Origin of the sequence: Zobellella denitrificans (assembly GCF_002237365.1) — a bacterium.
GTDB lineage: Bacteria > Pseudomonadota > Gammaproteobacteria > Enterobacterales > Aeromonadaceae > Oceanimonas > Oceanimonas denitrificans.
The window spans coordinates 1-56328 of the sequence record NZ_NMUO01000010.1 but is presented as its reverse complement, the minus strand read 5'-3'; the positions used below and the strand labels follow the sequence as shown (position 1 = coordinate 56328).

General features: G+C 63.8%; 52 protein-coding genes and 1 pseudogene (1 of these 53 only partly in view). 32 read left to right on the top strand and 21 right to left on the bottom strand.

The features are described 5' to 3' along the window. Positions 1 to 1355 carry the 3' portion of a BCCT family transporter gene (locus CGX12_RS04050; RefSeq protein ID WP_094038620.1) on the top strand. 715 nt of this gene lie to the left of the window's left edge, so the window shows 1355 of its 2070 coding nt (coding positions 716-2070); its start codon lies beyond the left edge, outside the window; the stop codon is at positions 1353 to 1355. Positions 1356 to 1463: 108 nt separating this feature from the next. Here the strand turns inward: CGX12_RS04050 and CGX12_RS20430 are convergent, their stop codons facing one another. Beyond that, positions 1464 to 2189 carry an Ivy family c-type lysozyme inhibitor gene (locus CGX12_RS20430; RefSeq protein ID WP_094038619.1) on the bottom strand — a complete coding sequence of 242 codons (726 nt, stop codon included), beginning with the start codon at positions 2187 to 2189 and terminating at the stop codon, positions 1464 to 1466. Between the two features lie 346 nt (positions 2190 to 2535). On the opposite strand from CGX12_RS20430, the gene CGX12_RS04040 reads away from it, so the two are divergent. From CGX12_RS04040 to CGX12_RS04020, 4 genes are all read left to right on the top strand, one after another. Further along, on the top strand, positions 2536 to 3066 hold the full coding sequence (locus tag CGX12_RS04040; RefSeq protein ID WP_142995569.1) for a glycine betaine ABC transporter substrate-binding protein: 531 nt from the start codon (positions 2536 to 2538) through the stop codon (positions 3064 to 3066). A 151-nt stretch (positions 3067 to 3217) separates the two neighbouring features. Beyond that, positions 3218 to 4696: a S8 family peptidase gene (locus tag CGX12_RS04035; RefSeq protein WP_094038617.1), complete on the top strand. Its 1479-nt coding sequence runs from the start codon at positions 3218 to 3220 to the stop codon at positions 4694 to 4696. 560 nt (positions 4697 to 5256) lie between these two features. Next, positions 5257 to 5697, top strand: a complete 441-nt coding sequence (locus CGX12_RS04025) for a Spy/CpxP family protein refolding chaperone (protein ID WP_094038616.1) — start codon at positions 5257 to 5259, stop codon at positions 5695 to 5697. A 119-nt stretch (positions 5698 to 5816) separates the two neighbouring features. After that, positions 5817 to 6743 (top strand): sensor domain-containing diguanylate cyclase, encoded by a 927-nt coding sequence (locus CGX12_RS04020; protein ID WP_094038615.1) that lies wholly within the window; start codon positions 5817 to 5819, stop codon positions 6741 to 6743. 96 nt (positions 6744 to 6839) lie between these two features. Here CGX12_RS04020 and fis read toward each other — a convergent pair whose 3' ends face one another. The 13 genes from fis to CGX12_RS03955 all read right to left on the bottom strand — a co-directional run bounded on the left by fis (position 6840) and on the right by CGX12_RS03955 (position 19878). Then, positions 6840 to 7139 (bottom strand): DNA-binding transcriptional regulator Fis, encoded by a 300-nt coding sequence (fis, locus tag CGX12_RS04015; protein ID WP_094038614.1) that lies wholly within the window; start codon positions 7137 to 7139, stop codon positions 6840 to 6842. Positions 7140 to 7165: 26 nt separating this feature from the next. Next, entirely contained in the window at positions 7166 to 8131 is a 966-nt protein-coding gene (gene dusB, locus CGX12_RS04010) for a tRNA dihydrouridine synthase DusB (RefSeq protein ID WP_094038613.1), read from the bottom strand. Between the two features lie 189 nt (positions 8132 to 8320). Then, positions 8321 to 9196 (bottom strand): 50S ribosomal protein L11 methyltransferase, encoded by an 876-nt coding sequence (gene prmA, locus CGX12_RS04005; protein WP_094038612.1) that lies wholly within the window; start codon positions 9194 to 9196, stop codon positions 8321 to 8323. Between the two features lie 153 nt (positions 9197 to 9349). Then, complete coding sequence (panF, locus tag CGX12_RS04000) at positions 9350 to 10804, bottom strand: sodium/pantothenate symporter (RefSeq protein ID WP_094038611.1); 1455 nt, start codon at positions 10802 to 10804, stop codon at positions 9350 to 9352. After that, positions 10794 to 11036 carry a DUF997 family protein gene (locus tag CGX12_RS03995; RefSeq protein WP_094038610.1) on the bottom strand — a complete coding sequence of 81 codons (243 nt, stop codon included), beginning with the start codon at positions 11034 to 11036 and terminating at the stop codon, positions 10794 to 10796. The genes panF and CGX12_RS03995 overlap by 11 nt, the downstream gene beginning before the upstream one ends. A gap of 9 nt (positions 11037 to 11045) precedes the next feature. Next, the gene (locus tag CGX12_RS03990; protein ID WP_094038609.1) at positions 11046 to 11411 is read right to left on the bottom strand and encodes a RidA family protein; all 366 of its coding nucleotides are present in this window, start codon (positions 11409 to 11411) and stop codon (positions 11046 to 11048) included. A gap of 216 nt (positions 11412 to 11627) precedes the next feature. Continuing rightward, positions 11628 to 12968, bottom strand: coding sequence for an acetyl-CoA carboxylase biotin carboxylase subunit (accC, locus tag CGX12_RS03985; protein ID WP_094038608.1), 1341 nt, complete (start codon positions 12966 to 12968; stop codon positions 11628 to 11630). A 9-nt stretch (positions 12969 to 12977) separates the two neighbouring features. Then, positions 12978 to 13442 carry an acetyl-CoA carboxylase biotin carboxyl carrier protein gene (accB, locus tag CGX12_RS03980; protein ID WP_094038607.1) on the bottom strand — a complete coding sequence of 155 codons (465 nt, stop codon included), beginning with the start codon at positions 13440 to 13442 and terminating at the stop codon, positions 12978 to 12980. Between the two features lie 35 nt (positions 13443 to 13477). Beyond that, complete coding sequence (aroQ, locus tag CGX12_RS03975; RefSeq protein ID WP_094038606.1) at positions 13478 to 13927, bottom strand: type II 3-dehydroquinate dehydratase; 450 nt, start codon at positions 13925 to 13927, stop codon at positions 13478 to 13480. 276 nt (positions 13928 to 14203) lie between these two features. After that, positions 14204 to 16153: an acetate--CoA ligase gene (gene acs, locus CGX12_RS03970; protein ID WP_094038605.1), complete on the bottom strand. Its 1950-nt coding sequence runs from the start codon at positions 16151 to 16153 to the stop codon at positions 14204 to 14206. A 182-nt stretch (positions 16154 to 16335) separates the two neighbouring features. Continuing rightward, positions 16336 to 16944 carry a 3'-5' exonuclease gene (locus CGX12_RS03965; RefSeq protein WP_094038604.1) on the bottom strand — a complete coding sequence of 203 codons (609 nt, stop codon included), beginning with the start codon at positions 16942 to 16944 and terminating at the stop codon, positions 16336 to 16338. After that, entirely contained in the window at positions 16944 to 18734 is a 1791-nt protein-coding gene (locus CGX12_RS03960) for a DUF294 nucleotidyltransferase-like domain-containing protein (protein ID WP_094038603.1), read from the bottom strand. The genes CGX12_RS03965 and CGX12_RS03960 overlap by 1 nt, the downstream gene beginning before the upstream one ends. A 211-nt stretch (positions 18735 to 18945) precedes the next feature. Continuing rightward, entirely contained in the window at positions 18946 to 19878 is a 933-nt protein-coding gene (locus tag CGX12_RS03955) for a LysR family transcriptional regulator (RefSeq protein WP_094038627.1), read from the bottom strand. Between the two features lie 145 nt (positions 19879 to 20023). On the opposite strand from CGX12_RS03955, the gene speB reads away from it, so the two are divergent. The 5 genes from speB to betA all read left to right on the top strand — a co-directional run bounded on the left by speB (position 20024) and on the right by betA (position 26012). Next, on the top strand, positions 20024 to 20995 hold the full coding sequence (gene speB, locus CGX12_RS03950; RefSeq protein WP_094038602.1) for an agmatinase: 972 nt from the start codon (positions 20024 to 20026) through the stop codon (positions 20993 to 20995). A 69-nt stretch (positions 20996 to 21064) separates the two neighbouring features. Then, complete coding sequence (locus CGX12_RS03945; RefSeq protein WP_094038601.1) at positions 21065 to 22573, top strand: aldehyde dehydrogenase family protein; 1509 nt, start codon at positions 21065 to 21067, stop codon at positions 22571 to 22573. Positions 22574 to 22675: 102 nt separating this feature from the next. Continuing rightward, positions 22676 to 22849: a hypothetical protein gene (locus tag CGX12_RS19825; RefSeq protein ID WP_176441993.1), complete on the top strand. Its 174-nt coding sequence runs from the start codon at positions 22676 to 22678 to the stop codon at positions 22847 to 22849. A gap of 3 nt (positions 22850 to 22852) precedes the next feature. Next, positions 22853 to 24334 carry a cytosine permease gene (locus tag CGX12_RS03940; RefSeq protein ID WP_094038600.1) on the top strand — a complete coding sequence of 494 codons (1482 nt, stop codon included), beginning with the start codon at positions 22853 to 22855 and terminating at the stop codon, positions 24332 to 24334. Then, positions 24327 to 26012: a choline dehydrogenase gene (gene betA / locus CGX12_RS03935; protein WP_094038599.1), complete on the top strand. Its 1686-nt coding sequence runs from the start codon at positions 24327 to 24329 to the stop codon at positions 26010 to 26012. Before CGX12_RS03940 ends, betA begins: the two co-directional genes overlap by 8 nt. A gap of 58 nt (positions 26013 to 26070) precedes the next feature. Here the strand turns inward: betA and CGX12_RS03930 are convergent, their stop codons facing one another. Genes CGX12_RS03930 through CGX12_RS03920 form a run of 3 tightly spaced genes read right to left on the bottom strand, consistent with a single transcriptional unit; the run spans position 26071 to position 27466 of the window. Next, the gene (locus CGX12_RS03930) at positions 26071 to 26499 is read right to left on the bottom strand and encodes a YqaA family protein (protein ID WP_198401801.1); all 429 of its coding nucleotides are present in this window, start codon (positions 26497 to 26499) and stop codon (positions 26071 to 26073) included. Continuing rightward, positions 26499 to 26849 (bottom strand): DUF2956 family protein, encoded by a 351-nt coding sequence (locus tag CGX12_RS03925; RefSeq protein WP_094038597.1) that lies wholly within the window; start codon positions 26847 to 26849, stop codon positions 26499 to 26501. The genes CGX12_RS03930 and CGX12_RS03925 overlap by 1 nt, the downstream gene beginning before the upstream one ends. Continuing rightward, positions 26849 to 27466 (bottom strand): molecular chaperone TorD family protein, encoded by a 618-nt coding sequence (locus CGX12_RS03920; protein ID WP_254918201.1) that lies wholly within the window; start codon positions 27464 to 27466, stop codon positions 26849 to 26851. Before CGX12_RS03920 ends, CGX12_RS03925 begins: the two co-directional genes overlap by 1 nt. A 288-nt stretch (positions 27467 to 27754) precedes the next feature. Here CGX12_RS03920 and glyA point away from each other — a divergent pair, with 288 nt between their 5' ends. The 12 genes from glyA (at position 27755) to CGX12_RS03860 (ending at position 38007) form a co-directional block, all read left to right on the top strand. Beyond that, complete coding sequence (gene glyA, locus CGX12_RS03915; protein ID WP_094038595.1) at positions 27755 to 29008, top strand: serine hydroxymethyltransferase; 1254 nt, start codon at positions 27755 to 27757, stop codon at positions 29006 to 29008. 178 nt (positions 29009 to 29186) lie between these two features. Further along, complete coding sequence (gene nrdR, locus CGX12_RS03910) at positions 29187 to 29636, top strand: transcriptional regulator NrdR (RefSeq protein ID WP_094038594.1); 450 nt, start codon at positions 29187 to 29189, stop codon at positions 29634 to 29636. After that, a complete protein-coding gene (ribD, locus tag CGX12_RS03905) occupies positions 29637 to 30752 on the top strand; it encodes a bifunctional diaminohydroxyphosphoribosylaminopyrimidine deaminase/5-amino-6-(5-phosphoribosylamino)uracil reductase RibD (RefSeq protein WP_094038593.1) in 1116 nt (371 codons plus the stop codon). Beyond that, a complete protein-coding gene (locus CGX12_RS03900) occupies positions 30752 to 31405 on the top strand; it encodes a riboflavin synthase (protein ID WP_094038592.1) in 654 nt (217 codons plus the stop codon). Before ribD ends, CGX12_RS03900 begins: the two co-directional genes overlap by 1 nt. A 13-nt stretch (positions 31406 to 31418) precedes the next feature. Further along, positions 31419 to 32528 (top strand): bifunctional 3,4-dihydroxy-2-butanone-4-phosphate synthase/GTP cyclohydrolase II, encoded by a 1110-nt coding sequence (ribBA, locus tag CGX12_RS03895; protein WP_094038591.1) that lies wholly within the window; start codon positions 31419 to 31421, stop codon positions 32526 to 32528. 131 nt (positions 32529 to 32659) lie between these two features. Then, the gene (siaA, locus tag CGX12_RS03890) at positions 32660 to 34663 is read left to right on the top strand and encodes a biofilm regulation protein phosphatase SiaA (RefSeq protein WP_094038590.1); all 2004 of its coding nucleotides are present in this window, start codon (positions 32660 to 32662) and stop codon (positions 34661 to 34663) included. 13 nt (positions 34664 to 34676) lie between these two features. Beyond that, entirely contained in the window at positions 34677 to 35219 is a 543-nt protein-coding gene (siaB, locus tag CGX12_RS03885; RefSeq protein WP_094038589.1) for a biofilm regulation protein kinase SiaB, read from the top strand. 20 nt (positions 35220 to 35239) lie between these two features. Further along, the gene (gene siaC, locus CGX12_RS03880; protein WP_094038588.1) at positions 35240 to 35617 is read left to right on the top strand and encodes a biofilm regulation phosphoprotein SiaC; all 378 of its coding nucleotides are present in this window, start codon (positions 35240 to 35242) and stop codon (positions 35615 to 35617) included. Then, entirely contained in the window at positions 35610 to 36398 is a 789-nt protein-coding gene (gene siaD, locus CGX12_RS03875) for a biofilm regulation diguanylate cyclase SiaD (protein WP_094038587.1), read from the top strand. Before siaC ends, siaD begins: the two co-directional genes overlap by 8 nt. 35 nt (positions 36399 to 36433) lie before the next feature. Continuing rightward, positions 36434 to 36973 (top strand): HutD/Ves family protein, encoded by a 540-nt coding sequence (locus CGX12_RS03870; RefSeq protein ID WP_094038586.1) that lies wholly within the window; start codon positions 36434 to 36436, stop codon positions 36971 to 36973. Positions 36974 to 36976: 3 nt separating this feature from the next. Continuing rightward, positions 36977 to 37636: an alpha/beta hydrolase gene (locus CGX12_RS03865; protein WP_094038585.1), complete on the top strand. Its 660-nt coding sequence runs from the start codon at positions 36977 to 36979 to the stop codon at positions 37634 to 37636. Between the two features lie 23 nt (positions 37637 to 37659). Beyond that, positions 37660 to 38007: a HopJ type III effector protein gene (locus CGX12_RS03860; RefSeq protein WP_094038584.1), complete on the top strand. Its 348-nt coding sequence runs from the start codon at positions 37660 to 37662 to the stop codon at positions 38005 to 38007. A gap of 174 nt (positions 38008 to 38181) precedes the next feature. Here the strand turns inward: CGX12_RS03860 and CGX12_RS03855 are convergent, their stop codons facing one another. The 4 genes from CGX12_RS03855 to pflB all read right to left on the bottom strand — a co-directional run bounded on the left by CGX12_RS03855 (position 38182) and on the right by pflB (position 44488). Beyond that, complete coding sequence (locus CGX12_RS03855; protein WP_254918199.1) at positions 38182 to 39066, bottom strand: DMT family transporter; 885 nt, start codon at positions 39064 to 39066, stop codon at positions 38182 to 38184. Positions 39067 to 39191: 125 nt separating this feature from the next. Continuing rightward, complete coding sequence (locus CGX12_RS03850) at positions 39192 to 41078, bottom strand: methyl-accepting chemotaxis protein (RefSeq protein WP_217898115.1); 1887 nt, start codon at positions 41076 to 41078, stop codon at positions 39192 to 39194. Between the two features lie 96 nt (positions 41079 to 41174). Then, positions 41175 to 41918 carry a pyruvate formate lyase 1-activating protein gene (gene pflA, locus CGX12_RS03845; RefSeq protein ID WP_094038582.1) on the bottom strand — a complete coding sequence of 248 codons (744 nt, stop codon included), beginning with the start codon at positions 41916 to 41918 and terminating at the stop codon, positions 41175 to 41177. Positions 41919 to 42205: 287 nt separating this feature from the next. Then, positions 42206 to 44488 carry a formate C-acetyltransferase gene (pflB, locus tag CGX12_RS03840; protein ID WP_094038581.1) on the bottom strand — a complete coding sequence of 761 codons (2283 nt, stop codon included), beginning with the start codon at positions 44486 to 44488 and terminating at the stop codon, positions 42206 to 42208. A 393-nt stretch (positions 44489 to 44881) separates the two neighbouring features. On the opposite strand from pflB, the gene ribH reads away from it, so the two are divergent. The 10 genes and pseudogenes from ribH to CGX12_RS20050 form a co-directional block, all read left to right on the top strand. Beyond that, a complete protein-coding gene (gene ribH, locus CGX12_RS03835; RefSeq protein ID WP_094038580.1) occupies positions 44882 to 45349 on the top strand; it encodes a 6,7-dimethyl-8-ribityllumazine synthase in 468 nt (155 codons plus the stop codon). 13 nt (positions 45350 to 45362) lie between these two features. Next, positions 45363 to 45773 carry a transcription antitermination factor NusB gene (gene nusB, locus CGX12_RS03830; protein ID WP_094038579.1) on the top strand — a complete coding sequence of 137 codons (411 nt, stop codon included), beginning with the start codon at positions 45363 to 45365 and terminating at the stop codon, positions 45771 to 45773. 47 nt (positions 45774 to 45820) lie between these two features. Continuing rightward, entirely contained in the window at positions 45821 to 46786 is a 966-nt protein-coding gene (gene thiL, locus CGX12_RS03825) for a thiamine-phosphate kinase (RefSeq protein ID WP_094038578.1), read from the top strand. Continuing rightward, positions 46787 to 47266, top strand: a complete 480-nt coding sequence (locus CGX12_RS03820) for a phosphatidylglycerophosphatase A family protein (protein WP_094038577.1) — start codon at positions 46787 to 46789, stop codon at positions 47264 to 47266. It abuts the gene before it with no gap. A gap of 680 nt (positions 47267 to 47946) precedes the next feature. Continuing rightward, entirely contained in the window at positions 47947 to 49686 is a 1740-nt protein-coding gene (locus CGX12_RS03815; RefSeq protein ID WP_094038625.1) for a dipeptide ABC transporter ATP-binding protein, read from the top strand. A 20-nt stretch (positions 49687 to 49706) separates the two neighbouring features. Further along, the gene (locus CGX12_RS03810) at positions 49707 to 51263 is read left to right on the top strand and encodes an ABC transporter substrate-binding protein (RefSeq protein WP_094038576.1); all 1557 of its coding nucleotides are present in this window, start codon (positions 49707 to 49709) and stop codon (positions 51261 to 51263) included. A 343-nt stretch (positions 51264 to 51606) separates the two neighbouring features. Next, on the top strand, positions 51607 to 52581 hold the full coding sequence (locus CGX12_RS03805) for an ABC transporter permease (RefSeq protein ID WP_094038575.1): 975 nt from the start codon (positions 51607 to 51609) through the stop codon (positions 52579 to 52581). Positions 52582 to 52586: 5 nt separating this feature from the next. After that, entirely contained in the window at positions 52587 to 53522 is a 936-nt protein-coding gene (locus CGX12_RS03800) for an ABC transporter permease (RefSeq protein ID WP_198401802.1), read from the top strand. Between the two features lie 332 nt (positions 53523 to 53854). Next, the gene (gene fusA, locus CGX12_RS03795; RefSeq protein ID WP_094038573.1) at positions 53855 to 55948 is read left to right on the top strand and encodes an elongation factor G; all 2094 of its coding nucleotides are present in this window, start codon (positions 53855 to 53857) and stop codon (positions 55946 to 55948) included. A 199-nt stretch (positions 55949 to 56147) separates the two neighbouring features. Continuing rightward, positions 56148 to 56328, top strand: a pseudogene (locus CGX12_RS20050) (hypothetical protein); the annotation flags it as partial.

Genomic DNA, 56328 nt, shown 5'->3' with positions numbered 1-56328 from the left:
TGGTGATCACCGCCCTTGCCATTTTCTCGGTGGTGGCGGGCATGGACAAGGGGGTGAAGCGGCTGTCGATCCTCAACATGGTGCTGGCCATTTCGCTGATGCTGTTCGTGTTTGCGGTGGGGCCGACCGTCTTCATCCTCAACACCTTCATGCAGAACACCGGCAGCTACCTGAGCAACATAGTGGAGCGCACCTTCAACCTGCAGGCCTATACCGCCAGCGACTGGATCGGCAACTGGACCCTGTTCATCTTCGGCTGGACCATCGCCTGGGCGCCCTTCGTCGGTCTCTTTATCGCCAAGATCAGCCGGGGCCGTACCATCCGCCAGTTCGTGGTGGGGGTGATGGTGGTGCCCACCTTCTTCACCTTCCTGTGGTTTTCGGTGTTCGGCGACACCGCCCTGCACATGATCATGGTGGAAGGCTACACCCGGCTGATCGACGAGGTGCAGGCGGACCACGCCATCGCCCTGTTCAAGCTGTTCGAGCGGTTGCCGCTGACCGGCATGGTGTCTTTTGTGGCCGTTTTCCTGATCATCACCTTCTTCGTCACCTCCTCCGACTCCGGCTCCCTGGTGATCGATTCCCTCGCCTCGGGCGGTGCCCAGCATACCCCTGCCTGGCAGCGGGTGTTCTGGGCCAGCACCGAAGGGCTGGTGGCGGCGGCGCTGCTGCTGGCCGGGGGGCTGAGCGCATTGCAGACCGCTTCCATCGTCAGCGCCCTGCCGTTTGCCATCATCATGCTGATCGCCGCCATCGGCATGTGGCGGGCCCTGATCATCGAAGGCCATCACGAGGTCAGCCTGCAGCACCACATGCATTCCCGTCAGGGAGCGGGCAGGCAGGGGCCCGGTTTCTGGAAGAAACGGCTGGCCAGCCTGGTGGATTTTCCACCCCGGGACAAGGTCGAGGGTTTTATTCTCGGTACCGCACTGGAAAGCATGAAAAAAGTGGAGCAGGAGCTGGAACAGCAGGGTTGGGAAGCCGAGGTCAACCTGGACGAGGAGCTGTGCCGGGCCCGCTTCGAGGTGTTCAAGGAAGGGCAGGTGGAGTTTATCTACGAGATCCGCCTGCGCGCCTATGCCATGCCCGATTTCGCCTTCCCCGAGACGGAGCGGGATCTGGACGGCGACGACCATTACTACCGGGCCGAAGTGTTCCTGCGCCGGGGTGGCCAGGCCTATGACGTTTATGGCTACGATCAACCGGACATCATCAGCGACATCCTGGATCAGTTCGAGAAGTACCTGCACTTCCTGCATATCTCGCCGGGGATTTTGCCCTGGAAGATGGAAGAGCACGACGATGACACCCCGCCCGCCCGGGAAGGGGAGGAAAGCCCGGCCAAAACGTGACCGGGATCTTTAGGTTGTTAACACCAAGGGGCAGGCTGTGCGGGCTTGCCCTTTTTGCAGAGGAGCAGCCCGGGTGGTACACGAGTTGATTCGAGCCGGGAGGGGAACTCAGTTGCCGTTGAACATGGCTTCCATGGCGGCTTCCTTGTCGTCTCCGGCGGCCGGTTGGGCTTGGGGCTGCGCTTGTGCCTGGGGCTGAGGGGCGGTTTCCAGCTGCTTCAATTGCTGCTCCGCCGCCTGCAACTGGGCGCGGGTTGCGGCCAGCTCGGCCTGCAACTGGCTGAGGGCGGGCTCGGCCTGCGGCGCTGGCGGCTGCAGGGTTTGCGGTGCCAGCGCCGGTGCCTCGGCATTGGTTTCGGGGCCGGCCAGGGGCAGCATGGCCGGGGCCGTGTTGTGGTTCAGCCAGTCCTGCAGGGCGGCGGGCCAGACTGCCGCCCGGCCGGTATGGGATTCGGTGAACACCTTGGTCTGCTCGCCGGTGTTGAGCAGGGCCGCCATCTGGTTGGTTTCCGAGTTCCACACCAGGCCGGCCCGTTCCGGACCTTCCAGCGGGTTATAGCGGGAAGCGAGGTAAAACAGCGGACCTTCCTGCTGCAGCTCGGTGGCGGTGCGCAGCAGGTTGACGGTGGTGTCGTAATGGGGGCCGAGCAGGCCGGTCATCCGGGTTTTGATCACCGGCTGTTCGAACAGGTTGGTGGTGTTGGGATCCAGCCCCACCATGGGTTTGAGCAGGGCCCACATCAACTGGCCCTGGCCCATGGCCAGCATGGGGGCCACACAGGCACTCAGCAGCAGGCTGAGCACGGCCGCTTTCAGCAGGGTTAACAGACGCATCTGAGAATCCATTTAATTTATTAAAAACAAGGGTTTACCTATACGAGTCCGGCGCAGGGCCGCACTCCATGGAACAGGCGCGCGCACGTTACCATAAATTGACCAAAAAGAGGCCAGGGGGGTAAAAAAATAGTCCCCTGCCTGGCGGCACGGCCGCGGAAAAGCCCTGTCGGTTCAATGGCCAAGGCGGTTTTCCCGGCGGCAGGGGCGAGCGGCGGTGGTGCGACAGTCCCTGCGTGCAGCGGTGCTTGTCGCCTCCTGTGACAGGCGCGACCGGTGGGCAGCAACGGAAGGCATGATCCGGGGACGGCTTTTTGGCATTCTTGTCCCTTTTCAGGAGACGGCGATGACGCGGATGGCAAGATTGGGGGCCGTGCTGGCCCTGTTACTGAGCGCCTGTGGCGGCGAGCCGCAGCAGGAGATCCGCCTGCTCAGCGGCGAGAGCCGGCAGGAGCTGGCCAGCAGCCATATGGCCGCGGCCGTGCTGGAGCGGGCCGGTTTCGAGGTGACGGTGGCGTCCGCCAACCTGGGCCAGCGCTGGCAGCGGCTGTGGGCCGGCGAGGCGGACGCCAGCCTGAGTATCTGGATGCCCGAAGCCTCGGCCCCCTTTGTGGAGCGCTTTTTCGAGCGGCTGCACGATCTGGGCCCCAACTACCTGGGACCACGGCTGGAGGAAGGGGAGTGGCCCGAAGGCGACAGGCCCCATACCCTGGCCCGCCGGGCCCTGGAACAGGGCGCGCCCGGGGCGCTCGAGCTGCTGGCCGGAATGCGCTGGCAACGGGAAGAGTTGGAGTGGGTGCTGGCCGAGTGGCAGGCAACCGGCGACCCCGCCCGGGCGGCCAGGGCCTGGCTGGCACGCAAAGAGGGTGCCGACTGAAACTGTTTGCTGCCCGGGCCGAGGATAATGTTGCCCGCCGGCTGTCCGGACCGGCACGGGGCGGCTAAGTTTTACTGGAGAGAGGGACAAGCGGGATAACAGGACCGGCTGCCAGGCTGGCGGTATTTCAATGTTAAAGGAGTAACATGGCATGTCTTATATCCGGAACATCCTGCTCGGGATGGCGGGACTGTTGCTGGCCGGTGCCGTTTCGGCACAGCCGGCGCAAGGTTTGATGCGGGCGGGCTTCGAGCCCTGCCCCGATCCCGGCCAGGCTATCGAATCCCTGGCCACCCCCTGCATGGCCCTGGTGCAGTTCGGCGAGGCCCAGGCGCCGGGCAGGGGGGCGCAGCTGCTGAGGGGGGCCGGCGCCGTGGTGCGCTTCGATTTTCCCGTCCTCAACGGCGCCGCCGTGCTGGTGCCGAACGAGCGGGTCTACTGGGCCCTGGTCAATGATCAGCGCATCGCCCGGCTGCTCCCCGACCGGCGGCTGGGCATAGCCGCCCCGCCCAGCAGGTGTAGTCCCTGGCCCTCCTGCAAGAATGATGATGGTGGAGCCCAGCCTCCCGAGCCGGGCACTTCCAACCCCATCCCCGCCGGGGTCCAGCGTATCGGTGCCGATCAGGTGTGGAACCGGACCACCGGGCCCAGCGCCACCGGACTGGGCGTGATCGTCTGGGTGGTGGATACCGGGGTGGATGGCAGCCATGCGGATCTGCAGCCAGACAGCGGCACCGGTATTGGCGGCTATATCGGCGGCGTCAGCTGCCTGGGCACCGCCTCGACGGCCAGTTGCGTAACGGATGGCGGCATCGACGACAATGGCCACGGCACCCATGTGGCGGGTATCGTCGGCGCCCGCCATAACGATATCGACGTGGTGGGCGTGGCGCCGGATTCGGCCATCGCCTCGGTCAAGGTACTGGACAGCACCGGCAACGGCTACGATTCCAACCTGATCGCCGGGCTGGAGTATATTGCCAGTCAGGCCGCCACCGGGGGCCTGCATGTGGTCAATATGAGCCTGGCTCGTCCGGGTAACTGCCAGCCCGGAGAGGAAGACAGCGGCGCCGCCCTGATCAGCGATAGCCTGACCTGGTTGAACCAGAGGGGCGTGGCGGTGGTGGCTGCAGCCGGCAACGATCCCAACAAGGAGATCTCCGACCTGGTGCCCGCCGGTTGTCCCCAGGTGATGGCCGTGGCCAGCACCACCGCAATGGATGGCACCAACAAGTGCCGGGCCCTGCGCGGCAGCATTTTGGCGGACACCGCCTCCTACTTCACCACCGACGGCGCCGGCGTGCTGGTATCGGCGCCCGGCTCGACCCGGGAGGACAACACCTGCGGCGGCATCCAGCCCAAGGGCATACTGTCCCTGGCGGTGGGCGGCGGCACCACCGAGAAGAACGGCACCAGCATGGCGGCGCCCCATGTGGCCGGGCTGGCGGCCCTGATGCTGCAGGCTGACGCAGCCCTGCCCCCGGACGGGGTACGTACCCTTATCGGCTGTCACGCCACTCGGCGCGGTCAGGCCCCCCTGTCCCATCCTTTTATCAGCCAGTCTTTCGATGGGGAGAGGGAAGGGATTGCCTGGGCCCCGGCCACGGTGGGCGCCCAACCCTGCAACTAAAACGGCTCAGGGGAAAGGGTGTCCGCCTGGCGGACGCCCTGCTCGGAGCTATCGGCTCAGACCGGCAGGGCCAGCAGGTCGTAGCGGCTGATAAGGCGCGCCACCTCTTCCTGGGGCAGATCCACCTCGGCCTGCACCAGCTCGTCATCAGCGCCCGCACGCTGGAGGCGGGGCTGTTGAGGATCAGCTCCCGCAGGGACAGGGTACCGACCAGCCGGCGGCGCTCGTCCAGCACATAGAGCTGGTAGATGGTCTCGGCGTCCGGCGCGGTCCGGCGCACCAGGGCCAGCCCCCGACCTGTCATAGGTTCGGAAGTGGTTGTCTGTAAGCTACAACTACTGGGTTCCATGAGTATCTCTACCGTGATGCCGGAAATTCGGCGCGCGTTATCTATCCGAAGCTGGCGGCGGGAGCAAGGCCAAATGGGTCATGATCTTGCGATTGGGCACCGACGAAAGCCGGCCAGGCTTGACCTGGGTCATGGTGGTATTCGGAAAGCCGGGCTAGCCTGAGCGGGCGGTGACCGCGAGGCGCCGTCTATACCCTTTGGAGGACAAGCTATGAACAGGCGATTTTCATGGAAGCGGGCACTGGTGCTGACCATGGCGCTGGGAACGGGGGGCACAGCCCTGGCCCAAGGCATGGGACCGGGCATGGGCATGATGCAGGGCCCCGGCATGGGAATGGGGCCCATGATGGGGGGCGGCATGCCCTGCGGCCCCATGGGCATGCATCCGGGCTGGATGGCGGGGGCCCAGGGGCCGTTGACCGAGCAGCAGCGGCAGGCGCTGGCGGCCCTGCAGCAGGAACTGCACGCTTCCCATTGGGAGCTGATGCAGGAAATGCACAAGCTGCAGGCTGGCCAGATGATGCCCGACGCCCCGGCGGACAAGGCTGCCATCCTGGAGATGCACCGCAAGATGAGCGATATCCATCTCAAGATGCTGGAGCTGCGGCTCGATGCCCAGGAAAAAATGAACGAGATCCTGAAACCACAATAACCGCCCACCAGGATACGGGCGGCCTTGTCCGCCGCCCGTGTATTGTCATGGACTCATGACGCTCTCCGTCATAAGCTGGCGCTTATTGCCCCTGCCAACGAGATGTCGCAATGAGTGGTATGAATGGATTTGATGCCGACCGGGATGTCTACCGCACCTTGCTGGAGTCCACCAAGGCGATTCCCTGGAAGATAGACTGGCACAGCATGACCTTCAGCTATATCGGCCCCCAGATAGAAACGCTGCTGGGCTGGTCGCCGGACAGCTGGGTCAGCGTCAACGACTGGGTGGAGCGCATGCATCCGGAGGACAGGGAGCGGGTGGTGGGCTTTTGCGTCAGCCAGTCCCAGGCGGGCACCGATCACGAGGCCGATTACCGGGCCCTGACCAGGGACGGGGACTATGTGTGGATCCGGGATGTGGTGCACGTGGTGCGCAACGAAGAGGGCGGGGTGGAGTCGCTGGTCGGTTTTATGTTCGACATCAGCGAGCGCAAGCATACCGAGCAGCAGTTGATCCGGCTGCAGAAGGAACTCGAGGAGCTGTCCTACAAGGACGGTCTCACCGGAATAGCCAACAGGCGCATGTTCGACGCCACTCTGGAGCAGGAGTGGAACGACGCACGGCGCCGATGCCAGCCATTGTCATTGATCCTGCTGGATATCGATAATTTCAAGGAATATAACGACCATTTCGGCCATCTCCAGGGGGATGATTGCCTGCGGACGGTGGCCCGGATCCTGAGCCGGGCTGCGACCCGGCCGCGGGACTTCGTCGGCCGCTTCGGCGGCGAGGAGTTCGCGCTGATCCTGCCCGAGAGCGATGCCCGTGCCGCTCGCACCGTGGCCGAGCGCTGCCGGCAGTTGCTTACCGAGCAGGCCCTGCCCCATCCGGCGGCGCTTGCCACGCCGACCGTCACCCTCAGCCTGGGGGTGTCCAGCCTGGTGCCCGGAGAGCAAGACTGTCCCCTGGCTTTTATCGAGTCTGTGGACAGGCTGCTGTACCGGGCCAAGCAGTCGGGGCGCAACCGTATCGAGGCCGGCTGAGCGGAGGATGCCTCGTCTGGTGTGGGTTCAAAAACAGTAAAGGCGCCCACCTTTTAGGTAAAGCGCCTTTACTGTCAATAACTTGCAGTCAAGCTATCAGTTCATGCCGTATTTCTTCAGCTTCTTGCGCAGGGTGCCGCGGTTGATGCCCATCATGTTGGCGGCGCGGGTCTGGTTGCCGCGGGTGTATTGCATGATCACGTCCAGCATGGGCGCTTCGACTTCGGCGAGGACCAACTCATACAGCTCGGTTACTTCCTGGCCGTTGAGCTGGGCCAGGTAATTGCGCAGGGCCTGCTCCACCGAGTTGCGCAGCGGGCGCTGGGTAGGCTGCTCGGAGGTCGGAGATTTAGTAGTAGTAACCAGTGCATCGGAAGTCGTAGTTTGTTCGAACATATCGGGTCTGCTCTTCTTTTGTTCGTTTAAGCTATATTCGCGAAATATCGCTCCAAGGCGTCGAGCTGCTGCCCGGCTGCCTCGAGGGCGTTGAAATCACTGCGAAAGTCACGGCCCGCGTCACTTCCCTGCAGGTACCACCCCACATGTTTCCGGGCGATCCGTACGCCCATCGCCTCACCGTAAAACTCGTGCAATGCGGCAACATGTTCCCGGATCATGGCCCGCTCCTGGTCCTTGGGGAGCGGTGCGGGAGTGGTGCCCTGCTCAAGATAGTGGCGGATTTCTCTGAAAATCCATGGCCGCCCCTGGGCAGCCCGGCCAATCATGATGGCATCGGCGCCGGTGTAATCCAGTACAAAACGCGCCTTTTCCGGGCTGTCGATATCCCCGTTGGCGACAACGGGAATGGAGACGGCTTGCTTTATTGCCCTGATGGTGTCGTATTCCGCTTCCCCCTTGTACATGCAGGCGCGGGTGCGGCCATGCACGGCCAGGGCCCGGATGCCGCAGTCTTCGGCGATGCGGGCAATCTGCACGCCGTTGCGGTGGTCCGGATCCCAGCCGGTACGTATCTTCAGGGTCACCGGAACCGCCACTGCCTTGACCACGGCGCTGACGATAGACTCGACCAGATCCGGGTACTGCAGCAGGGCGGAGCCTGCCATCTTCTTGTTCACTTTCTTCGCCGGGCAACCCATGTTGATGTCGATGATCTGCGCGCCCTGGTCCACGTTGAACCGGGCGGCATCGGCCATCAGTTCCGGGTCGGCACCGGCAATCTGTACGGAGCGGACACCCGTTTCCCCTTCATGATCCATACGCCGGCGCGACTTGTCGGAATCCCGCAGCAGGGGATTGGACGACATCATCTCCGACACGGCCATACCGGCCCCCATGCGCAGGCACAGGGTGCGGAAAGGCCTGTCGGTCACGCCGGCCATCGGCGCCACCAGCAGCGGCGCGGACAATTTGTAAGGACCAATTTCCATGGGACGGGGCTGTCTCGGCTCAGGGTCGCGTATCTTACGCATTTTTTGGGATGCTGAAAAGGTCACAAATTGACCGGATCGCATTTTTTTATAAGTCAAGATGCAGGGGCATTTTTTGTGTAAAAAACCGGCTGGTTGCCCTTGCCGGCGCGGCCTGGCGGCGGCTGGGCCGGCCGCCGGAACGGCCTGTCAGCGCTTGTGGCCGCTCAGGCGGGACCACTCCTCCCGGAACACCGGGGCTTCCATGTCGAACCACTGCCGGTACACCTGGTTCAGGCCCCCGGCCTGGGTCTCCAGTATGCCGGAGAGGGCCAACTGGCCGCCGGGCCGGACCAGCGAGCTGATCAGCGGCGACAGCTCCTTGAGCGGTCCCGCCAGGATATTGGCCACCACCAGATCGGCCTGCAGCCCCTCGGGCTGATCCTGCGGCAGGTAGACGCGCAGCCGCTCGGCCACGCCGTTGCGCTCGGCGTTGTCCCGGCTGGCCTGCAGCGCCTGGGGGTCGATGTCGATGCCGATCACCTCCTTGGCACCCAGCTTGAGCGCCGCCAGCCCCAGGATGCCGGAGCCGCAACCGAAGTCGATCACCGTCTTGCCGGCCAGCTCCTGGCCGTCCAGCCACTCCAGGCACAGCGCCGTGGTGGGGTGGGTGCCGGTGCCGAAGGCCAGCCCCGGATCCAGCATGACGTTGACCGCCTCCGGCTCCGGCACCTCGCGCCAGCTCGGGCAGATCCACAGCCGCCGGCCGAAGCGCATGGGATGGAAGCTGTCCATCCACTCCCGCACCCAGTCCTTGTCTTCCAGCTGTTCCACCTTGTACACCAGATCCTTGCGGTAGAACTTGCGCATAAAGTCGATCACCGGCGCCGGATCGGTCTCGGCGTCGAACAGGCCGATCACCACGGTGTCGTCCCACAGCAGGGTTTCACCGGGCAGGGGCTCGAACACCGGCTTGTCTTCGGCGTCCATGTAGGTCACCGCCTGGGCGCCGCGCCCCATCAGCATGTTGCTGACCTTGTCGGCGGTCTTTTCGGTGGCGTTGATGCGAATTTGTATCCAGGGCATGGCGTCGTTTCATGAATCTGTAAAGGGAAGATTCTACCATCGGTGTGGCCTGCTGTCCTGTCGGCAGGCAGACCTTACCTTGTGAATCGGACTGGATTCGGCCCCGGCCGCGCATTGCGGCCGGGGCGTTTTTCATGGTGGCCGGCGGCGGTCTCAGTGCCGGCCGAACAGGCGGCGCACCTCGTCCGGCGGGGGCGCCGTCAGCAGGGAGCCGAGCACATAGGCCAGGCCCGAGAGCGCCAGGCTGGGCACGATGGCGTGCAGGCCCAGGAGCTTGATGCCGAAGTGCAGCAGCAGGCCGTAGCCGAGCGCCCCCGTGACCATGGAAGCCAGTGCCCCCGCGCTGTTGCCGCGCCACCAGTAGAGCCCCAGCACCAGCGGCCAGAAGAAGATGGCCTGCAGCGCGCCGAAGGCCATCAGGTTGAGCCAGATGATCATGTCCGGCGGACTCAGGGCCGCCCACAGCACGATAAGCCCCAGCACCAGGGTCACCAGCCTGCTGGCGCCCTTGATGGCGGCGGGCGAGGGCGGGGTGCGGCTCAGGTAGTTGAGGTAGAGATCCTTGACCAGGGTGGCCGAGGCCTGGATCAGCTGGGAGTCGATGGTCGACATGATGGCGGCCATGGGGCCGGCCAGGAAGAGCCCGGCCACCAGCGGCGGCAGCACCGCCAGCATCAGGGTGGGCATCACCTTGTCGGGCACGGTGAGATCGGGTACCAGCACCCGCCCCAGGGCGCCGGCGAAATGCATGCCGAACATCAGCAGGGCGCCCACCAGGGTGCCGATGACGATGCCCCTGTGCATGGCGGCGCTGTCCTTGTAGGCCAGGCAGCGCACCGCCGAATGGGGCAGGCCGATGACCCCGAAACACACCAGTACCCAGAATGACAGCATAAAGCTGATGCCGAGCATCTCGTCCGGCCCTTGCGGGCGGACCAGGCCGGGATCGATCTCGGCCAGCCCGGCGAACAGGGCCGCCGCCCCGCCGCCGGCGTGCAGTACCCCGGCCAGCAGCACCAGGGTGCCGAGCAGCATCAGCACCCCCTGCACCGCATCGGTGATCACCACGGCGCGAAAGCCGCCGATCAGGGTATAGAGCAGCACCGTCACCGCGAACAGCACCAGGCCGCCCTCGTAGGGCAGGCCGGTCACGGTTTCCAGCAGCCGGGCGCCACCGATAAACTGCACCACCATGGTGGCGACGAAGGCGGCGAGCAGGCCGAGCGCCGCCAGCACCACCACCAGCGGGCTCTGGTAGCGGGCCAGGAGCATGTCGTTGATGGTGAGCGCCTCTACCCGGCGGGCGATATGGGCGAACTGCTTGCCCAGCACGCCCAGGGTGAGCCAGACCGTCGGCACCTGGATCATGGCCAGCAGCACCCAGCCCAGTCCCAGCCGGTAGGCCGCGCCCGGCCCTCCGATAAAGGAAGAGGCGGAGGCATAGGTGGCCACCATGGTCATGGCCAGCACGAAGCCGCCCATGGATCTGTTGCCGAGGAAGTAGTCCTGCACGAAACCACCCCGGGCCGGGCGGCGGCCGAGCCAGACGCCCAGGCCCAGCATGGCGGCCAGGTAGATGACCAGGGGGAGCAGCAGCTCAGGATTCATGGTGGTCTCCCAGGGCGACGGGCCTGAAGCAGACTCGTACCATCAGGGCGCACAGCAGCACGAACAGCAGCGGATTGAACAGGCAGCTCAGCACAAACCACAGCGGCCAGCCGGCCAGGGTCAGCCCGGGCGGCACCAGATAGGCGGTGGCGGCCCAGCCGGCCAGATAGAGCAGGGCGAGCAGCACGCTGAGCAGGGCTTCGCGCCGGGCCACGGATACAATGGGATTCATTATGCGGGCTTAAGCCTGGTATTCCTCGCCGGCGGCGGCGACGAAGGCGATTTCCACCAGGTAGCCGGGGTTGGCCAGCTCCGCCTTGACGCAGGCGCGGCTGGGTGCCGTGCCGGGTGCGAACCAGGCGTCCCACACCGCGTTGAAGGCGGCCAGGTTGGCGAAGTCGGTCAGGTAGATGGTGGCGGACAAGAGCTGCGTCTTGTCGCTGCCGACCTTGGTCAGGGCCAGCTCGGCCTGGGCCAGCACCTGGGCCGTCTGCCCCCGGATATCGGCACCGAGGTCGCCCTCCGGCACCTCGACGAAATGGGCGATGCCGTTGAACACGGTAATGTCGGACCAGCGCTGGGCCGGGTTGATGCGATGGATCTTCATGCTATGACTCTGTCAGGTGGGCTTCGGGCGGATATTCTAGCGGGAAAGGCGCTGCCTGGAAAACGCGGCCGGACACTGCTTTGTCCAGGGGTCAACTGATGGGATCGAAAACGGCAACGGGCTGAGCCATGCCTGGCGAGGTCGAATAAATTCGACCTTACAAATACAGCAACGGCGCCTTGCGGCGCCGTTGCGAGGGGCTTGAGGCCGCCAGTCTTACAGACCCAGCTTCTTCTCGAGATAGTGGATGTTGGTTCCGCCGTTGCGGAAGTTCTCATCGCTCATGATCTCTTTGTGCAGCGGGATATTGGTCTTGATGCCGTCGATCACCAGCTCGTTCAGGGCGTGCTTCATGCGGGCGATGGCGATGTCGCGGTTTTCGCCGTAGCAGATCAGCTTGCCGATCATGGAGTCGTAGTAGGGCGGCACCCGGTAGCCGGCGTAGATGTGGGAGTCCCAGCGCACGCCCAGGCCACCCGGCGAGTGGAAGCGCTTGATCTCGCCCGGGCTGGGGATAAAGGTCTGCGGATCTTCGGCGTTGATGCGGCACTCGATGGCGTGGCCGCGCACCACCACCTGCTCCTGGGTGATGGACAGGGGCTGGCCGGCGGCGACGCGCAGCTGCTCCTTGATCAGATCCACGCCGGTGATCATCTCGGTCACCGGGTGCTCCACCTGGATACGGGTGTTCATCTCGATGAAATAGAACTCGCCGTTCTCGTAGAGGAACTCGAAGGTACCGGCACCGCGGTAGCCGATATCGACACAGGCCTTGCAGCAGCGCTCGCCGATGAACTTGCGCATCTCGGCGGTAATGCCCGGGGCCGGGGCCTCTTCCACCACCTTCTGGTGGCGGCGCTGCATGGAGCAGTCGCGCTCGGCCAGGTGGATGGCGTTGCCCTGGCCGTCGGCCAGCACCTGGATTTCGATATGGCGCGGGTTCTCCAGGAACTTCTCCATGTACACCATGTCGTTGCCGAAGGCAGCACCGGCCTCGGCCTTGGTCATGGCGATGGCCTTTTCCAGCTCGCTCTCGGCACGCACCACCCGCATGCCGCGGCCACCGCCGCCGCCGGCGGCCTTGATGATCACCGGGTAGCCGATGCGCTTGGCGATGGTGGCGTTCTTCTTGGCATCCTCACCGATGGGGCCGTCGGAGCCGGGTACGCAGGGTACGCCGGCCTTCTTCATGGCTTCGATGGCGGACACCTTGTCGCCCATCAGGCGGATGGTGTCGGCACGGGGACCGATAAAGATAAAGCCGGACTTCTCCACCTGGTCGGCGAAGTCGGCGTTTTCCGCCAGGAAGCCGTAACCGGGGTGGATGGCCACGGCGTCGGTCACCTCGGCGGCGGCGATGATGGAGGGCACGTTCAGGTAGGACTGGTTGGCCTGGTTGCCACCGATGCAGATGGACTCGTCGGCCAGCAGCACATGCTTGAGTTCACGGTCCGCGGTGGAATGCACCGCCACCGTCTTGATCCCGAGCTCCTTGCAGGCGCGCAGTATCCGCAGGGCAATTTCACCGCGGTTGGCGATGACTACTTTATCCAGCATGGCAATTCCTTATTCGATGATGAACAGGGGCTCGTCGAACTCGACCGGCTGGCCGTTGTCGACCAGGATGGCCTTGAGCACGCCGGACTTGTCGGCTTCGATCTGGTTCATCATCTTCATGGCTTCGACGATGCACAGGGTGTCGCCGGCCTTGACGCTCTGGCCCACTTCCACGAAGTTCTTGGCGCCCGGGCTGGGCGCGCGGTAGAAGGTGCCCACCATGGGGGAGCGCATCACGTGGCCGCTCAGTTCGGGCTCGGCTTCGGCAACCGGGGCCGGGGCGGGATTGCCCGGATTGGCGGGTGCGGCCGGAGCCGGGGCGGCCTGCACATGATACTGGGGTACGGCCATGGCCGGCGCCGGGGCGCCGTAGCGGCTGATGCGAACGGACTCTTCCCCTTCGGAGATTTCCAGCTCGGCGATGCCGGATTCTTCAACCAGTTCGATCAGTTTTTTGATTTTACGAATATCCATGAGCGTTCTCTTTGTTTGTTGGTGCTGTGCAGAAATCAACGGCGGGCCAGATAACGGGCCGCCGCTTCAAGGGCAAATTCGTAACCATCGGCGCCCAGGCCGCAGATCACCCCCACCGCCTTGTCGGCCAGGTAGGAATGGTGGCGGAAAGGCTCGCGGGCGTGCACATTCGACAGGTGCACCTCGATAAAGGGGATCTTCACCCCCAGGAGGGCGTCGCGAATGGCCACGCTGGTGTGGGTAAAGGCGGCGGGATTGATGATAATGAAATCCTGCTTGCCAAAGGCCTGGTGGATGGCGTCGATAAGCTGGTATTCCGCATTGGATTGCAGGTGGCTGAGTTCGATATCGCGTTTGCCGGCCTGTTCGGTCAGCCGGGCCACGATGTCGCTCAGGCTGTCCTGACCGTAAATGCCGGGTTCGCGCTGGCCCAGCAGGTTCAGGTTGGGACCGTTGAGCAGCAGAATTCGGAATTTATCGGCCATTATGCAGCAATCCTCGTCAATCTTGCGGGTTACACATCGGGTCACATGGAGCCTAGCCGGTTTTGGCCCCGATGGGCAACCAAAATCGTGCCGTTTGGCTCGGTGCGCCCAATTATAGTGATTTCATGAAAATTGACAGCATTTTACTGGTCTAATGACCTGATAAAGTGTGACGGGGCAGGGCAAGGCGGGCTGCTTTGGTCAGCTTTTGTCCGTTGGTCAAGGGCGGAAACGACAACGCCGCCCGAAGGCGGCGTTGGATGAGCGGAGCCTGGCTCAGGCGACCCGGCTGCGTTCTTCGATCAGCCGGTCGACCACGCCCGGATCGGCCAGGGTGGAGGTATCGCCCAGGGAGTCGGTCTCGCCGGTGGCGATCTTGCGCAGGATGCGGCGCATGATCTTGCCGGAGCGGGTCTTGGGCAGGCCCTCGGCCCAGTGGATCACGTCCGGGGTGGCGATGGGACCGATTTCCTTGCGCACCCAGTCCTTCACCTCTTTGTGCAGCTCGGCGGAGGGCACTTCGCCGGCGTTGAGGGTGACATAGGCGTAGATGCCCTGGCCCTTGATCTCGTGGGGCACACCGACCACGGCGGCCTCGGCGATCTTGGGATGGGCCACCAGGGCCGATTCGATCTCGGCGGTGCCCATGCGGTGGCCGGACACGTTGAGCACGTCGTCCACCCGGCCGGTGATCCAGTAGTAGCCGTCCTCGTCGCGGCGGGCGCCGTCACCGGTGAAGTAGGTGCCGGGGAAGGTGGAGAAGTAGGTCTGCTCGAAGCGGTCGTGATCGCCGAACACGGTGCGCATCTGGCCTGGCCAGGAGTCGAGGATCACCAGGTTGCCGTCGGTGGCGCCCTGCAGTACCTGGCCTTCGCCGTCCACCAGCGCCGGCTGCACGCCGAAGAAGGGACGGGTGGCGGAGCCGGGCTTGAGATCGGTGGCGCCGGGCAGCGGGGTGATCAGGATGCCGCCGGTCTCGGTTTGCCACCAGGTGTCGACGATGGGGCAGCGCTCGTCGCCGATCACCCGGTAGTACCATTCCCAGGCCTCGGGGTTGATGGGTTCGCCCACCGAGCCCATGATGCGCAGGCTGGCGCGGCTGGTGCCTTCCACCGCCTCATCGCCCTTGGCCATAAAGGCGCGGATGGCGGTGGGGGCGGTGTAGAGGATGTTGACCTGGTGCTTGTCGACGATTTGCGCCATGCGGTTGGTCTTGGGGTAGTTGGGCACCCCCTCGAACAGCAGGGTGGTGGCGCCGTTGGCCAGGGGGCCGTAGATCAGGTAGCTGTGGCCGGTGATCCAGCCCACGTCGGCGGTGCACCAGTAGATGTCGCCCGGGTGGTAGTCGAACACGTACTTGAAGGTCATGGCCGCGTACACCAGGTAGCCGCCGGTGGTGTGCAGCACGCCCTTGGGGGTGCCGGTGGAGCCGGAGGTATAGAGGATGAACAGCGGATCCTCGGCGTTCATTTCCTCGGGCGGACAGTCGGGGCGGGCGGCCTGGGTGGCTTCATGCCACCAGAGGTCCCGGTGCTGGTGCCAGGCGATGTTGCCGCCGGTGCGGCGGTAGACGATGACCTTTTCCACCGTGTCCACCTTGGGATTGGTCAGGGCCTCGTCCACATTGGCCTTGAGCGCCACCCGGCGGCCGCCACGCAGGCCCTCGTCGGCGGTGATCACCACCTTGGCCCTGGAGTCGATGATGCGACTGGCCAGGGCGTCGGGGGAGAAGCCGCCGAACACCACCGAGTGCACGGCGCCGATGCGGGTACAGGCCAGCATGGCCACGGCGGCTTCGACCACCATCGGCATGTAGATGCTGACCACGTCGCCCTTCTTCACCCCCTGGGCCTTGAGCACATTGGCGAAGCGGCATACCTGCTCGTGCAGTTCCCGGTAGGTGACTTTCTTGTCTTCCTCGGGGCTGTCGCCTTCCCAGATGATGGCGATGTCGTCGGCCCGGGTGGCCAGGTGGCGGTCGATACAGTTGGCGGACAGGTTGAGGGTGCCGTCCTCGAACCACTTGATGCTGATATGGCCGGGGTCGTAGGAGGTGTTCTTGACCTTGGTGTAGGGCCTGATCCAGTCGATTTGCTTGCCCTGCTCGCCCCAGAAGGCATCGGGATCCTCGATGGACTGGCGATACATGGACTGATAGCCGGCCTCGTCCAGCAGGGCGTGCTGGGCGATATGGGCCTTGACCGGATGAACCTTGACTTCACTCATTATTCCGCTCCTTGGTGCAATAACCATTGTGTAACAAGGTGACGCAGATGGTCGCCTGGCTCAATTAGACTTTCGGCTAGCGATGCAACATCGCCATCACAACCCGGTGCTGGCTTGTTGCCGTTTTGTTTACCCCAGTATACGGTCTTGTTGTCGACAATCCAGCCCGGAATGGCCCGGTTTCAGGCCGCCCGGCGCTGGCGCAGCTTGAGGAACATCAGCGCCGTGGTCAGGGCATCGCCGAAGGCGGTGTGGCGCTCGAGCAGGGGCACGCCGAGATCGAACGCCATGTGCTCGAAACCCAGGTTGGGCTCCACCTCCGGATTCTGCATCAGCCGTCGCCGGCGGTAGAGATGGGCCAGCTCGACATGGCGGTTGGGCAGGGGAAAGCCGAACCGCTCCCGGGTGAGCCGGCTCAGGATGGCGATGTCGAACAGCACGTGATAACCGAGCAGGGGGCGGTTCTGGATAAAGCCCAGCAACTGGGTCAGGGCCTGCTCCGGCGACAGGCCCTGGCGCAGATCCTGGTGGCGCAGGCCGTGGATGCGGATGCTGTCGCCGGTGAGCTTGGGGCTGGCGGCCAGGGTCAACTCCAGCCGCTGGCTGGTAAGCACCCGGTTGCCCTTGACGGGCACGGCGGCGATGCTGAGCACGTCCGCCTGGCGGGGATCCAGGCCGGTGGTTTCGGTGTCGAGGGCGATGATCTCGTCACCCTTGTAGGGTTCGAACAGGTGCCGCCAGGGGGTGTGGGCGAACTTGCGGGCCAGCCAGAGGCGCTTGAGCGGCAGCATCAGAGGTTCCGGATCTGGAAGTGAAACTCCAGCTGCTGCTTGAGCTTCTTCACCACGTGCAGGGCGTGGCGCAGCAGGTCCCGGTGGTGACGGGGCAGGCGGGCGGCGTCTATCTGCTGGCTCAGGCCGTCGCCACCCCGGGCCAGTTGCTGCTCCAGCCGCAACTGCCAGAACAGGATGAGGGCGGCGCTGAGGTTGTCGGCAAAGTCCGGCTCGAAGATGCCCTTGTCGGTGAGCAGGCGGATTCGCTCTAGGGTGCCGTTTTCGGTGATGCCCTGCTCCAGGGCCAGGGCCCGTACCCCCTGTACTATGGGGAAGATGCCGCCGCGCTTGATGTCCAGGCCTTGCTCGGACTGCTTGATATCGCCGAAGAAGGTCAGCGGCGTGTGAAACCTGAGCGCCTGGGCGGCGAATTCGCTCAGCAGCAGCTCCTGGCCGCGCACCGCCTCCAGCAGCTGTTTTTGCAGCTGGCGCACCAGGGATTCCCGCCCGGCGATAAAATGCGGCTCGCTGAGGATGGCCAGTTGCATATGGCTGTGGGGGGTATTCTGGCGAACCCAGAGGCGGATCCGTTCCTGCCAGGCGCTCAAGGAGTGTACCCACTCCGGGTTGTTGACCATCACCTTGCCCGGGCAGGGCGGGTAGCCGAGCCGCTCCAGGTAGCGGCTGAACTGCTCGGCGAAGGGCAGGATCTCGGCCGCGTCCAGCCCGTCCTCCAGCACCAGGGCGTTGTCCTGATCCGTCTTCAGGATCTGCTCGCCCCGGCCTTCGCTGCCCAGCACCATCAGCGCCAGCCGCTCGTGGTAGCGGGCCGGAAAGGCGAACTCGAAGGCCTTGCGCATCAACTGCTCGTTGAGGCTGGCCAAGAGCTTCATGATAAAGGGCAGGCGTACCCCGTTGTTGTGCAGGTTTTCCACCAGCATGCCGAGGGTGGCGGCGGCCTCGGCCAACTCGTCGATGCTGCCGGCCCGCAGGATACGCAGCCCCAGCACATGGGAATGGGTGGAGAACTGGCTGAGCAGCTGGGTCATCTCCAGTATGCCCACCAGCTGTTCCTGCTCCTTGACCGCCACCCGCTCTATCTTGTGGCGGATCATCAGCATCAGGGCGTTGAACAGGAAGTCGCCCTTCTGCACCGCAATCAGGTTGAAGCTGGCCAGCTCGTGCACCGGCTCGGTGTTGGGCTTTTCCTCGAGCACGGCGCCGTAGAGCAGATCGGTGCCGGTCAGCATGCCGAAGCTGCCGTCGTGGGTGACGATCAGCGACTCCAGGTGATGGGTTTTCAGCAGCAGGGTGGCCTGGTAGAGGGAGGTCTGGCCGTCGATCACCATGGCCGGCTGGATATTGCCGTTGTCGATGCGGGTGAGGATGAATTCCGACAGGTTCTTCTGGGAAGAGACGGTCCGTTGCCGGCCCTGCAGATCCCGCTGGAACCAGGCGGCGAAATCCGGGTTGTCGGTCATCAGGGTGAGAAAGGCCTGGGTGGGCAGCACGAAGCACAGGGTTTCTTCCAGCGCCACGTAGCTGTGGCGGCACTCGCCGTCGAACTGGCCGCGGATGTCGAACAGATCGTCGGTGGTATAGTGGGCGCAGATCTCGTTGCGTTCGGCGTGACGCTCCTCCACCACCCCCTTGAGGATGATATGCAGGCTGTCGATCAGCTGGCCCGGGCGCAGTATGGTCTCGCCCCGGTCGAAATAGGCGATATCGGTCTGATCGAGCAGGTCCTGGCGCTGCTCGGCGGTCAGGGTGTCGAAGGGGGGATGATCGAAGTTGAACTGATCCTGCATGTGCGGCTCCTTGCCCCGGCGTTCACCTCCAGTATCGCCGCCGCCCGGGGGCTGTCCAGCCGACTTTAGTCGCAGTACAGGAGCCCTCGACCGGAGGCGTGGCTATCTAAAAACTCACGACCAAAAGACAAACCGCCGGCCACTGGCCAGCCTTATCGGGGAATCGTTAAGGGTGGACGTATTTATCTGAATTTTCACATTGCCTTCTACGCTATGGCCGCCCCGGAGAAATGGAATGCCCGCCGTTGCGTGAACAGGCCGAGAGATCCTCAAGAAAGGCACGCAGGATAGGCGGTGGGGTAACGCCACGACGGGTGACAACGTCAAAGGGCGATATCAACCGCAACTCTGTGGCGGCCAACTGACGCATGTCGCCGGTTTTTACCCACTGAGCGGCGAAGTGCACGGGCAGGAAACCCAGATAGGCGCCAGAGATAATCAGGATAGCCAGGGCTTCTATGTTGTCCACCGTCGCGGCCGCCTTGTCGACTCTGAGCAGATCCAGTTCCTGATCCTGCATGTAGCCTCTGACAACGATACGGCTGTTGCCAATTTGCCTGAGCAGCTCGGCCCCCTCTGCCGGATGGCTGTCAAGCGGATGGCGGCGTCCGCAAAACAGTCCGGATACTTCCTGATAGATCCTCGAATAGCACAGTCCGGAGACATGAATAGGGAAGTGCCCCACGGCCAGATGCAGGCGCCCGTCGAGCACTCGCTCCTCCAGCTCCGCCGGCGAGCCGATGTACACGTTGAGATGGACGTCGTGGCCCCTGGACACAAAGCGCTGGGTGGTTTGCGGTATGGGGGAGTCGGGATCTGTGATGGTGCTGTCGATAATCCCCAGGTTGAGCCTACCGCTGATCTGCTGTTTGAGCACGTCGGCGTCCATACAGAAATTTTCGACCGCCGCGAGCAGCCGCAGGGTCGCCTCGTGCACCGCCACGCCTTGCTCGGTCAGCCGAAAGCCGCTGCGCCCGCGCTGGCAGAGCTTGACCCCCAGCCTGGCTTCCAGATGGGCCATCTGTTCGCTGATGGTCGACTGACCGGAGTTGAGCGCCGCCTGGGCGGCGGAAAACCCCCCGCATTTGACGATGGTAGCGAACACCCTGAGCAGTTTCAGATCGACATCATGCAGCTGTATCACGCCCGTTTCCTCTACTAATTGCATCGGTAAATGCGATATGAATATCTGGAATTTATCATTTTCTTTACAAATATCCACGCATATAGTCACGTCAACGGCGTCGCGCTTCAGCGTCGCTCCCGTCAGTCAATGGAGATGCCTAACGATGTCGAACAACAGTTACGAATCCGGCCGCCTGAACCTGCCATTTGTGGGGCATTGCACCTTTGCCAAGTCGCCGGTCTGCACCGATTGGGAAGCCATCGATGCGGACGTGGCGATTCTCGGTGCGCCAAACGACATGGGCACCCAGTGGCGGCCCGGGGCGCGTTTTGGGCCGCGCGGGATCCGGGAGGCATCCACCCTGTTCTCCTTCGGACACGCGGGCGCCTACGACCACGAGGACGATGTGCTCTATCTGACCGCGGAGGATGTCCGCCTGGTCGACGTGGGGGATGCCGACATCGTGCATACCGATATGAATCGGAGCAATGCCAATATCGAGTACGCGGTGCGCCAGATCCTGCGAGCCGGAGCCATGCCGGTGGTGCTGGGAGGAGATCATTCTATTCATGCCCCGGTGATCAAGGCCTATGAGGGGCAGGGACCCATTCACATCATCCATTTCGATGCCCACCTGGATTTTGTCGATGAGCGTCATGGCGTGCGCTACGGCCATGGAAACCCGCTGCGGCGTGCGTCGGAGATGCCGCATATCACCGGCATGACGCAGCTGGGCATCCGCAACGTTTCCTCTTCCAACCGCGACGACTACCAGGCCGCCCGAGATGCCGGCTCGCACATTCTTTCGGTACGGGATGTGCGCCATCTCGGTACCGCCGGCGTACTGGAGACGATCCCCCAGGGCATCGATTATTACATCACCATCGACATCGACGGGTTCGATCCCTCCATTGCCCCCGGCACCGGTACCCCCAGCCATGGCGGGTTCCTCTATTACGAGGTGCTTGAAATCATACAGGCGCTGGCCAGGCGCAGCCGGGGGCGTATCGTCGGCATGGATCTGGTGGAAGTGGCGCCACCCTACGATCCGACAGGGATGACGTCGATCCTGGCGGCGCAACTGCTGATGAACAGCATCGGCTTCATTTTTCACGAGCGGGCACGGGCGCGCTGAGTGCGCCCGCAGGGCTTCCAGACAATCACTATGTGCCAGCGCCGACGTGCGCAGACTGGAGAACACGACATGGACAGCAAGGTAAAGCACTACTTACAGCATTTCGGGATCAGCGAAGCGACGCAGCGATTCCTCACCAAGCCCCAGAAGATGTTTATCGGTGGTGCCTGGGTGGAGGCCAGCGACGGCGCCAGCGCCGAGGTTGTCGAGCCTTATACCGAGGGTGTGCTGACTCGTATTCCCATGGCCACCAGGGCCGATCTTGAACGGGCTGTGCAGGCCGCCCGCGCCCAGTTCGACGGTGGAGCCTGGCGTCGGCTCAAACCGCTCGAGCGGGAGCGGCTGTTGCATCGGCTGGCCGATTTGATCGAGCTGAATGCCGCGGAGTTGGCCGAACTCGAGTCCATCGACACGGGCAAATCCGTTGTCCAGGCCCGGGAGGTTGATATCCAGGGCACCATCGACACCTTCCGATATTTCGCCGGTTGGGCCAGCAAGATCCACGGCCGCACCGCAGAGCCTTCTCTGCCGGGCAATTATCTGGCCTACACGCGCAAGGAGCCGGTTGGCGTGGTCGGTGTCATCGTGCCCTGGAACTTCCCGTTGCAGACCCTGTCCTGGAAGCTTGGGGCGGCACTGGCATGCGGTTGTACCCTGGTGGTCAAACCGGCCGAGCTGACCTCGCTGTCAGCGCTGCGCTTCGCCGAACTGGTGCAGGAAGCCGGCATTCCGGATGGGGTGGTCAATATCGTCACCGGTCGCGGCAGCGTGGTGGGTGAGGCCATGTCGACCCATCCGGGTATCGACAAGCTGAGTTTTACCGGCTCCACTCCGGTGGGCTGCACCGTGGGCAAGGCGGCCATGGATCAAATGAAGCGGCTGACCCTGGAGCTGGGCGGCAAGTCGCCGGTGCTGGTGCTGGCCGACGCCGATGTCGCCGCTGCCGCCCGGGCCGTGGCCAATGGCGCCTTCTTCAATTCCGGCCAGGTCTGTGATGCCGGTACCCGGGCCTATGTCCATCGCAGTATCTATGACCAGTTCCTGCGCGAGTTCGTTGACTACACCCGCACTTTGAAACTGGCGCCGGGCCTGGACCCCGACTGTTTTATCGGCCCGCTGGTCTCCAGGCAGCAGCAGGAACGGGTGCTGGATTATATCGAGATCGGCCGGCGAGAAGGCGCCGAACTCTACTACGGGGGGCAGCCAGCCGAGGGGCCCGGCTATTTCGTCGAGCCGACCGTCTTCGTGAACTGTCGTAATGATATGCGCATTGTGCGGGAAGAAATTTTCGGTCCCGTTCTGGTCACGGCTCCTTTCGACGATGAAGAGCAAGCCGTGGCGCTGGCCAACGACTCGCCCTTCGGGCTGGCGGCGGCCCTTTACTCCAACGATCTCGGGCGAGTTCACCGCCTGATCCCGCTGTTGCAGGCAGGCACCGTGTATGTCAACGCGCACAGCACCATAGATCCGTCTATGCCGTTCGGCGGCTACAAGCAGTCCGGTTATGGCAAGGATCTTGGCGCTGAACAGCTCGACTACCTGCTGGAGACCAAGGCGGTCTGGATAACGCTGCCCTGAGCAGCACGCCAGGCCATCACCAGCCAGCACAGACATCAGATGCCGGATGCATCGCGGCGCTCGCCAGAGCACCACCGGAAACAACCAGGAGGTTATACCCCGATGAAAAATCAAGCAGACATCGCAAGGGCTCAGGAGCTGGAAAGGCGTATACGCGTCTACGAGGAAATGGAGAAGAACGATGAATGGCCTGGTGCGCTGCGCGCGGCGGACTACATCGCCATCATCCTGATGACGCTGGTACTGGTCATCGGCTGCTACCTGTGGGGGTACTGAGTCATGACGCAGCATGAGCACATCAATCACAGCCTGGAGGCGGAACGCGGTGACACGCCGCTGCTGCCCTCCGAGCGGGTGTGGGGCTTCTGGGAGTTCAGCTATGCCAACTCGGCCCTGGCCATTGCTACCTGGGCCTTCCTGATCGGCGGTGCGACCGCGCTGTTTGTCGGTCCGAGGGAAGGTATTGCCGCCATCATCATCGGCAATATTCTGGGGGTATTGCTGGCGACCTTCTCGACCTGCGTGCCCTGCGGCAAGTATGGCACCGAGCAGTTCACCTTCCTGCGCAGCATGTTCGGCGCCAATGGCAGCCGTCTGGTCTACGTCCTGGCGGTGGTACTGCTGACCATGGGCTGGCTGGCCGTACTGGGGCTGATGTTCGGCCGTTCCATCGATGGCCTGGGCTCGCTGATCAGCGATCACCAGACGGATCCCAATGGTGTCCTGGTGCTGGCAGCCGGTGCCTTTGCCATCCTGCTCACCGCATTGGTGGTGGCCAGGGGACCGACCTCGATCAAGGTGTTCAATACCATAGTCGCTCCCGCCCTGGTGCTGATCATGGGGGTCATGCTTTATCTGATCCTTGGCCAGCATTCGTTTGCCGAACTGATGGCTCTGCCGGCTCTGGATGCGCCCTTCGACAGTAAACGCGTCAACTTCATGATCGCGGTGGAAGTGAACATGGCGGCCGGCTTTTCCTGGTGGCCCTATATCGGCAACCTGGCCCGGTTGAGCAAGAACCAGCGGACGGCGTTCTGGCCGAACATCATTGGTATATTCTGTGCGGCGGCGCTGGGCGAAGTGGTGGGCCTGCTGGCGGCGGCGGCACTCGGCAACAGTGATCCGACGGTGTGGATGACGCACATCGGTGGTCTGGTGTTCGGCATTATCGCCCTGGGCTTTGTGGCCTTCGCCAACGTGACCAGCATGATCAACATCCTCTACACCGCTATTGTCGGGCTGCGTCAGCTCGCCGGTGCCGGGCTACGGGCGCTGAAGTGGGAATTGCTGGTGGTGGCGTTTTGCATAGTGCCGGTGCTGATCGTGCTCCTTGGCCCGGGCATCTACGACGGCTTCTTTATCTTCCTGGTATGGACCTCCGCGCTGAACAGTGCGCTGGCGGGGATCGGTATTGCCGATTACTTTTTTCTGCGCCGTCAACGCCTGAACCTGCGCTACCTCTATACCCATGAGCGGCAATCGCCCTATCACTACTGGAAAGGCATCAATCCGATAGCCCTGGTGGCACTGGTGGCTGGTTTCGCCATCTACGTGGTGCTGTTTAACCCGCAGACCCTGGCCAACACCGAGTTGTTCACCTTCATTTCGGCTTCCATCCCGTCCTGCGCCCTCGCCGGGCTATTGCACTATGGCCTGACCCGGGCGCTTGCCGCCCGCCTGGGCTGGGGGGCCTACCCTCAGGGCGACCAAGGGCGGGCCGAGATGCTCGATTCCAATGTACGAGGTTTCAGCAATGACTAAGCATTACGACTACATCATAGTGGGGGCGGGCTCTGCCGGCTGTGTGCTGGCTAACCGCCTGAGCGAAGACCCCGCCACCTCGGTGCTGGTGCTGGAGTATGGCGGCAGCGATCGCAGTGTGCTGATCCAGATGCCCAGCGCCTTCTCGATTCCAATGAATACCAAGAAGTTCAACTGGCGCTATCAGACCGAGCCGGAGCCCTTTCTCAACGGGCGGCGCGTGCACTGCCCAAGGGGAAAGGTGTTGGGGGGGTCTTCGTCGATCAATGGGCTGGTATACATTCGGGGCCATGCCTATGACTTTGATGAATGGGAGCAGCTCGGCGCCAGAGGCTGGGGTTACCGCCATTGTCTGCCCTATTTCAAGCGGGCCGAGAGTTACGAACTGGGAGGGGACGACTATCGGGGGGACGCCGGTCCCCTTGGCACCACCAACGGCAATCGGATGCAGAACCCATTGTATCGCGCCTGGGTCGAGGCCGGGGTCGAGGCGGGGTATATCAAGACCGAGGACACCAATGGCTTTATGCAGGAAGGCTTCGGTGCCATGCACATGACGGTGAAAAACGGGGTGCGTTGCTCTACCGCCAACGCCTACCTGCGACCGGCAATGGGACGGCCCAACCTGACCGTGGTCACCCAGGCCATGACGCGGCGGATCCTCCTTGAAGGCAAGCGCGCGGTCGGGGTCGAATACGACTGCGCGGGCAGGATGCACCGGGTCTATTGCAACCGTGAAGTGCTGGTGGCATCCGGACCCATAGGTTCACCGCATCTGCTGCAACGCTCCGGCATAGGCCCGGCCGACGTGCTGCGTCAGGCCGGTATCGAACTGCAGCATGAGCTGCCCGGCGTCGGTGAGAACCTGCAGGATCATGCGGAGGTCTACATCCAGTTTGGCTGCAAGCAACCGCTGACCCTGAACGGCAAGATGGATCCGCTGAGCAAGCTGATGATTGGTCTGCGCTGGCTGTTGTTCAAGGATGGCCTGGGTGCCACCAATCACTTTGAGGCGGGGGGCTTTATCCGCTCCGAGCAGGGACTGCGCTGGCCCGACATCCAGTTTCATTTCTTACCCGCCGCCATGCGTTACGATGGCAACAAGCCGATCAAGGGCCATGGTTTCATGGTGTTGACCGGGCCGAACAAGCCAAAGAGCCGGGGATATGTACGGGCCCGCTCGGCCGACCCTTACGAGCATCCGCGGATCCTCTTCAACTACCTGCAACGGGAAGAGGACAGGGAAGGCTTTCGCCGCTGTGTGCGACTGACCCGGGAAATCATCGGCCAGCCGGCGATGGATCCTTTCCGCGATCGGGAGATCGCCCCCGGCCCCGAGGTGCAAAGCGATGCGGAGATCGATGCCTTCGTGCGCGACAACCTGGAAAGCACTTATCACCCCTGCGGCACCTGCCGCATGGGCGAAGACGAGATGGCGGTAGTCGACTCCGAACTGCGTGTTCACGGCCTCCAGGGGCTGAGGGTGATCGATTCGTCGGTGTTCCCCACCGAGCCTAACGGTAATCTCAATGCGCCGACCATTATGCTGGCCGAGCGAGCTGCCGATTTGGTCCGCGGGTGTGAACCCTTGACCGCGTCGGAAGTGGAGATCGGGCTTGCCCCCAACTGGGAAACAGCACAGCGCAGCCGAGAGCCGGTGCGCAAGGTGGGAAACTGACTCGCCCGTGACTTGCCGGGTGGACTGACATCCGGTCGGGGGGCGACGCTTGCCCGGGTTACAGCAACAACCGCTCGGCGAACCAGATCACGGTAAGGTAGCGGCCGGCCTTGCCGATAAACACCAGGGTCACGAACAGGGCCAGCCGCACCCGCATCACCCCGGCGATAAAGGTGAGGGGATCGCCCACCACCGGCAGCCAGCCCAGCAGCAGGGTCCAGACCCCGAAGCGGTTGAACCAGTGCTGGGCCCGGGCCAGCTGCACCGGCTTGACCGGAAACCAGCGCCTGTCCTGGTAGTGCAGCAGGTACTTGCCCAGCCACCAGTTGACCACCGAACCCAGGGTGTTGCCCACGCTGGCCAGGGCCCAGAGCAGCACGGCGGCGTCGGGCTGGCGGCTGAGCACCGCCGTCAGCACCACCTCGGAAGCGAAGGGGGCCACGGTGGCGGCCAGCAGGCTGCTGGCGAAGACGATAAAAAAATCCATCAGCCGCGCATGAGCCAGAGATAGAGGCCGAAGCCGAGCCAGCTCAGCGCCAGCAGCAGCCAGGGCAGCAGGGCGCTGGATGACGGGGCCTGCGCCTCGTCCAGCGGCAAGGCCTCGTCCGCCGCATCTTCATCCTGGCGGCGGGCCTGCTGTTTGCGCGCCTTGTCGGCGGCGCGGGCCTTCGCCTTCTGCTGCTTCTTGTATTCCTCTATGCCCTTCTGGATGCCCTGGGCGATCAGCCGGGTCTGCTCCTTGGTCTGGCCCGGGCGTTGGGTGGCCCGGGCGATGCGCTCGGCCTCGCTCTGGGTCTGGGGCGAGGCCTCGGCGGGCCTGTTCTTTTGGTAACGCATCAGTCGGCCACGTTGTTGAGGTAGTGCAGATCCATGCTGAACATGGCCTGCAGCAGTTCGGCGGCGGCGGCATAGAAGCCGAACTCGTCCTGCTCCCGGCAGGCGGCCGCGAAGGTGGGCAGCCAGCCGATGATCAGCTGGTTGGCCAGCTCCCGCTGCTGGTCGAGCAGGGCCCGGCGTGCCGGCTCGTCCCCCCGCTCGGCGGCACCGGCGGCGGCCAGGGCCAGGGTGCCCATCATTTCCAGCTGGTTGCAGACATTGAGTGGATCGTCATCGTCCAGGTGCGTGCCATGCTGCTTGAGCAGCACCGACATCAGCACCAGGGCTTCGTCTTCCGGCGGCGCCAGGGTCGAGGTGTCCAGCAGCGAGGGTTGGCCGAACAGCCGGCCGTACTGCTCAGTCAGTTCCGCATGGGGTTTTTTCAGCCGGGCCACCCGCTCGGCCTGCCGGCGAAAGGCCTCGGTGGCGGCCTTCAGGGGATCCAGGGTGGCCAGGCTGTCCAGGAAGGCGTGCATGTCGTAGCCGCTGAACTCGCGGATCTCGCTGTCGGCCAGGGGGGCGGCGAAGAGGGCGGTAAACCAGTGATAGAGTTCGGCTCGGCGGTGCGAGGTAACCATGAAATCTTGCATATTCCCCTCAACATTTGTTTGGGTGCCCGGCGCGGCCGGCGGATCCCGTCGCCACGGGCGAAAACGCCTATTCTATCGGGTTTGGGCGCTATATCCAGCCCGTGGCCCGGTAGCGGGAGCATGATGAGCTTGTTATGCTCCCTTCAACTTTTTGTGAACTTTTCAACATAAAGATAAAAAAATGTTGATAACTTCCTCACCGGGGCTAGGCCGGGCCGCGCCTTGGGGGTAAACTCTAGCCCCAACAGTGATAACCGCACGAGTCAGGAGAAACGGATGTTAAAGCGTGACATGAATATCGCCGATTATGATCCCCAGCTGTGGCAGGCCATCAGCGATGAAACCCAGCGTCAGGAAGAGCATATCGAGCTGATTGCTTCCGAAAACTACACCAGCCCCCGGGTGATGCAGGCGCAGGGTTCCCAGCTGACCAACAAGTACGCCGAAGGCTACCCGGGCAAGCGTTTCTACGGCGGCTGCGAGTATGTCGACATCGCCGAAGAGCTGGCCATCGAGCGCGCCAAGCAGCTGTTCGGCGCCACCTACGCCAACGTCCAGCCCCACTCCGGCTCCCAGGCCAACGCCGCCGTCTTCATGGCCCTGGTCAAGCCCGGCGACACCGTCATGGGCATGAACCTGGCTCACGGTGGCCACCTGACTCACGGCTCTCCCGCCAACTTCTCCGGCAAGATGTACAACATCATCCCCTACGGCATCAACGAGCAGGGCGTGCTGGATTACGAAGAGATGGAGCGCCTGGCGGTCGAGCACAAGCCCAAGATGATCATCGGTGGCTTCTCCGCCTTCTCCGGCCTGGTCGACTGGGCGCGCATGCGCGAAATCGCCGACAAGGTCGGTGCCTGGTTCATGGTGGACATGGCCCACGTGGCGGGCCTGATCGCCGCCGGTCACTACCCGAGCCCGATCGCCCACGCCCACGTGGTGACTTCCACCACCCACAAGACCCTGGCCGGTCCCCGTGGCGGCCTGATCCTGTCCGCCTCCAACGACGAAGAGCTGGAGAAGAAGCTGAACTCCGCCGTCTTCCCCGGCGGCCAGGGCGGTCCCCTGATGCATATCATCGCCGCCAAGGCGGTGGCCTTCAAGGAAGCCATGGAGCCCGAGTTCAAGGAGTACCAGGGCCAGGTGCTGAAGAACGCCCAGGCCATGGCCGACGAGTTCCAGAAGCGCGGCTACAAGGTGGTGTCCGGCGGTACCCACAACCACCTGTTCCTGCTCGACCTGATCGACAAGGACATCACCGGTAAGGAAGCCGACGCCGCCCTGGGCCGCGCCTTCATCACCGTGAACAAGAACGCCGTGCCCAACGATCCGCGCTCTCCGTTCGTGACGTCCGGCATCCGTATCGGTACCCCGGCGGTGACCCGCCGCGGCTTCAAGGAAGCCGAGGTGCGCGAGCTGGCCAACTGGATCTGCGACGTGCTCGACAACATCAACGACGACGCCACCATCGCCCGGGTGAAGGAGCAGGTACTGGATATCTGCCGCCGCTTCCCGGTCTATGCCTGATTGTCGTTGACGGCAATATCAAACGGGGTCTTCGGACCCCGTTTTGTTAGGGCCGGGATTAGGGACTGGGGATTGGGGACTGGTTAATCCCGAGTCCCTAATCCCCAGTCCCCGTCCCACTGGCAATCTCCAACCCGCTTCTTTACACTAGGGCCATCGCCGGCTCCGCGGAGGCACCATGCACTGCCCCTTCTGTAACGCAACCGAAACCAAGGTCATCGACTCCCGTCTGGTGGGGGACGGCCTGCAGGTACGCCGGCGGCGGGAATGCAATGCCTGCAGGGAGCGGTTTACCACCTTCGAGACCGCCGAGCTGGTGATGCCCCGCGTGATCAAGACCACCGGCATTCGCGAGCCCTTCAACGAAGACAAGCTGGAAGCCGGCATGCAGCGGGCGCTGGAAAAACGGCCGGTCAGCACCGAGGCCATCGAGCAGGCCATCAGCCGCATCAAGTCCCAGCTGCGCGCCACCGGCGAGCGGGAAGTCAAGTCAGAGCTTATCGGCAACCTGGTGATGGAAGAGCTCAAGCAGCTCGACAAGGTTGCCTATATCCGCTTCGCCTCCGTTTACCGCTGTTTCGAGGATCTGCGCCAATTCGGCGAGGAAATAGCCCGTCTGGAGCAATAAGTGTTCAGCAAAGAAGATGCGTCCTGGATGGCCAGGGCGCTAACCCTGGCCGGTCGCGGCCGCTTTACCACCAGCCCCAATCCGGCGGTGGGCTGCGTTATCGTCCATGAAGGCGAACTGGTCGGCGAGGGCCATCACCAAAAAGCCGGCGAACCCCACGCCGAGGTGTTCGCCCTGCGCCAGGCCGGCTCCCGTGCCCGGGGCGCCACCGCCTACGTCACCCTGGAGCCCTGCTCCCACCACGGCCGCACCCCGCCCTGTGCCCAGGGCCTGATCGACGCCGGAGTGGCCCGGGTGGTGGCGGCCATGGTGGATCCCAACCCCCGGGTCGCCGGGCGGGGACTGGCCATGCTGCAGGCGGCGGGCATCCGGGCCGAGGCCGGCCTGATGACGGCGGCGGCGGAGGCGGTCAACGTCGGCTTTCTGCACCGCATGCGCACCGGCCGGCCCTTCGTGACCGTCAAGCTGGCTGCCAGCCTCGATGGCCGTACCGCGTTGGCCAACGGCGAGAGCAAATGGATCACCGGCTCCGAGGCCAGGCGGGACGTACAGCGCCACCGGGCCCTGAGCTGCGCCGTGCTGTCCGGGGCCGACACCGTGCTGGCCGACGACGCCGCCCTCAACGTGCGCTGGCATGAGCTGCCCGCCTCGGTGCGGGAGCAGTACCCCGAGGCCGGGCTGCGCCAGCCGCTGCGCATCCTGATCGACAGCCGCAACCGGCTGCATCCGGGGCTGAGGCTGTTCGCCGTGCCCGGCCCCGTATTGCTGCTGCGCGGCCGGGTGAGCGGCGGCTTCGGCCCCCAGGTGGAAGAATGCGTCTTGCCGCTCGCCGACAACGGCAAACTCGACCTGCCGCTGCTGCTCGACGAACTGGGCCGGCGCCAGCTGAACCAACTGTGGGTGGAGGCGGGGGCTACCTTGTGCGGCGCCCTGCTCGGCCAGGGGCTGGTGGACGAGTTGGTACTCTACCAGGCGCCCAAGCTGATGGGCAGCGGCGCCCGCGGCCTGTTCGAGCTGCCGGAGCTGACCGCCATGGATGCCGTGCCCCGGCTCGAATGGCGCGACTGCCGCCGGGTGGGTGGTGATCTTAAACTGACTGCAAGGGTAATAAACTGATGTTTACCGGTATCGTTGAAGCCACGGGCCTGCTTGCGGCCATCCGCCGTCAGGGCAAGGAGTCGGTGATCAGGATCCACTGTCCCGGGCTGGACCTGTCCGACGTCAAATTGGGCGACTCCATCGCCACCAACGGCGTCTGCCTCACCGTCACCGAACTGGGCAAGGACTACTACTGTGCCGACGTGTCCGGCGAAACCATCGCCCGCACCGGCTTCGCCGATTACCAGGCGGGGCAGAGGGTCAACCTGGAGAAGGCGCTGCTGCCCACCAGCCGGCTGGGCGGCCATATCGTCTCCGGCCATGTGGACGGGGTGGGGCGGGTGAAAAGCCGCGCCCGGCTCGGCAGCAGCCTGGAGCTGTGGGTGGAGGCGCCCGGGGAGCTGGCCCGCTATATCGCCGAAAAAGGCTCCATTACCGTCGACGGCATCAGCCTGACGGTGAACGCGGTGGCCGGGGCGGCCTTTAAACTGACCCTGGTACCCCATACATTACAAGAAACCACCCTGGACGACTGGCAACCGGGCCGGTCGGTCAACCTGGAGGTGGATATCATAGCCCGTTATCTGGAGCGCCTGCTGAGCGGTGCGCCCGCATCACCACAGGGCGGACTGACGCTGGCGACCCTGGCCGCCAGCGGATTCGTGAAATAACAAGGAGAACACCATGGCCTTAAGCAGTACCCAGGAAATCATCGACGATCTTCGTCAGGGCAAAATGGTCATCCTGATGGATGACGAGGACCGGGAAAACGAGGGCGACCTGATCATGGCCGCCGAGCATGTGCGGCCGGAAGACATCAACTTCATGGCCAAATACGGCCGGGGGCTGATTTGCCTGACCCTGACCGAGGCCCGTTGCCGCCAGCTGGATCTGCCGCTGATGGTCAGCCGCAACACCGAGCAGTTCTCCACCGCCTTCACCGTGTCCATCGAGGCCGCCGAAGGCGTTACCACCGGCATTTCTGCCGCCGACCGGGCCCGCACCGTGCAGGCGGCGGTGGCCAGGGATGCCAAGGCGGCGGATCTGGTGCAGCCGGGCCATATCTTCCCGCTCAAGGCCCAGAACGGCGGCGTGCTGACCCGCGCCGGCCACACCGAAGCGGGCTGCGACCTGGCGCGGCTGGCGGGACTGGAGCCGGCGGCGGTGATCGTCGAGATCCTGAACGAAGACGGCACCATGGCCCGGCGCCCGGATCTGGAGAAGTTCGCCGAACAGCATGGCATCAAGCTCGGCACCATCGCCGATCTGATCGAATACCGCAACCAGAACGAGACCACCATCGAGCAGGTGGCCCGCTGCCATCTGCCCACCGAATACGGCGACTTCGAACTGGTTACCTTCCGCGACACCATCGACAACCAGGTGCACTTCGCCCTGAAGAAGGGCGAGATCCAGGCCGAGCAGCCGACCCTGGTGCGGGTGCATATCCACGACGTGCTGACCGACGTGCTGATGACCGACCGCCACGCCGCCCGCACCTGGCCGCTGACCAAGTCCATGGCCCGCATCGCCGAGGAAGGCGGCGTGCTGGTGATCCTCGGCAAGGAGGAAACCCCGGATCACCTGCTGTCCCTGGTGCGCACCTTCGAGGCGGTGGACCGGGGCGAGCGGCCCGAGGGCGCCAAGTGGCAGGGCACCTCCCGCCGGGTGGGGGTGGGCTCGCAAATCCTGCGTGCCATGGGTGTGGGCAAGATGCGGCTGCTGAGTTCGCCCAAGCGCTACCATGCCCTGTCCGGCTTCGGCCTGGAAGTGGTGGACTACATCACCGACTGATGGCCGGCCCCCGATCACGAAGCCCGCTTCCGAGCGGGCTTTTTATTCGGCGCCGATTGAGTTTTGGTCCGGATGGGGCAACAATGGCCGCCTCACCAAAGGAACAGCCAATCAAGGTAACAGGAGAGCCTATGGCCATCTGGGGTCGGGGACTCAGGGCAAAGTCCGTGCTCGCGTTGTTGATTGCCTGCCTGCTCGCCTTCGTCCCGGCCGGCGGCATCGGCTGGCGGATGCTGGCCTCGGTGCAGGAGCATTTCGGCCAGGCCTATGCCCGCAATTTCACCCAGCTCAACCGGCAGAACCTGCTGGTGCCCCTGTCCCGGGATCTGGCCCTGGCCCGGCGTTTCGCCGACTCGGTGCTGACCCGCCAATGGTTGCGGGACGAGGCGGACGAGGCCGGCAAGGCCCTGCTGTTCCGTGAAGCCGAAGGCTTCGCCGCTGATTTCAGCAGTCATTCCTACTTCCTGATCAGCGCCGGCAGCCGCGACTACTACTACCGGGAGCCGGACAAGCCCTTTACCGGCGCCCCCCAGTACCGGCTCGACCCCGACAGCGCCGACGACCAATGGTTTTTCAATATCCTGGCCAGCGGCGACAAGCTCAATATCAACGTCAACCGCGACAGCCGCCTCGGCACCACCCGGGTGTGGCTGAACGTGCTGGTGGAGGAGGAGGGGCGTCCCCTCGGCCTGGCCGGTACCGGCATCGATCTGACCCGCTTTATCCAGGAGTTCATCGCCACCGACGAGCTGGGGGTGACGCCCATGATCATCGACGAGCGGGGCGCCTTCCAGGCTCATCCGGACCCTGCGCTGATCGCCCTGGGGTCGGCCGCCGGCATCCGCGGTGAACAGCGCACCCTGCCCGAACTGCTCGGTTCAACGGCCGAGGGCGAACGCCTGGGCCAACTGATGCGCGAGGCCGCGTCGGCCCCCGACACCGTCGGTACCGGCTGGTTCAGCCTGGACGGACGGCGCCAGCTGCTGGCGGTGAGCTTCATTCCCGAGCTGGACTGGTACCTGGTGACCGCGGTGGACATGAACGCGGCCCAGGTGCTGGAGGCCGGCTTCGTCAACAGCGCCCTCGCGGCCTTTGTCGTCATGCTGGCGGTGCTGCTGCTGGCCCTGGTCTACGCGGTGGACAGGATCATGCTCAGGCCCCTGCGCCGGCTGCAGGGCTCGGCCACCGCCATCGCCCAGGGCCGTTATGATGTCTCCCTGCCGCCGCCCTCGGGGGATGAAATCGGCGATCTCAGCCAAGCCTTCGGGGTGATGGCCGACAAGGTGCGCAGCCACACCCGGGAGCTGGAGCAGAAGGTGCAACACCGTACCCGCGAGCTGGAAGAGGCCAACCGCCGGATGCGCCAGGCCCACCAGCAGATCAACGACTCCATCGACTACGCCAGCCTGATCCAGCGCGCCATACTGCCGGATCAACAACTGACCCAGGTGCTGGGCGAGCACCACTTCGTGCTCTGGCACCCGCGGGACGTGGTGGGCGGCGACTTCTACCTGTTCCATCCCGGCGAGGAGGGACGCTTCCTGGTGGGCGTGGTCGACTGCGCCGGCCACGGGGTGCCGGGCGCGCTGATGACCATGCTGGCCCGGGCGGCGCTGGATCACGCCATCCGCGAGCGGGGCATGGCGTCACCGGCGGCCGTGCTGACGCTGGCGGATGCGACCCTGCGCGGCATGCTGCAGGACTGCGATCTGCCGCGGGGCCTGGCCACCAACATGGACGTGGGCCTGGCCTGCGTGGATCCGGGCGCGGGCCAACTGGTGTTCGCCGGCGCCAAGATGTCGCTCTATTACAGCGACGGCGAGCGGGTGGAGGAATGCAAGGGCAGCCGGCGGACCCTGCTGGACAGGCGCGATGCCCGCTTCGAGGACAGCCGCATTCCCCTGAGTGCCGACCATATCTACTACCTGGCCACCGATGGCTACCTGGATCAGGCCGGCGGCACCAAGGGCTTTGGCCTGGGCGGCAGCCGCTTCCGGGAGTTGCTGCGTACCCATTCCCGGCTGCCCCTGGCGGAGCAGGCCGAGGCGCTGCGCCAGGCGCTGGACGACTACAGGGGCAGCCATCCGCAGCGGGACGACATTACCCTGCTCGCCTTTAAAATCGACGCATGCTGAACGAGGGATTCCGATGCCAGCCATAGACCTGCTTTCGATCCGGGAGCAATTCAACGAAAACCAGATACTGCTCTGTTTCAACGGTCCCATTTCCCGTAGTCTTATCGAGGAAATCGGCAATGCCCTGCGCAACTACCTGCAGGCGGAGAATGCCCTGCCCGCCGCGGCCATGGACGTGTTCGGGGTTTATATCGAACTGACCCAGAACATCCGCCATTACGCCGGCCGCATGGGCTACAGCGAGCGCGACGGCTCCGCCACCGTGGTGGTGGCGCGGGGAGAGGACGGCCACTATATGGTGCTGGCGGGCAACCGGGTCGAGCTGGCCGATGGCCAGGCCCTGTGCCGGCGTATCGAACAGCTGGCCGGCATGGACAAGGCGGCGCTGAAGGCGGCCTACAAGACCCAGCTGCGCCAGCCGAGGGCGGAAGACAGCGGCACCGGTGCCGGTCTGGGCCTGCTGGACGTGGCCAGGAAGTCTTCCCGGCCGATGACGGCCAAGCTGGTGGACACCGGCGAAGGCCGGGGGTTTTTCAGTTTATTGGCGGTAATATGAGCGTGAACCCGGAATTAGCTATGAAGTCGTTGAATATCACAGGAACCCGATCCACCCCGGACATTCTCTGCAACCCGGATACCGGCGTGGTCGCCATGAGCGGCGACTCCTATCCCGAAAACTCCTTCGAGTTCTTCAACGAGGTGATCGAATGGGTGGAACAGTTTCTGGCACAGGCCGAGCGCCCGCTGCGCCTGGAGCTTAGGCTCATCTACATGAACACCAGCAGCGTCAAGGCCATGATGGACATCTTCGACCTGCTGGAGGCGGCCTTCGGGCAGGGCCGGCAGGTGCTGGTGCAGTGGTTCTACGATCCGGACAACGAACGGGTGGTGGAGCTGGCCGAGGAGTTCAGGGAAGACTGCAGCTTCCCCTTCGATATCCTGCCCCATGACTAGCCGGCTGCCCGACGACGCCGAGCTGGAACGGCTGCTGAGCGCCCCGGAGCACAGGGACAACCCCCTGCTGCCGGTATTGAAGGTGCTGCTGGAGCGGGACAGGGAGCATCGCCTCCGGCTGGAGCGGCTGCTGCGCATCTCCGACTGCAGCTATGATCTGGCCCGCTCCCAGACCGAGGATCTGTTGCAGCAGTACGACAGGCAACTGCGCCGGCTGGAGAAGATCACCCGCATTTCCGATCGCTACCAGCGCAGCCTGCTCGAACTCAACGACCGGCTCAAGCAGGCTGCCCTGCGCGATCCCCTCACCGGCCTGGCCAACCGCCGGTTGCTGATGGAGCGGCTGGGAGAGGAGCAGGAACGCTGCCGGCGCGGTAGTGCCCCGTTCTGCCTGGCGATGCTGGACGTGGATCATTTCAAGCGCATCAACGATGCCTTCGGTCACGACGTGGGCGACCGGGTGCTCTGCCTGCTGGCCCAGGCCATCGGTGGCCAGCTGCGCGGTTACGATCTCTGTGCCCGCTGGGGCGGCGAGGAATTCATGCTGCTGTTGCCGGATACCCGCCTCGAGCAGGCCCGGCAACTGGTCGAGCGGATCATGGAAGCGGTGCGCGGCCTGCGGCTGGCGGACATCGACGAGCAACTGCTGCTCAGCGTGAGCGTGGGGCTCACCGCCTATCAGCCCCATGAAGCGCTGGACAGGACCATCAACCGGGCCGACGGCGAGCTGATCCGGGCCAAGCGCAGCGGCCGGGACCGGCTGCAGGTGGCCGTCCCCTGAGCGGGACAGGCAAACTTCAATTCGGAAAGAGACAAATGGCAACCTTGTTGGGGCCGGCGGACTTCGTCGACATGCCCTGGAAAAACGGCGGCGGCACCACCCGGGAACTGTACCGGCAACCCGTCGAGGGCGATCTTGAACTGCGGGTCTCCATGGCCCGGGTGGGGCAGAGCGGCCCCTTTTCCTTCTTTCCCGGCATCGATCGCACTCTGATGCTGGTGGACGGCGACGGTTTCGAACTGGAGATGGCCGGCGAACGGCGGCGGATGACGGAACCCTTTGTCCCCCTGCACTTCAACGGCGAGACGGCGGTGGACTGCCGGCTGCTGGGCGGTGCCTGCCTGGACTTCAATGTGATGGCCGCCCGCCACTGGGGCCGGGCCGAAACGGCGGTTCACCGTCTGGCGCCCGGCCAGCGCTACCGCAGCGAGCACCCCCGGGCCCGCCTGCTGTACCGGCATGCCGACGTGCCCGAGCTCTGGGTGCTGGCGTCGGGGGAAGCCCTGGCGTTGGCGGCCGGGGAGCAGGCCGAGGTGCTGGTGGAAATCACCCTTTATCCCCTTGACGGAGCCTGAACCATGCTGCCCTATATCGAACGAGAGACCGGGCCTGAGCCCGATGCCTGCGTGATCTGGCTGCACGGCCTGGGCGCCGATGGCCACGATTTCGCCCCCATAGTGCCCGAGCTGGGGCTGCCACCCGAGCTGCGGGTGCGTTTTCTCTTTCCCCATGCGCCGGCCATTCCGGTCACCGTCAACGGCGGCTTCGTGATGCCGGCCTGGTACGATATCCTGTCGCTGGAGATAGAGCGCAAGGTGGACGAGACCCAGCTGCGGGCCTCGGCCCGGGCGGTGCAGGCCTTGATTGAGCAACAAATCGGGCAGGGCATCGACAGCCGCCGCATCGTGCTGGCCGGGTTTTCCCAGGGCGGCGCCGTGGCCTACGAGGCGGCGCTCGGCTTCGACCGGCCCCTGGGTGGCCTGGTCGCCATGTCCACCTATCTCGCGACCGCCGCCAGCCTGGAACTCAATGACGCCAACCGGCAACTGCCGGTGCAGGTACTGCATGGCAGCCGGGATCCGGTGGTGCCCGAGCTGCTGGGGCAGAAGGCCTGCCGGGAGCTGGAGCGGCTCGGCCTCCTGCCCGAATACCACAGCTACCCCATGGAGCACAGCGTCTGTGCCGCCGAGATCCGGGATATTTCCCGTTTTCTGTGCCGTGCCCTGGCGCCGGCCTAATCCGCAATAACCAAGGTAAGCAAATGAACATCAACGAATTGCAGCAAAAGCTCGAGCAGGCCCCCGAAACAATCGAATTCGCCGAGGTGATCGCCCTGGTCGACAGCCTCTATGACTTCACTCCCACCGCCTTTACCAACGGCGATCAGGAGAACCCGGCGGGGCAGAACAACGGCTCCTGCAAGCTGTTCGCCTTCGCCCGCCTGCAAGGCTTCAGCGAGGAAGAAACCCTGGCCTGCTTCGGCGCCTTCTACCGTGACGACGTGCTTGGCAACCCCGAGGGCCGGGACCACCAGAATATCCGCAACTTTATCAAAACCGGCTGGCTCGGCATCGAGTTCGCGGCTCAGCCGCTGGCTCCCAAGGCGTAAGGCCCAAGGGTCGGTTTCAATCGACCGTCCGAATACCCGGAGCTGCTTCTGGTCGAATAAATTCGACCCTACAGGATGCACCGGAGCCTGCCGTAGGGTCCACTTCAGTGGACCTTCCACCACAGGCTCCAGTGGTTTGGGCCGAATAAATTCGACCCTGCAGCGGGCGCCTGTTCACTTCCACCTGGTGCGGTACCAGGCCAGCAGGTTGCGGCTGCGGTAGCTGAGCAGGGCCAGCAGGATCAGCACGCAGCCTGCGATTTTCTGGGGCGGCATCGGCTCCAGATACCAGAACACGCTGATCAATACCGTCCACACCGGCTCCAGCATCATGATGATGGCGGCATTGGCCACGTTGCTGAACTTCTGGCCCATGGTCTGGCAGGCGAAGCGCAGCGAGGTCGCCAGCAGCACGCTGGCGGCGAACCAGCCCCAGGTCTGGGACGGTATCCGCTCCGGCCACAGCTCGAACAGCGCGGAGTAGAGCAGGTTCATCACCCCGGTCACCGCCAGGTGCAGAAAGGTCAGGGCCACCGGCGGAATACGGCGGGCAAAGCGGCTGTTGAGGTTGAAATAGAGCGCCATCGACAGCGACGCCAGCAGGAACAGCAACTGGCCGAGGGACAGGCTGAGGCCGCTGCCCATGGTGAGCAGGAACAGGCCCGAGACGGCGATGGGCAGGGCGGTCCAGAAGGCGCGGTTGGGCCGCTCCTTGAACAGCAGCCAGGCCACCAGCGGTACCATCAGCATCGACAGGCTCATGATAAAGGCTCCCTCGCCGATGCCCTCGCTGTGGGACACCGCCAGTATCCAGAACAGCAGGTTCATGCCCATGATGGTGCCGACGGCGCCGGCCTTGAGCAGGTTGGCGGCGGGAATGGCCAGCAACTGCCGCCAGCAGAAGGGCAGCAGCAGCAGGGCGGCGAGCAGGAAGCGCCAGCCGACGAAGCCGGCGGGCGGCAGGCCGTTGAGGGCTTCCTTGGAAAACAGCCAGCCGGCGGAGGCCAGCAGGGTGGCCGTGAGAATGAACAGATCGCCTCGCCGTTCCGGCAGCATCATCAGGACCTCATCTGAAAGCACCGGCAAGGCTGGCGCCCCCTCTGTGCGGCAGGTGGAAAGGGGGCATGCGGACCGGCAGTGAATGCGTTTGAGTACTCACTACTCTATGCCATCGGGCCGGGTTTTCACACTGTAAAGGTCGCGACCTTGCAGTTCAGCTCCGCCGCCTGCTCGCTCAGCAGATTGGCCTGCCGGCGCGAACGGTTGGTGTCTTCGGCCAGCCGATCGGTCACATCCTTGATGCTGGTGGTGTTGCGGGTGATGTCCCCGCTGACCTGGCTTTGCTCCTCGGCGGCGGTGGCGATCTGGGCAGCCATGTCGCAGATCCGGGTCACGTCCCGGTAGATATGGTCCAGGGCCAAGGCAGCCTGGTCGGCATCGGTCACGGTACCCTGGGCCAGCCGGGCGCTCTGTTCCATCAGTGCCACCGCCTTGCCGGTGGTCTGCTGCAAGTTGGCGATCATCGTCTGGATTTCTCCGGTGGAGGTATGGGTTCGTTGCGACAGCACCCGGACTTCATCCGCTACCACGGCAAAACCCCGGCCCTGGGCACCGGCCCGCGCCGCCTCTATGGCGGCGTTCAGTGCCAGCAGATTGGTCTGCTCGGCAATGCCCTGGATGGTGGCCAGGATGGAGTTGATGTCCTGGGCATGGCGGTTCAGCTCCTGGATCACGGCGGAAGCCTGCACGATTTCTCCGGCCAGATGGTTGATGGAGTGCCGGCTTTGCAGCACCAGGTCGCGGCCCTGCTCGGTACTGCCCGAGGCACTGAGAGCGGCCTGGGCGGCCTGTTCGGCATGGCGGGCGATCTCCTGGGTGGCGGAGGCCATTTCGGTGATGGCGGTGGCGACCAGGGTGATTTCCTGCTGCTGCCGGTTCAGCTCGGCCGCGGTGAGATCCGCCTGCTGTTCACCCTGGCGGGCGCTGTCGCCCAGCTCCCGTGCCTGCTGGCGTATGTGACTGATCAACTCGGCCAGGCTGCCGACAAACTGGTTGAAGCTCAGGGCCAGGGTGCCGACTTCATCCTTGCTGTCCAGCCTTATCCGCCGGGTCAGATCCCCGCCGCCGTCGGCGATCAGGGTCAAGGCTCCGGATACCTGTTGCAGCGGCCGGAACAGCCGGTTGCACAGCAGGTTGAAGGCTAGCACGCATAAGGCCAGCACCGCGAGTGTTGCCAGCGCCTGTTCCCACAGGGTCCGGTAGAGCGGGGCCAGCACGCTGCCCCGATCGATGAACACCAGGGTGCTCAAATGGCTGCCATCAATGGGGGCGACGTAGAGGTAGTGAGGGCTGCTGTTCAGGCTGAGGCGGCTGAGACCGCCGCTGTTGCCCAGCCGCTTGACCAGTTCCGGGGTCAGTTCGGGGCTCTTGTCAGCGATCGGCCGGTTGAGCAGGCGGGTGTCCTGATCGGCGAAGATGATGCCCTGATCGGTGGTGAGCAGCATATGGCCGCTGCCGGGCAGCCTGACCTGGCGCAGTTGCTGCAGCAGATCCTCGATGTCCACATCGGCACCCAGTACCACCCGTTGTTGCCCCAGCCGGGCGACCAGACCGAGCGACACCACATTGGCGCCGGTGGCAGCCGCCACGGTCGGGTTATCCATAAAGACCCGTTCGGGGGCTTTCAGGGCGTTCTGGTACCAGCCCCAGCGCCGGGGATCATTGTTATCCGGCGGCAGTACCACCCTATTGGCATTCTGCTGTGAGCCGTCGCCGAAGGCGACAAAGACATTGTCGAAACGGCCCGAGTCTTTCACCTGGCGCAGGTGCGTCACCAGATGCTGTTCATCCACGTTGTCGGGAAAGGCGGCCAGGGCCGCCTCCCGCGAGACCAGCCAGTCGGTTACGTACTGATTGTAGGCATGGGTCACACTGAACAGGCGCTCGTTCAGTTCCTCATCGAGCCGGTTCAGCGAGGCGATGAACGACAAGGTGGTGACCACCACGCCGCCCAGGGCAATGGCGAGGCTGGCGGAAAGGGATAGTTTCTGTTTCAGCGTCAGGTGGAGCATCAACCGGTTCCTGTCAGGGGGTGGAGGGAGTCTGTGTGCGTGGGTGACCGGCGCGGGGACAACACTGTTGCCGGCGGTACCGGTCGCCAGACATGGCTAGATACTCACCTTGGAATGGTAGGACTCCATGATGGCCTTGAGCGCCGCCATTTTTTCGGTGCCGGGCGGCATAAGCCCTTCCAGCGGATAGGCCTGGCCGAAGCTGGCCCATTTGTGGCTGCCCAGGTTGTGGTAGGGCAGCAGCTCCACCTTTTCTACCGCCGGACCCAGGCTGGCGATAAAGCGGCCCAGGGCGTCGATGTCGGCCTCGTCGTCGCTCCAGCCCGGCACTACCACGTGACGGATCCACATGGCCTGGCCCCGTTCGGCCAGGTAACGGGCCAGCGCCAGGGCGAAGCGGTTGCTGACCTGGGTCAGCGGGATATGCTGTTCGTCGCGGATATGCTTGAGATCGAGCAGCACCAGATCGGTGCTGTCGAGCAGCCGGTCGAGGGCGGCGTCGTGATGGTGCACGAAGCCGTTGGTGTCCAGGCAGGTGTGCAGGCCCTCGGCCTTACAGGCTTCGAACAGCTCGGTGACGAAGGGCATCTGCAGCAGAGGTTCGCCGCCGGACACGGTGATGCCGCCGCCGGACGCCCGCATAAAAGGCCGGTAGCTGAGCAGCTCCGGCATCAGCTCGGCCACCGTGACCTCGCGGCCGGCGTCGGTGTCCCAGCTGTCCCGGTTGTGGCAGTACAGGCAGCGCATCAGGCAGCCCTGCATAAACACCAGGAAGCGGATGCCGGGACCGTCGACGGTGGCGCAGCTTTCGGTGGAATGGATTCGTCCGCTAATGGCCATGGTTCCTCCCCAGGAGTGTCGGTGCCATGCCCAAATGCCGAGTTCAGGATTTTCGGCATGGCTTGCCATTAAAGAGAAAGTCGGCCAAAGGGCCAACTCCGCCGACACGCTGTAAATACCTCCCTGTACGCTCGCACATGCCATCCCTGGCATGTGACGGTCGGCGGAGCCGCTCCCTTTGGCCTTCTGATTTGACTTGAGTGTTGTCTGTTTGAGACCGCCTGGAGAATGGCTGACAGTCTGTTTCACTGATATAACTGTAGTCTCCAGTCCCCAGCCCCCGTCTTTTACATCGACTCGGTAAAGGTCCGGGTGATCACATCCCGTTGCTGCTCGGGGGTCAGGGCGTTGAAGCGCACCGCGTAGCCCGACACCCTGATGGTCAGCTGGGGGTACTTGTCCGGGTGCTCGATGGCGTCGAGCAGCATCTCCCGGTTCATCACGTTGACGTTGAGGTGCTGGCCGCCCTCGCGTCCGGCCTCGTGATGGAAGTAGCCGTCCATCAGCGCCGCCAGGTTGCGCTGCCGGCCCCCTTCATCCTTGCCCAGCGCCTTCGGCACTATGGAGAAGGTGTAGGAGATACCGTCCTTGGCGTGGCTGAAGGGCAGCTTGGCCACCGAGGTCAGCGACGCCAGGGCGCCTTTTTCATCCCGGCCGTGCATGGGGTTGGCACCGGGGCCGAAGGGCTCGCCGGCGCGGCGGCCGTCCGGGGTGTTGCCGGTTTTCTTGCCGTACACCACGTTGGAGGTGATGGTCAGCACCGACTGGGTCGGAATGGCATCCCGGTAGCAGGGATGGGCCTTGATCTTGTCCATGAAACGGCGCACCAGATCGCAGGCGATGTCGTCCACCCGGTCGTCGTTGTTGCCGAATTTGGGGAAGTCGCCCTCTATCTCGAAGTCCACCGCCAGTCCGGACTCGTCGCGCACCGGTTTCACCCTGGCGTACTTGATGGCGCTCAGGGAGTCGGCGGTTACCGACAGCCCGGCGATACCGCAGGCCATGGTGCGCACCACGTCCTTGTCGTGGAACGCCATCTGGATGGCCTCGTAGGCATACTTGTCGTGGCTGTAGTGGATCACGTTGAGGGCGGTCACGTACTGGGTGGCCAGCCAGTCCATCAGGCTGTCGAGGCGGCTCATCACCTGCTCATAGTCCAGCACCTCGCCCTTGAGCGGCTCGGCCCTGGGGCCGACCTGGATTTTCAGCTTCTCGTCCACGCCGCCGTTGATGGCGTAGAGCAGGGTCTTGGCCAGGTTGGCGCGGGCACCGAAGAACTGCATCTGCTTGCCCACCACCATGGGCGACACGCAGCAGGCGATGGCGTAGTCGTCGGAGTCGAAGTCCGCGCGCATCAGATCGTCGTTCTCGTACTGGATGGCGGAGGTGTCGATAGAGACCTTGGCCACATAGTCCTTGAACGCCCGCGGCAGTTGCTCGGACCAGAGCACGGTCAGGTTCGGCTCCGGGCTGGGGCCCATGTTGTACAGGCTATGCAGGTAGCGGAAGCTGGTCTTGGTGACCAGGGGGCGGCCGTCCAGGCCCATGCCGGCCAGGGACTCGGTGGCCCAGATGGGGTCGCCGGAGAACAGCTCGTCGTACTCGGGGGTACGCAGGAAGCGCACCATGCGCAGCTTCATGATGAAGTGATCCACCAGCTCCTGGGCCTGGGCCTCGGTGAGGCTGCCTTCACGCAGATCCCGCTCGATATACACATCGAGGAAGGTGGAAGTGCGACCCAGCGACATGGCGGCGCCGTTCTGGGACTTGATGGCGGCCAGGTAGGCGAAGTAGAGCCATTGCACCGCTTCCTTGGCATTGGCGGCGGGGCGGCCCAGATCGAAGCCGTAACCGGCGGCCATGGTCTTGAGATCGGCCAGGGCGCGCACCTGCTCGGCCAGCTCTTCGCGCAGCTGCAGGGTGCGGGACAGATCGATACCCGCCTCCAGATCCGCCTGGGTGGAGGCGATCTGGGCCTTTTTATCCTTGATCAGGAAATCCACGCCGTAGAGGGCGCAGCGGCGGTAGTCGCCGATGATGCGGCCACGGCCATAGGCGTCGGGCAGGCCGGTGAGCACCCCGGACTTGCGGCAGTTGAGGATGTCCTTGGTGTAGAGGTCGAATACCGCTTGGTTGTGGGTCTTGCGATAGTCGGAAAACACCTTGCTCACCTGCGGGTCCAGCTCGCGGCCATAGGCCTGGCAGGAAGCCTCGACCATGCGCACGCCGCCATAGGGCAGGATGGCGCGCTTGAGCGGCGCCTCGGTCTGCAGGCCGACCACCTGCTCCAGCTCCCGGTCGATGTAGCCGGGGGCGTGGGAGGTGATGGTGGACGGATTGTCGGTGTCGAAGTCGAGCGGGGCGTGGGTGCGGTTTTCCTCGGCGATGCCGTTCATCACCTGCTCCCACAGGGCCAGGGTGGCCGGGGTAGGGCCGGCCAGGAAGCCGTCGCCGCCCTCGTAGGGGCTGTAGTTGGCCTGGATGAAGTCGCGTACATTGACTTCCTGTTGCCAGTTTTCGCCACCGAAGCCGCGCCAGGCGTGCTCGAAATTGTTGTTGACCTGTGCCATAAAAACCTCCGCTGAACGGCTGGCGACGCCCGAATGGACAAGGTGCGGGCGCCATTACCTGATGGCTTCAGACTACTGCCGAGGGGGTAGCCGGCCGTTGATCTGGATCAACCTTGGCTTCTGAATTTTTGTAATTTTACTACACTTTCGCCTGTGCCCATCGATGGGCCCGTTACGAGACCCTCCTTTAATCACCAGACTTCATGCCGTGTTACAGCATAGTAAAGAAAGCATTGCGCTACCACTTTGGACATAACTGGAGCGATACAATGTGGTAATAAAAAACAGATCCATTTTTTCGGCGGGACGCTATCAGCGCTTAATCGGACTCAGGCTTTTGTCAGTCTCTGGTTGTGCTAGAATGTGCGCACTTTTGTTCAAACAAGGATTCCCATGAAGGTAATCGAAGGGCTGATGGCCGCGCCCGAGGCCAAGGTGGCGATCGTGGTCGCCCGCTTCAACAGCTTTATCAACGACAGCCTGGTGGCCGGCGCCCTGGACGTGCTCAAGCGTCAGGGCCAGGTACAGGACGACAACATCACCCTGGTACGGGTACCCGGCGCGGTCGAGATCCCGCTGGTGTGCAAGAAGCTCGCCAAGAGCGGCCAGTACGACGCCATCGTCGCCCTGGGCTGTGTCATCCGCGGCGGCACCTACCACTTCGACCTGGTGGCCAACGAGAACAGCAAGGGCATGGCCAGCGTGATGATGGAATTCGAAGTGCCCATCGCCTTCGGCGTGCTGACCACCGAAAACATCGAACAGGCCATCGAGCGCGCTGGCACCAAGGCGGGCAACAAGGGCGCGGAAGCGGCCCTCAGCGCACTGGAAATGATCAACGTCCTGCAAGCGCTGGACTAAGAGGAGTACTGCATTGAAACCGTCTGAACGCCGCAAGGCCCGCCGCCTCGCCACCCAGGCCATCTATCAGTGGCAAATGACCAAGGATAACGTGGCCGACATCGCCCAGCAGTTCCTGCTGGAGCAGGACACCAAGGGCGTGGATCTGGACTATTTCCGCGATCTGCTGTTCGGGGTCTCAGTACACGCCGCCGAGCTGGACGCGGTGTTTTCCCCCTACCTGTCCCGTCCGCTGGCGGATCTCGATATGGTGGACAAGGCGGTGCTGCGGTTGGCCACCTATGAGCTGACCCGGCGTGAGGATGTGCCTTATCGGGTAGTGATCAACGAAGCCATCGAGTTGGCCAAGGCCTTCGCCGCCGAAGAGAGCCACAAGTTCGTCAACGGCGTGCTCGACAAGGTTGTCAAGCAGTTAAAAAAATAACGACAAGCATCGGGAAAAAGCCAGCAGCCGCTGGCTTTTCATTTTCTATGAATGAATTTGAAATAATAAGACACTATTTTACCGCCGACAGCGGCCGCAAGGACGTGCTGATGGGGCCGGGGGACGACTGTGCCCTGCTGCAGGTGCCGCCCCAGACCTGGCTGGCGGTGAGCACGGATACCCTGGTTGCCGGGGTGCACTTCTTCGCCGACATGGATCCGGTGGCCCTGGGCCACAAGGCCCTGGCGGTGAACCTCTCGGATCTGGCGGCCATGGGCGCGGATCCGCGCTGGGTTTCGCTGGCGCTGACCCTGCCCGCGGTCGACGAAGGCTGGATAAAAGGCTTTTGCGCCGGCTTCTTCGAGCTGGCGGAATATTACAACGTGGCCCTGGTGGGCGGCGACATGACCAAGGGACCCTTGTCGATCACCGTGACGGTGCACGGCACCCTGCCCGAGGGCAAGGGCCTGCGGCGCAGCGGCGCCCGGGTGGGGGACGGCGTCTACGTCACCGGCACCCTGGGCGATGCGGCGCTGGGCTTGCAGCAGCGGCTCGGCCATATCACGGTGCCGGACGAGCACCTGGACTTTGTGCGCACCAAGTTCGAACATCCCCACCCCCGCATCCTGGCCGGCCAGGCGCTGCGCGACATCGCCTCCAGCGCCCTGGACATCTCCGACGGCCTGGCCGGGGACCTGGCCCATATCACCACCGCCTCCGGGGTGCGTGCCCAACTGGAGCTGGAGCAGCTGCCCCTGAGCGAGGCCATGAAGGCGTCCGTGCCCCGGGAACGGGGCTGGGAGCTGGCCCTGACCGGCGGCGAGGACTACGAGCTGTGCTTTACCGTGCCGGAAACCCACCGCGGCCAGCTGGAGACCGCCCTGGCCCACTGCGGGGTCAAGTTCACCCGCATCGGCCGCATCCTGGCCGGCGAACCCGGCGTGGAGCTGCTGGCCGAGGGCAAGCCCTATCGGTTGCAGGCCCAGAGCTGGGATCATTTTCGGAGTGCCTGAATGAGAAAACCCGAGCTGGCGGCGCTCAAGCTGTCCAACCCGCTGCACCTGCTGGCCCTGGGCTTCGGCTCCGGCCTGAGCCCGGTGATGCCCGGCACCATGGGTACCCTGGCGGCCATTCCCCTCTACCTGCTGGTGCAGGGGTTGCCGCTGTGGGCCTATCTGGGGCTATTGGTGCTGGGCTTCGTGGCCGGCATCAAGATCTGCGAGGCGGCCACCCGGGCCATCGGCCGGCATGATCACGGCGCCATCGTGTGGGACGAGATCATCGGCTTCGGCATCACCATGATAGCGGCGCCGGCGGGCTGGGGCTGGATTGCGGCCGGCTTCGTGCTGTTCCGCTTCTTCGACATCGCCAAGCCCTGGCCCATCCGCTGGTTCGACCGCCGGGTGCACGGCGGCGTCGGCATCATGCTGGACGATGTTATCGCCGGCCTGTTCGCCCTGGCCTGCCTGCAGGGGCTGGCCGCCTTCTTGTAACCCCCGCGCTTTTAACCGCGGGATCCTGCACTGTCGTCACTCCCGTGGCCCTCGTCACTCCCGCGCAGGCGGGAGTCTATCAAACCCAGCCAGCCGCAAGACCCGTGCAGGCCGCTACTGGCTGTCCGCCTTCGCGGACATGACGGATTTTGGGGCAGCCACCCTGGGCGCGGTGTCAACCGCGCGCTCCTGCAGGCGATGGGGAGCGGCGTTGTTCCACGCGGCTGAAGCCGAGCCTGCCATTGCTTTGGGAACTCGCCGGGATTGGTTTATTCCGGGCCGAACCCGAGGCGGGGAAAACGTTTTCCACCGGTTTTTACCTGGCCGACATCACCTTTGGGTGTTTCCGCACTTGCTTTTTAGAGCAAAGTTTCTATTCTTTTTTGGTTCGCGCTGATCTATCTTGATTTGAAGGTTTAGTCATAAATTCTGATTAAAAACTAATGTTTAATATTTGTTGCTAAAATTGTGAGCTGGCTCCGGATAACTGCGATTCAGTTTTTCGTGAACAGGCTTACAATGCTTGCAAATGTTACTTTCTCGCGCCCGTCCATGATCCGGGCGGGAAGGCGGCTCCGGGCCGAAAGCCCCGGGCCGGCCGCGAGAGACACTAAAGGCCGGCCGCCCGGGCGGTTGGAAAGGATGCGGTACAGCGGGGCTTGCCCCGGTTAAGGATGAAGATGTCCCTGCTAGAAGTGAAACACCTGCGGATCGAGTATCCGTCCCGCCACGGCGTCATGGCCGCCGTCGAGGATCTGTCCTTCACCATCGAGAAGGGGGAAATCCTCGGGGTGGTCGGCGAGTCCGGCGCCGGCAAGTCCACCATCGGCAACGCCGTTATCGATCTGCTGAGCCCGCCCGGGCGCATCGCCAGCGGCGACGTCTACCTGGACGGGGAAAAAATTTCCGACCTGGAGCCCGCCGCCATTCGCGCCGTGCGCGGCCGGCGCATCGGCTTTATCTTCCAGGATCCCATGACTTCGCTCAATCCGCTGTTCACGGTGGAATACCAGATGGTCGAGACCCTGCTGGCCAACACCGAACTGAGCCGCGAGCAGGCCCGCAAGAAGGCGGTGTCCCTGCTCGAGGCGGTGGGCATTCCCCAGCCCGAGCTGCGCATCAAGCAGTATCCGCACCAGTTTTCCGGCGGCATGCGCCAACGGGTGGTGATCGCCATCGCCCTGTCGTGCGATCCGGAGCTGATCATCGCCGACGAGCCCACCACGGCGCTGGACGTGTCCATCCAGGATCAGATCCTCACCCTCATTCGCACCCTGTGCAAGGAGCGCAACGTGGGCTGCATGCTGGTCACCCACGACATGGGCGTGGTGTCGAACGTGACCGACCGGGTGGCGGTGATGTACCGCGGCCGGCTGGTGGAAATCGGCCCCACCCAGAAGGTGCTGGGCAACCCCGAACATGCCTATACCCGCAGCCTTATCTCCGCCGTGCCCCGCTCCGACGTCAAGCTGGTGCGCTTTCCGCTGGTGTCCTATATCGAGGACGCCAGGGAAATGGTGCACCTGGATCTGAAAACCCACTGGCTGGGCCGGCGTCAGGATCAGCGGCAATACCAGGGCGCCCTGCTCAGGGTGGAGCACTGCAACCTGCGCTTCGTGACCAAGGACTCCATCTTTCCCTCGCGCCGGGAATACCTGCAGGCCACCCATGACGTCAGCTTCGAAATCGTCGAAGGCGAGACCTTCGGCCTGGTGGGGGAGTCGGGCTCCGGCAAGTCCACCATCGCCCGGGCCATCACCGGGCTTTACCCGCCCGACAGCGGCCAGATCTGGTTCGAGGGCATAGAGCTCACCGCCATCAAGACCGAGCAGGAGCGCCGCCCCCTGCGCCGGCAGATGCAGATGGTGTTCCAGAATCCCTATTCCTCCCTCAACCCGCGCATGCGGGTGGAAGACATCATCGCCGAGCCGATCCGCTTCCACCAACTGGCGGATAACGAAGCGCAGATCCGGGGCATCGTCGCCGATCTGCTCGACTATGTGGGCCTGGGCCGGGCTGCCGGGGTCAAGTTCCCCCACGAATTCTCGGGCGGCCAGCGCCAGCGCATCTCCATCGCCCGGGCCCTGGCCACCCGGCCACGGCTGCTGATCTGCGACGAGCCCACCTCGGCGCTGGATGTCTCGGTGCAGGCACAAATCCTCAACCTGCTGAAGGATCTGCAGGATGAACTCAAGCTCACCATGCTGTTTATCAGTCACGATCTGCCGGTGATCCGGCAGATGTGCGACCGCATCGGGGTGATGAAAAAAGGCACCCTGGTGGAGGTGGCACCGACCGAACAGCTGTTTACCAAGGCGGCGGATCCCTACAGCCGCTCACTGATTTCCCTGATGCCCGAGTTCAAGGGCATGTCCCGGGAAGGTCTGGATATTTCAGACGTGGCCGCCGGCCAAAACTAATCCCATCGACGGAGTGTGAAATGAAAAAAGGACTCAACAAAGTAACAGCGGCGCTGCTTGCCGCCGGTTTCGCCTTCAGCCTGCAGGCGGCGGACATCACCATCGCCTACGACTCGGATCCCACTTCCATGGATCCCCACGAGCAGTTGTCGGGCCAGACCCTGGAGATGTCGCACCTGCTGTTCGACCCCCTAGTGCGCTGGACCAAGGAATTCGACTTCGAGCCGCGGCTGGCGGAGAAGTGGGAGCGGATCGACGAAGAAACCATGCGCTTCCACCTTCGGCAGGGCGTCAAATTCCACAGCGGCAACGAGCTGACCGCCGACGACGTGATCTGGACCTTCGACCGGCTGAAGGAATCCCCCGACTTCAAGGCCATCTTCGAGCCCTTCGTCAAGGCGGTGAAGGTGGACGACCACACCGTGGATCTGGTGACCTCGGGTCCCTTCCCGCTGGTGCTGAACACCGTCACCTACCTGTTCCCGATGGACTCCAAGTTCTACAGCGGCACCACCGAGGAGGGCAAGGACAAGGGAGAAGTGGTCAAGCACGGCAGCTCCTTCGCCTCCACCAATGTGTCCGGCACCGGCCCCTTCAAGCTCAAGTTCCGCCAGCAGGGGGTCAAGGTGGAATACGAGCGCAACGCCGACTACTGGGACACCCAGTCGCCCGGTAACGTGGATAACATTACCCTGGTGCCGATCAAGGAAGACGCCACCCGGGTGGCGGCCCTGCTGGCCGGCGACGTGGACTTTATCAAGCCGGTGTCCCCCAACGACCACGACAGGGTCAAGGCGGCCGCCAACGTCAAACTGGTGACCGAACCGGGCACCCGCATCATCACCTTCCAGCTCAACCAGGACCGCTTCGAGCCGTTCAGGGACGTGCGGGTACGCCAGGCGGTGAATTACGCCATCAACCAGGACGGCATCGTCCAGCGCATCATGCGCGGCTTCGCCACCACCGCCGGCCAGCAGCCGCCCGCCGGCTATTTCGGCCACAACCCCGAACTGGTACCGCTGTTCGATCTGGACAAGGCCAAGCAGCTGATGGAGGAGGCCGGCTACAAGGACGGCTTCAAGATCAGCATGATCGCCCCCAACAACCGCTACGTGAACGACTTCCGCATCGCCGAGGCGGTGAAGGCGATGCTGGCGCGCATCAATATCGACGTGGATCTGAAGACCATGCCGGTGGCCCAGTACTGGCCCGAGTTCGACAAGTGCGATGCCGACATGCTGATGATCGGCTGGCACTCGGACACCGAGGACACCGCCAACTTCTCCGAGTTCCTGACCATGACCCGCAACAGCGAAACCGGTCGCGGCCAGTACAACTGCGGCCATTACTCCAATCCCAAGCTGGACGGCCTGATCGAGGCGGCCAACCTGGAAACCGACCTGCCCAAGCGGGAGGCCATGCTGCAGCAGGCCGAGCGCATTCTCTATGACGACGCCGCCTTCGTGCCGCTGCACTGGCAGAACCTGGCCTGGGGCGCGCGCAACAACCTGGAAGCCGAGCCCATCGTCAACGCCATGGACTTCCCCTACCTGGGCGACCTGGTGGTGAAGGAGTAATTAAAAACCGGGGAGTCGGGGCCGGGGAACGGTCACAGATCCCCGGTCCCTGGCCACCGAGCCTGAAGGTGTCGCCGGTTACGCGGATACCCCCGCGTCAGACGGCTGACAAGGCGTCAGGTTTACCCAGGCGGGCAACACCTATGCCAAAGCTGGCGGACAAAGGGAACGGCTCCGCCGACCCTCCGCGCCAGGGAGGGCGCGGCGGAGCCTCCAGGGACGGATTTACGGCGTGTCGGCGGAGTTGGCCCTTTGGCCGACTTATGCGGCCATGACAACGACGTTGTCATCAAGCTGATGTGGATACCTCCGCGTCTTTTTATTACAAGGAAACTTTCAGGTCATGTTGACGTTTTTACTGAAACGGGTGTTCCAGGCCCTGATCGTGATGTTTGTCATCAGCCTGGTGGCCTTTTCCATTCAGGACAACCTGGGCGACCCCCTGCGCGAGCTGGTGGGCCAATCGGTGTCGGAAGAGGTGCGCCAGCAGATGCGGGCCGAGATGGGGCTGAACGATCCCTTCCTGGTCAAGTACGGGCGCTTCGTCGGCAACGCGCTGCGGGGCGACTTCGGCACTTCCTATTTCTTCAAGCAGCCGACCCTGGAGGTGATCTTCCAGAAGCTGCCGGCGACCCTTGAGCTGGTGTTCTGTGCCAGCCTTATCATCATCGCCCTGAGCATACCGCTGGGGGTCTATTCGGCCATCAAGCCCAGATCCTTCCTGTCCAAGGCGATCATGGGCGTGAGCATCATCGGTATTTCGGTGCCGGTCTTCCTCACCGCCATCCTGCTGATGTACGTGTTTTCCATCGAACTCGGCTGGCTGCCCGCCTACGGCCGGGGCACCACCACCAGCCCGCTCGGCTGGGAGTCGGGGCTCTTTAACTGGCAGGGCCTGCGCAACCTGATACTGCCGAGCATCGCCTTGTCGTCCATCATGCTGCCGCTGTTCATCCGCCTGGTGCGCTCCGAGATGCTGGAGCAGCTCAGCGCCGAATACGTCAAGTTCGCCTGGGCCAAGGGGCTGGACAAGTACCGCATCTGGTTTATCCACGCCCTGAAGAACACCCTGCTGCCGCTGATCACCGTGGGTGGGGTGCAGATCGGCACCATGGTGGCCTACACCATCCTCACCGAAACCGTGTTCCAGTGGCCGGGCATCGGCCTGCTGTTCCTCGAGTCCATCAACCGGGTGGACACGCCGCTGATCACCACCTACGTGATCTTCGTCGGCTTTATCTTCGTGGTGACCAACACCATCGTCGATTTGATCTATGGCCTGGTCAACCCCACCGTCAACCTGGCCGCCAAGGGATGAGCACCATGAATACAGACGTCAGCCTGAGCCGCTGGGCCCGCTTCAAGCGGTCGGATTTTTTGTATCACTTTCTGCGCGACAAGGTCGCCATGGTCAGCTTTGCGGTGTTTGTGGCGCTGGCGGCGGCGGCTTTTTTGTCGCCGCTGCTCGCCCCCCACAACCCCTACGATCTGGCCAGTATCGACATCCTCGACTCCGAATTGCCGCCGAGCTGGCTGCCGGGCGGCGACGAGCGCTTTATGCTCGGCACCGACGTGCAGGGCCGCGACATTTTCAGCACCATCCTCTACGGCTCCCGGGTGTCGCTGATGATCGGCCTGGGCGCGGTGGCGCTGCAGCTGGCCATCGGCATCGTGGTGGGGCTGTCCGCCGGCTACTTCGGCGGGCGCATCGACAACTTCCTGATGCGCATCGCCGACGTGCAGCTGTCCTTCTCCACCATGATGGTGGCCATCATCGTCTCGGCGGTGTTCCAGGCCACCCTGGGCGCCGACTTCTATGCCCGGTACGCGGTGCTGATGCTGGTGGTGATCATCGGCCTGGCCGAGTGGCCCCAGTACGCCCGCACCATCCGCGCCACCGTGCTGGCGGAGAAGAAAAAGGAATACGTGGAGGCGGCCCGGGTGATGGGCTTCAGATCCATGCGCATCATGTTCCGCCATATCCTGCCCAACTGCCTGTCGCCGATACTGGTCATCTCCACGGTGCAGGTGGCCAACGCCATCATGAGCGAGGCGGCGCTGTCCTTCCTCGGCCTCGGCATGCCGGTGGACAAGCCCTCGCTGGGGTCGCTGATCAGCATGGGCTTCAGCTACATCTTCTCCGGCTCCTGGTGGATCACCGCCTTCCCCGGCATCTACCTGGTGGTGCTGGTGCTGGTGATCAACCTGCTCGGCGACTGGCTGCGGGATGTGTTCAATCCCAAGGTGTACAAGGGATGAGCCGCTTCCGGTCCATAAGCCCCGGCCCAGGCCTGGGCGTATGGGCCGGCCTGGTCAGCCGGGGGCCAGGCCCTTGATGGCGCCACCGCCGACGGGTGCCGGGAGCCGAAAGCGGGGAAACCCGGAGCGCGGGAGCAGATACGGACGCGGGCCGGGTGCCGGAAGAGCGGCCGAAGGCCGCTGCTTGTGTGAAAAATGTTCGCACCGGCATTCTGGCCATTTGCTCAGACCCGGGTTCTACTGCATAATATGCGCCTCAAAATCTGAGGTGCGGTGTGTCGGTACTCTTAGCATGCCCGTCTATTTTTCAATCAACCATATAAAGTTGCATCATGTCTGACTTATCCATATACAGAAATATCGGTATCTTTGCTCACGTCGACGCGGGCAAGACCACGACCACCGAACGTATCCTCAAGCTGACCGGCAAGATCCATAAACTGGGTGAAGTGCATGACGGTGAATCCACCACCGACTTCATGGAACAGGAAGCCGAGCGCGGTATCACCATCCAGTCCGCGGCCGTCAGCTGCTTCTGGAAAGGCAACCGTTTCAACGTTATCGACACCCCTGGACACGTTGACTTCACCGTTGAAGTGTACCGCTCCCTGAAGGTACTGGACGGCGGTATCGGCGTATTCTGTGGTTCCGGCGGCGTTGAGCCCCAGTCCGAAACCAACTGGCGCTATGCCAACGAATCCGGCGTTGCCCGTATCATCTTCGTCAACAAGCTGGACCGTATCGGTGCCGACTTCCTGCGCGTGGTTCAGCAGACCCGCGACGTGCTGGCCGCCAACCCGGTGGTCATGGTGCTGCCCATCGGCATCGAAGACGAGTTCAAGGGCGTGGTCGACCTGCTGACCCGCAAGGCCTATGTCTGGGACGACAGCGGTGACCCCGACAAGTACACCGTGGAAGACGTGCCGGCCGACATGGTCGAGCTGGTGGAAGAATACCGCGAGAAACTGGTCGAAAGCGCCGTTGAGCAGGACGACGACCTGATGGAAGCCTACATGGAAGGCGAAGAGCCCTCCATCGAGGACATCAAGCGTTGCATCCGCAAGGGTACCCGCACCATGGCCCTGTTCCCGGCCTTCTGTGGTTCCGCGTTCAAGAACAAGGGCATGCAGCTGGTGCTGGACGCCGTTGTCGATTACCTGCCGAGCCCGACCGAAGTCGACCCGCAGCCGCTGACCGACGAAGAAGGCAAGGAAACCGGCGAGTACGCCATCGTTGATCCCGAGGCCCCGCTGAAGGCCCTGGCGTTCAAGATCATGGACGACCGTTTCGGCGCCCTGACCTTCGTGCGTATCTACTCCGGCCGCATCAAGAAGGGTGACACCATCCTCAACAGCGCCACCGGCAAGACCGAGCGGGTTGGCCGCATGGTGGAAATGCACGCCGACCAGCGTACCGACCTGGAATCCGCCCAGGCCGGCGACATCATCGCCATCATCGGCATGAAGAACGTGCAGACCGGCCACACCCTGTGTGATGTCAAGCACCCCTGCACCCTGGAAGCCATGGTGTTCCCCGAGCCGGTGATCTCCATCGCCGTTGCGCCGAAGGACAAGAACGGCTCCGAGAAGATGGGCATCGCCATCGGCAAGATGATCGCCGAAGATCCCTCTTTCCGCGTGGAAACCGACGTGGACTCCGGTGAAACCATCCTCAAGGGCATGGGCGAACTGCACCTGGACATCAAGGTCGACATCCTCAAGCGTACCTACGGCGTCGAGCTGATCGTGGGTGAGCCGCAGGTGGCCTACCGTGAAACCATCACCGCCGAAGTGGAAGACAGCTACACCCACAAGAAGCAGTCCGGTGGTTCCGGTCAGTACGGTAAAATCGACTACATCATCCGTCCGGGCGAGCCGAACACCGGTTTCGTGTTCAAGTCTTCCGTGGTCGGCGGCAACGTACCCAAGGAATTCTGGCCCGCGGTCGAGAAAGGTTTCGGCAGCATGATGAACACCGGTACCATCGCCGGCTTCCCGGTGCTGGACGTTGAGTTCGAGCTGACCGACGGTGCCTACCACGCCGTTGACTCCTCGGCCATCGCCTTCGAAATCGCCGCCAAGGGCGCCTTCCGTCAGTCCATCGCCAAAGCCAAGCCGCAACTGCTGGAGCCGGTGATGAAGGTTGACGTGTTCAGCCCGGAAGACAACGTGGGTGACGTCATCGGCGACCTGAACCGTCGTCGCGGCATGATCAAGGATCAAAACGCCGGCGTGACCGGTGTGCGCATCAAGGCCGAAGTTCCCCTGTCCGAAATGTTCGGTTACATCGGCTCCCTGCGTACCATGACCTCCGGTCGTGGCCAGTTCTCCATGGAGTTCTCGCACTACACCGCTTGCCCGGCCAACGTGGCCGAGAAAGTGGTTGCCCAGGTGAAAGAGCGCAAGGCCGCCGAAGCCAAGAAGTAATGCCGGCGTAAGCCTCTGCATTCAACAAAAACCGCTGCCCCGGCAGCGGTTTTTTTATGGGCGACAGACCGGCTAATAGGGTGGGAAGCCGAACGAGAGGGAACGGCCCGGGGTTGTCCTTATCTTTTGGTGTGCATCGCCGGCGCCCCGGCTTTATCATCGTCGGCCTGTTCTGCTCCTTGACGACGAGAACCACACCGTGCTTTCCCTGTTGCTCGACCGCATTGCCTCCTGTTCCCGCCGGCGCCTGGCCGGGGGGCTTATCCTGCTTTCCATGGCGCTGGTGGCCGCCGGGTTGCTGGGCCTGCCGCTGGCGGGGAGCTGGGCCGGGGGGGGCTGGACCGGGGGCGCACGGGGGCCGGCGGCTTGCGGCGGGGGGT

Excerpts from the sequence above, each read along its gene's own strand:
- dusB (WP_094038613.1), bottom strand. The coding sequence starts at position 8,131 with ATGGAAATTGGTCCTTACAAATTGTCCGCGCCGCTGCTGGTGGCGCCG.
- CGX12_RS03855 (WP_254918199.1), bottom strand. The coding sequence starts at position 39,066 with ATGATGCTGCCGGAACGGCGAGGCGATCTGTTCATTCTCACGGCCACC.
- panF (WP_094038611.1), bottom strand. The coding sequence starts at position 10,804 with ATGAATCCTGAGCTGCTGCTCCCCCTGGTCATCTACCTGGCCGCCATG.
- aroQ (WP_094038606.1), bottom strand. The coding sequence starts at position 13,927 with ATGGCCGATAAATTCCGAATTCTGCTGCTCAACGGTCCCAACCTGAAC.
- acs (WP_094038605.1), bottom strand. The coding sequence starts at position 16,153 with ATGAGTGAAGTCAAGGTTCATCCGGTCAAGGCCCATATCGCCCAGCAC.
- CGX12_RS04040 (WP_142995569.1), top strand. The coding sequence starts at position 2,536 with ATGACGCGGATGGCAAGATTGGGGGCCGTGCTGGCCCTGTTACTGAGC.
- CGX12_RS03810 (WP_094038576.1), top strand. The coding sequence starts at position 49,707 with ATGAAAAAAGGACTCAACAAAGTAACAGCGGCGCTGCTTGCCGCCGGT.
- CGX12_RS04035 (WP_094038617.1), top strand. The coding sequence starts at position 3,218 with ATGTCTTATATCCGGAACATCCTGCTCGGGATGGCGGGACTGTTGCTG.
- pflA (WP_094038582.1), bottom strand. The coding sequence starts at position 41,918 with ATGGCCATTAGCGGACGAATCCATTCCACCGAAAGCTGCGCCACCGTC.
- betA (WP_094038599.1), top strand. The coding sequence starts at position 24,327 with ATGACTAAGCATTACGACTACATCATAGTGGGGGCGGGCTCTGCCGGC.
- accC (WP_094038608.1), bottom strand. The coding sequence starts at position 12,968 with ATGCTGGATAAAGTAGTCATCGCCAACCGCGGTGAAATTGCCCTGCGG.
- CGX12_RS03965 (WP_094038604.1), bottom strand. The coding sequence starts at position 16,944 with ATGCTGCCGCTCAAGCGCCTCTGGCTGGCCCGCAAGTTCGCCCACACC.
- accB (WP_094038607.1), bottom strand. The coding sequence starts at position 13,442 with ATGGATATTCGTAAAATCAAAAAACTGATCGAACTGGTTGAAGAATCC.
- pflB (WP_094038581.1), bottom strand. The coding sequence starts at position 44,488 with ATGGCACAGGTCAACAACAATTTCGAGCACGCCTGGCGCGGCTTCGGT.
- fis (WP_094038614.1), bottom strand. The coding sequence starts at position 7,139 with ATGTTCGAACAAACTACGACTTCCGATGCACTGGTTACTACTACTAAA.
- CGX12_RS03930 (WP_198401801.1), bottom strand. The coding sequence starts at position 26,499 with ATGGATTTTTTTATCGTCTTCGCCAGCAGCCTGCTGGCCGCCACCGTG.
- nrdR (WP_094038594.1), top strand. The coding sequence starts at position 29,187 with ATGCACTGCCCCTTCTGTAACGCAACCGAAACCAAGGTCATCGACTCC.
- CGX12_RS03850 (WP_217898115.1), bottom strand. The coding sequence starts at position 41,078 with ATGCTCCACCTGACGCTGAAACAGAAACTATCCCTTTCCGCCAGCCTC.
- CGX12_RS20430 (WP_094038619.1), bottom strand. The coding sequence starts at position 2,189 with ATGCGTCTGTTAACCCTGCTGAAAGCGGCCGTGCTCAGCCTGCTGCTG.
- CGX12_RS03900 (WP_094038592.1), top strand. The coding sequence starts at position 30,752 with ATGTTTACCGGTATCGTTGAAGCCACGGGCCTGCTTGCGGCCATCCGC.
- CGX12_RS03945 (WP_094038601.1), top strand. The coding sequence starts at position 21,065 with ATGGACAGCAAGGTAAAGCACTACTTACAGCATTTCGGGATCAGCGAA.
- CGX12_RS03920 (WP_254918201.1), bottom strand. The coding sequence starts at position 27,466 with ATGGTTACCTCGCACCGCCGAGCCGAACTCTATCACTGGTTTACCGCC.
- CGX12_RS03820 (WP_094038577.1), top strand. The coding sequence starts at position 46,787 with ATGAGAAAACCCGAGCTGGCGGCGCTCAAGCTGTCCAACCCGCTGCAC.
- fusA (WP_094038573.1), top strand. The coding sequence starts at position 53,855 with ATGTCTGACTTATCCATATACAGAAATATCGGTATCTTTGCTCACGTC.
- CGX12_RS03925 (WP_094038597.1), bottom strand. The coding sequence starts at position 26,849 with ATGCGTTACCAAAAGAACAGGCCCGCCGAGGCCTCGCCCCAGACCCAG.
- CGX12_RS03940 (WP_094038600.1), top strand. The coding sequence starts at position 22,853 with ATGACGCAGCATGAGCACATCAATCACAGCCTGGAGGCGGAACGCGGT.
- ribBA (WP_094038591.1), top strand. The coding sequence starts at position 31,419 with ATGGCCTTAAGCAGTACCCAGGAAATCATCGACGATCTTCGTCAGGGC.
- glyA (WP_094038595.1), top strand. The coding sequence starts at position 27,755 with ATGTTAAAGCGTGACATGAATATCGCCGATTATGATCCCCAGCTGTGG.
- CGX12_RS04025 (WP_094038616.1), top strand. The coding sequence starts at position 5,257 with ATGAACAGGCGATTTTCATGGAAGCGGGCACTGGTGCTGACCATGGCG.
- CGX12_RS03860 (WP_094038584.1), top strand. The coding sequence starts at position 37,660 with ATGAACATCAACGAATTGCAGCAAAAGCTCGAGCAGGCCCCCGAAACA.
- CGX12_RS03870 (WP_094038586.1), top strand. The coding sequence starts at position 36,434 with ATGGCAACCTTGTTGGGGCCGGCGGACTTCGTCGACATGCCCTGGAAA.
- CGX12_RS03960 (WP_094038603.1), bottom strand. The coding sequence starts at position 18,734 with ATGCAGGATCAGTTCAACTTCGATCATCCCCCCTTCGACACCCTGACC.
- CGX12_RS19825 (WP_176441993.1), top strand. The coding sequence starts at position 22,676 with ATGAAAAATCAAGCAGACATCGCAAGGGCTCAGGAGCTGGAAAGGCGT.
- siaD (WP_094038587.1), top strand. The coding sequence starts at position 35,610 with ATGACTAGCCGGCTGCCCGACGACGCCGAGCTGGAACGGCTGCTGAGC.
- siaA (WP_094038590.1), top strand. The coding sequence starts at position 32,660 with ATGGCCATCTGGGGTCGGGGACTCAGGGCAAAGTCCGTGCTCGCGTTG.
- siaB (WP_094038589.1), top strand. The coding sequence starts at position 34,677 with ATGCCAGCCATAGACCTGCTTTCGATCCGGGAGCAATTCAACGAAAAC.
- CGX12_RS03815 (WP_094038625.1), top strand. The coding sequence starts at position 47,947 with ATGTCCCTGCTAGAAGTGAAACACCTGCGGATCGAGTATCCGTCCCGC.
- siaC (WP_094038588.1), top strand. The coding sequence starts at position 35,240 with ATGAAGTCGTTGAATATCACAGGAACCCGATCCACCCCGGACATTCTC.
- prmA (WP_094038612.1), bottom strand. The coding sequence starts at position 9,196 with ATGCCCTGGATACAAATTCGCATCAACGCCACCGAAAAGACCGCCGAC.
- CGX12_RS03995 (WP_094038610.1), bottom strand. The coding sequence starts at position 11,036 with ATGAATCCCATTGTATCCGTGGCCCGGCGCGAAGCCCTGCTCAGCGTG.
- CGX12_RS03865 (WP_094038585.1), top strand. The coding sequence starts at position 36,977 with ATGCTGCCCTATATCGAACGAGAGACCGGGCCTGAGCCCGATGCCTGC.
- CGX12_RS03990 (WP_094038609.1), bottom strand. The coding sequence starts at position 11,411 with ATGAAGATCCATCGCATCAACCCGGCCCAGCGCTGGTCCGACATTACC.
- CGX12_RS04020 (WP_094038615.1), top strand. The coding sequence starts at position 5,817 with ATGAATGGATTTGATGCCGACCGGGATGTCTACCGCACCTTGCTGGAG.
- ribH (WP_094038580.1), top strand. The coding sequence starts at position 44,882 with ATGAAGGTAATCGAAGGGCTGATGGCCGCGCCCGAGGCCAAGGTGGCG.
- CGX12_RS03805 (WP_094038575.1), top strand. The coding sequence starts at position 51,607 with ATGTTGACGTTTTTACTGAAACGGGTGTTCCAGGCCCTGATCGTGATG.
- thiL (WP_094038578.1), top strand. The coding sequence starts at position 45,821 with ATGAATGAATTTGAAATAATAAGACACTATTTTACCGCCGACAGCGGC.
- CGX12_RS03800 (WP_198401802.1), top strand. The coding sequence starts at position 52,587 with ATGAATACAGACGTCAGCCTGAGCCGCTGGGCCCGCTTCAAGCGGTCG.
- speB (WP_094038602.1), top strand. The coding sequence starts at position 20,024 with ATGTCGAACAACAGTTACGAATCCGGCCGCCTGAACCTGCCATTTGTG.